Source organism: Empedobacter sp. UBA2044 (assembly GCF_002333005.1).
Lineage (GTDB): Bacteria > Bacteroidota > Bacteroidia > Flavobacteriales > Weeksellaceae > Empedobacter > Empedobacter falsenii_B.
Genome location: NZ_DDBA01000079.1, coordinates 1 through 40,539, shown reverse-complemented (window position 1 = coordinate 40,539; position 40,539 = coordinate 1). Strand labels below are relative to the sequence as shown.

Sequence of the window (40,539 nt, the reverse complement as noted above, 5' to 3'; positions counted from 1 at the left end):
AAACCAGAATTTTAGCTAAAACTACTGCACTTACTTTGGTTCAGTACATTAATAAAACATACTTTAATCGAAATATTAATAATCTAAAAACTCAAATTATTTAATATGCACAACGGGTAAGAATCATTCATTTTCAGAATAACTTCTGTCTTGGTAAATGGATATTTAATTCTTTTCAGAATTTTCTCTAAATCTTCTGTTGTATATTAGGAGTGGAGTCAAAACCTGTAATTCCTTTTTGTAATTTCATAAATTTTGGTCGTCAATATATTTTAAAAGTAATATTTATTCTTTCAATTTATTTGATTCTCAATTTTAGGAAATTGTTAAATTTTTAAATTATATTTTATGAATCTGATATGATTTATTGTGCCTTATTTAACAAATTCATTACCTTTGTTTCTTTACTTTTGAGAATAACAAAACCATAAATTATTATAACATGAAAAAACTTATATTTTCGGTATGTTTTACAACTATTTCGTCTATTATTTCTTTTGCACAAACTAAAAAGGAGAACATAAAAGTAATCTACAACACAGATTTTATTTTAGATTTCGATAAGATCAAAAGTAGTATCCCTGCTGCGTATCAAGCGAGTTTCAAAAGTGAAATAGATCGCGGAATTTCGGTGAAATTTGTATTGGAGAGTAATGGTAAAATGTCTTCTTTCAAACCTGAAATTAAAATTGATAATAATCAATCCAATGACAATTCTATTGTGCAGATGATTATTGCTGCAGAAGCAAATCCACAATATAAAGATTATGAAAAAAATGAATTTTATAATGTGAAAGATTTTGGCGTGAAAACCTTTTTGATTAAAGATAAAATCTTTGATTATCAATGGAAAATCACAAAAGAAAAAACAGAAATAGCAGGTTATAACGCGACAAAAGCAGTTGGAATAGATGAGGAAGGAAGAGAGGTGATAGCGTGGTATACAACAAGTTTACCTTATATAGATGGTCCTTATCGTTATGCAAATTTACCAGGATTGATTGTGAAAGCAGAAATGTCAGAAGATGAGTTCAAGGCTATTTTTACAATGAAAGAAATCGAAGTTTTAGATAAAGATATTGTGATTACTTTGCCAACAAAGGGAAAAGTTGTGACAGACAAAGAATTTATGGCGGAAATGAAAGCAATGAATGAACGTCATAAGCAAGTAAATCAAGGAGTTGATAAATAACAAAAGAGAGTTGCAGAAATGTGACTCTTTTTTTGAATAAATATTATTGATTTAATCAATCAATTAAACGAATAATCATTTTAATTTTTGATAATTCTAATCTGTTACTTTTGGAAAAATTAGATATATGACAAAGAAAGGAAATCACTACAAATTAACGTTAGAACAGACCGAATTATTAGACAAAGATGCACCATTACAGGCTCCAATCGTTTTAGATTTTATGAATCATGATGAGATTTTTAAGATTATTGAAATGATAAAATCTAAAAATCCGTTCGAAAATGAAAATCAATCAGTAGAATTTGCAATAGGTTTAAAGTTGTTTTTGGAAGTGGTTATGAAGAATAAAAACAATCCAATTTTTGAGGATTTACTTCCTGCGATAAAAGTTTTTATGCCTAAATTGAAAGAAAATTTAAAGTAAAAAAAGATGATTTGGCAAAATGAACTAACAGCATTATTTGGCGTAAAATATCCGATTATTCAAGCGCCAATGTTTGGAGTAACGACATCAGAAATGGTTGCTGCAGCAAGTAATTGTAACTGTTTAGGTTCTTTGCCAATTGCTGATTTGGATGCAGAAAATTCATTGAAGCGAATTTATCAAACCAAAAAATTAACGAATAAACCTTTTGCTATCAATATTTTTGCGAACGATATTCCTGAAATCACACCAGAATTAAAGCAAAAGTATAATGCAACAAAAAATAAGTTAATTGAGCTTGCGCGTCTACAAAACTTTGATATCGTTTTTCCTGAGATTGAAGCTGTAAAACCAAATGGTTATAAGGAACAAATAGAAGTAATTTTACAAGAAAAGTGCAAAATCTTGAGTTTCACTTTTGGCAATTTTGACGATAATTCTATTAATCGTCTTAAAGAACATCATGTGACATTAATAGGGACTTGTACAACGCTGGAAGAAGCGATACAATTGGAAAAATCGAATATTGATGTGATTTGTGTACAAGGAATTGAAGCAGGTGGGCATCGTGGAACATTTAATCCAGATATTTTGCCTCAAATTGGTGGCTTTTCATTGTTTTCGCAAGTAAAGGATGTTGTAAAAAAGCCGTTGATTTTTGCTGGTGGAATTTATGATACGAAAACACTTTTGGCTGCTAAACAATTGGGTGCAGATGCTTTTCAGATTGGTAGTTTGTTTTTGTGTTCCAATGAAAGTGCTTTAAAATCCTTCGAAAAAGAACGATTAAAAAATGTAAGGGAAAGTGAAATTATCTTGACGAAAAGTTTTTCTGGAAGATATGCACGAGGAATTGAGAATGAATTTATTCATTTATTTGAAAACTCTGAGTTTGTTTTACCTTATCCTTATCAAAATAAATTAACAAATCCGTTGAGAAATGCTTCTAAATTGAACGAAAATACAGCGTTTACTAATTTATGGTTAGGACAATCTTTTAAAAATTTTGAAGAAGATTCTACATCTAATCTTCTTCAAAAATTAATTGATTCTGTGGAAAATTATCAATAATTATCGCATCGATTTTTCAATTCTTCTATCTGGAATTAGCCATAGTAAAGCAATTAAAGCATAAATGACAATACCAATTTCTGGTTTTACAAATGAAATTCCGATTCCAGCCAAATAACCAATACTCGAAGAAATTTCTTTAAAACTTCTACTCACAGATTTCCCAATTATTGATTCTTTTCCTTCTTGTTTTACAGCGATTTTTTCAATAATCATAAATGCTACACTGCTCATAAATAAGACAAATCCATAAAAAGCAACTGGAAAAGTTGAGTCGTAATTTTCGCCCATCCAACCTGTGGAAACTGGTAATAAAGACAACCAAAAAAGCAAGTGCAAATTACTCCATAAAATTCCGCCATTTACTTTCTCAATCGCCTGAAAAAGATGATGATGATTGTTCCAATAAATTCCAACATAAATAAAACTGAACAAATAATTCAGAAATTTTGGGATATAAGGTTTCAAACTCATTATATCATCTCCAAGCGGAACTTTCAGATCCAAAACCATAATGGTAATAATAATTGCAAGAACGCCATCGCTAAAAGCTTCTAATCTGTTTGTAGTCATAGGTTTTATTAGTTTTTTTATTATTCAGAATGATGCTAATTTATCAAAATTATCGTAACAATTAGGGATTTGTTTTAAAATTTCTATTATATTTATTTTCATAATTTTAAACAAAGTTTCTCGTAAATAGAGATAGTTTTATGAATACTTTTATTGCAATTCTGAGAGGTATAAATGTGAGTGGTAAAAAAATCATCAAAATGGATGTTTTAACCAAACTTTTAGAGGAACTTAGACTGGAAAATGTTACCACTTACGTGCAAAGTGGAAATGCAGTTTTTTCGACAAATTTGACTGATATCAAAGAAATTGGAGATTTAATTCACGATAAAATTGTAGAAAGTTTATCTTTTGAAGTTCCAATTTTGATTTTAACCATCGAAAAATTAAAAAACATCATCGAAAATAATCCATTCTTAAAGGATTTTAGCATCGATAAAGAGTTTTTGCATTATACATTTTTAGCCAATAAACCTGAGGAAATAAATACTGAAAAAGTTGAAAATTCGAAAACTGAAGATGAACAATATTTTATTGCTGATGATGTCGTTTATTTGTATTGTCCTTCTGGTTACGGAAAAACAAAATTGACCAATAATTTTTTCGAAAATCTATTTAATGTAAGTGCTACTACACGTAATCAAAATACAACAACTGCTTTATTGCAATTAGCATTGATGAGAGAAAATTAAATTACAGATATAAAAAAAACCGTTATTAATCATTTAATAACGGTTTTTTATCTTTTTGAATGAAATTATTCAGCGATTAATTTATCTAATAAATCATTAATTTCTTTATCGTTCCAATCTCTCGTTTTTGTTTCTTTCAACACAACTTCACCTTTTTTATTTAAGATATAAGTTGTTGGAAAAACCTTTGGTAACATATTATTCGAAATTGGACTATTTGGCTCATAAACTGGCATTGTATAATTATTTTTTTGCAAAAAAGGATTAAAAACTGTCGGTTTATCCTGAATAGCAATCAATACAAATTTTACTTTTTGTCCTTTTGCTTCATACAATTTCTGAATTGTTGGCATTTCTGCAACACAAGGAGGACACCAGCTTCCCCAAAAATTTAGGAAAACAACTTCACCACTTTTCTTGAAATCAATCAAGTTTGTATTCGCAGCGCCGTTATGACCAATTAAATCAATATCATAATCACTTTCTGTTAATTCTATATCAGAACCAGCAACGTGGCTATTATCTTCCATTTTACTTTTAAAAAATGTACCAATTGGCGTAAACATAATAGCGACTAAAGCGACAACTACAACGATGGCAAAAATAATTTGCTTATTTCCTTTCATTTTTCTTTTTCAATAAAATCTTACACAAAGATGCGAACAAATATCAAGTTGAACAAATAGAAAAAAATGATTAATTACCGATGTTTTCGTCAATCAAATCTAAAATTTCATTTACAATATCTTCACCTTTATTATTGTTGTAATATTTTTGTAAATCTTCGTGAAAATCATCTGCTGAATACGTATCAGGATTACTTTTGAAACGCGCCAACATTTCCATTCCAGCTTGTGGACGAGGACCAAAACGGAAAGCTTCTTCATTTTCATCATTCACTCCAATAATAATCGGAATAGAAGCTGCACCATTTGTTTTGTATTTTTCCATCAACTCCATGTTTTCATCACGTAAAACATAATGCGTCGAAACTTGAAGTGCATTTGCCAATTTCTCCACAACAGGTAAAATTTGAGATGCATCTCCACACCAACCTTCTGTAATTACTAATAATTTTAAATTATTTGTAGTTGATTTAACGCGTATTTCTTGAGCAGGATTTAAACTGAATGTTTTAAAAATTCTGTTCATGCGTTGCAATCCCAAAGCATAATATTGTACATATTCTTTCGGATCATCGTTTTCGATTTCGTTTTCCAAATCATCTTCAACGCGTGTGATATAATCTTCGTATGATAAACCTTTGTTGATGTATTCTGTTAAATTCATTTGATTCTAATTTGTTACAAATATAAAGCAATTCTACGAGCTTATTTTGTAACAATGATGACATTGTTTATCGTTAAAATTTGGTAAATTGCGACTTTCGAAAGTAGAAAAATGTATCAAAATCCATTAAAAAAAACAATAGAATATTTAAAAGGTGCTGGACCTGAGCGTGCTAAAACACTGCAAAGTGAATTCAGAATTTTTAGATACGAAGATTTGATACAGCATTTTCCTTTTCGTTATGTTGATAAATCGAAATTCTATAAAATTTCAGAAATTTCATCAACAGCAGCCGAAATACAATTGAAAGGTAAAATTGTTAGTTTAGAAGAAATTAACCAAGGAAAAGTAAAACGTTTAGTTGGGAAATTTCAAGATGGAACTGGAACTTTAGAATTAGTTTGGTTTAAAGTTTCTTCTTGGCAAAAGGAGAAATTAAGAAATGATCTTTTCAAAGAAGTTGTGATTTACGGAAAACCAAATGTGTTCAATAATAATTTTAGTATTACACATCCTGAAATTGAATTAGTTGAAGACGCTAAAAATATTCCGCTTGGATTATTTCCTGTTTATCCGAGTACTGAAAAGTTGACGAAAAAAGGAATTACGAATCGTGTTCTTCAAAAAATGATGATGAATCTTTTTGCTGAAAATATTGATATTCCTGAGAATTTACCTTTAAATGTTCTCGATCATTATAAATTAGTTGGAAGAAATGACGCGTTGAAAGCAATTCATTTTCCGAAAGATGTAACAGAATTAAATGCAGCAATTCGTCGTCTGAAATTTGAAGAATTTTTCTTTCTAAATCTTGCAAATCTCTCTCAAAAAGCAGTCAATAAACAAAAGAATAGAAGTAATCCTTTCCCAGAAATTGGTCATTATTTCAATACATTTTACAATGAATATTTACCTTTTGAATTGACAAATGCACAGAAAAGAGTGATGAAAGAAATTCGCTTTGATCTTCGTCAACCTGCGCAAATGAATCGTTTGTTGCAAGGTGATGTTGGTTCTGGAAAAACGATGGTTGCATTATTAACGATGTTGATTGCTGTCGACAATGGTTTTCAAGCAGCTTTAATTGCACCAACAGAAATTCTTGCGCAACAACATTACGAAAGTATTACAGAATTATTGAATGGTTTGGATGTTTCGGTTGAGTTATTAACGGGTTCGGTGACAAAGAAAAAGCGTCAACCAATTTTAGAAAATCTTGAAAATGGAAAACTTAAAATCATTATCGGGACGCATGCTTTGTTGGAAGATAATGTGATTTTTCAGAATTTAGGATTAGCGATTATTGATGAACAGCATCGTTTTGGAGTCGCTCAACGTGCTAAATTTTGGAGAAAAGCTAAACTTCCACCACATATTTTAGTGATGACAGCCACGCCAATTCCACGTACACTTTCGATGACAATGTATGGCGATTTGGATGTTTCGGTGATTGATGAATTGCCAAAAGGACGAAAACCTATCAAAACACTTCATAAAACAGATGCGCATCGTTTAAGCGTTTTCAAATTTATGAAAGATGAGATTGCGAAAGGTCGTCAAATTTATGTGGTTTATCCACTGATTGAAGAATCAGCAAAGTTAGAATTGAAAGATTTGATGGATGGTTACGAGAGTATTTCTCGTGCTTTTCCGTTGTCAGAATATGCGATAAGTATTGTGCATGGTCGTCAAAAACCTGCGGATAAAGAACTTGAAATGAATCGTTTCAAAAATAATGAAACTCAAATTTTGGTGGCGACAACTGTGATAGAAGTAGGTGTTAATGTCCCAAATGCGTCGGTGATGATTATTGAAAATTCTGAACGTTTTGGACTTTCTCAATTGCATCAACTTCGTGGCCGCGTAGGTCGTGGAGCGGAACAATCGTATTGTATTTTGATGACGGGAGGGAAATTGAATGAAGTTTCGAAACGTAGAATTCAGACAATGTGTGAAACTAATGATGGTTTTCAGGTAGCAGAAGTTGACTTGGAATTGCGTGGTCCTGGTGATATGATGGGAACGCAACAAAGTGGAGTTCTCAATCTTAAAATTGCTGATTTAGCGAAAGACAAAGAAGTTTTGTATGCTGCAAGAAAATGTGTAGAAGCTATTCTTTCACAAGATCCGACACTTTCTTCTTCGATTTATGAGCCAACAAAAAAATATTTTATTGAAAATCATAAAGATAAAGTTGGTTGGAGTCAAATTTCTTAAAATTTAACATGAAGGAAACCATTTGTATATTTTTTGGTATAATTTATGTTTATTAAAAAACAAATACAAAATACTGAATTTTATTAGAAACTTTTAATTTTATCAGTTGTGTTAAATGAAATTAACATTAAAAATTATTTTTAACACAATATTAGCGTCAACCAAAAAATTATAGATTATGATGTACACAAATTTAGAACTTATCAGAACTCCACAAGGAGTAGAGGTTGAAGGAAATTCACTATGGATGTTCAATCAGCATTTGAATTTAATGGTATTAATAGCTAATGAATCGATAAAAATTAAACCTTCTATGTCTTTTCAACGATTTAGAAAAAATTAAATAATATCTCTCAAAACCGCTAAATAAGTGGTTTTTTTTTATTTCTAAAATTCTTCATCATTTTTATTTATTCATTTATTGCGAAATAATATATCACCTTTTTCTTCCTTGTAAAGGATTGGGTTATAATTATTATAAAAATTAATTATATCTAATAGATTTTATAGATTTGATTTATAATTATAACAGATTTAGTTTTGCTCTGTCTTAAAATGATAAATAAAGAATAAAACTATAATTATGATCAAAAGAAGTTTAGTATTAAGTTTAGCATTCCTTTCTACGATTGGATTTGCCCAACAATTAACAACAAACACAGGCGCTCCAGTTGGAGATAATCAAAATTCTAAAACAATCGGAAATAACGGACAAGTTTTGTTGGAGGACATTCATTTAATTGAAAAATTAGCAGCATTTGATCGCGAACGTATTCCAGAACGTGTTGTTCATGCGCGTGGAGCTGGAGCTTTCGGAGAATTTGTAGCTGATAAAGATTTTTCTGATGTGACAATGGCTGATTTCTTGTCAACAGCTGGTAAAAAAACACCATTATTTGTACGTTTTTCAACTGTAACGCATCAACAAGGTTCGCCAGAAACTTATCGTGATCCACGTGGATTTGCTGTTAAATTTTACACAGAACTAGGAAATTACGATTTAGTTGGAAACAATTTACCTGTTTTCTTTATTCGAGATGCGATCAAATTCCCAGATATGGTGCATGCTTTCAGGCCATCTCCTGTAACAAATGGCGCATCTGATCCAAATCGTGTATTTGATTTTTTCTCTAATTTACCAGAGTCTACGCATATGTTAACGTGGTTGTTTTCAGATTATGGAATTCCTGCAAATTTTCGTCAAATGGAAGGAAATGGTGTACATGCTTACAAATGGGTAAATGCAAAAGGTGAAGTAACTTATGTGAAATACAAATGGGTTCCTCAACAAGAAACGAAAAATTTAACACAAGAAGAAGCGAATAAAATTCAATCGACTGAAATAGAACATGCAACATTAGATTTACGTAATGAAATCGACAAAGGAAACTTTCCGAAATGGGATTTATATGTTCAATTATTGAAACGAGAAGATTTTGATAAATTAGATTTCAATCCTGTTGATGTAACGAAAATTTGGCCAGAATCTGTTGTAAAGTTAGTTAAAGTTGGAACAATGACATTGAATGAGAATCCAACGAATTATTTTCAACAAGTTGAGCAAGCAGCATTTGCTCCAGCTACGTTGGTTCCAGGAATTGAAGCTTCTGAAGATAAATTGTTACAAGGTCGTTTGTTTTCCTATTCTGATACACAACGTCATCGTTTAACGGGTAATTTCCAACAAATTCCTGTTAATGCACCAAAAAATAGTGTAAAAACATATAATCAAGACGGTTATATGTCGATCCGTGAGCAAAAAGGTGATGTAAATTATCAACCTTCAACTAATCTTCCTGAGGTTGTAGATAATGCAAAATTCAAGTATTCAAAATCTGTTTTTCCTGCAGGAGCTATAACAACTCAGCATGTCATTGATAAAGAAAATAACTTTGTACAAGCTGGAGATTTGTACAAATCATTCTCTAAAAAAGATCAAGATAACTTAATCAAAAATTTATCTGGAGCTTTAAATTCGGTTAAAAATAAAGTAATTGTTCATAAAATGATTGCACATTTTTACCAAGCAAATACAGAATATGGAACACGTTTGATGAAGGCTACAAATACTTCTATGAGCGATGTAAAGCAATATTTACCAAAATAATTTCTATTGGATTGGAGTCGATTGAGTTTGGCTCCATGACTTTCATAAAATCAATATTATCATGAAAAAGTATATATTTTTAGCCTTATTTCTATTCAGTTTTTCTTCAATTTATGCACAAGATTTGTTTAGTGCGGCGAGAGAAAATAATGTGAAGCAAATAGAAGAATTAATTTCGAATGGAAAACATGTAAATGAAGCAAATCAACGTGGATTTACACCTTTAATTTTAGCGATTTATAATAACAGTTCAGACGCTGCGAAAGTATTATTATCAAAAGGAGCAAATCCTAATGCGCAAGATTTATCTGGAAACAATGCGTTGATGGGAGCCGTCTTTAGAGGATTTCCTGAAATGGTAAATTTACTAATTGCGAATAAGGCTGATGTTAATCAAGTGAATTTTAATGGAGCTTCTGCTTTGATTTTTGCTGTAACATTTGGTCAAAATGAAATTGCCAAAAAACTAATCGAAGCTGGTGCAGATTTAAACATTAAAGATAATAATGGTAAAACTGCTTTAGATCATGCTATTTTACAAGAAAATAAAGAAATGATTGAATTATTATCGATCAAATAATTTTTATATTTTAATCTAATCAAAAAGCCATTCAGAAAAATTCTGAATGGCTTTTTATTATTTTGCAATAAAGACCGGAATATTAACGCGATGCCTTAATTTATTAATCGTTTCTCCAAAAATAAAATCCATAAAACCTCGGTGTCCGTGCGAACCAACAATCAACAAATCTGCTTGATTTCGTTTACAAATTTCAGCAATTGAATTGATTCGATTATTGTAACCTAATTCGATTTTAGTTTCATTAAACAAAGGTCGAATGATCTCTGCATATTGTTCTAAACGTTTCAAATCTGACAGAGATTCTTCATCATTCGTACGCTCTCCCGTGTATTTTGCAGAAGCACTTTCGACAATATGAACCAAAATAATGGTAGATTCTGTAGTAGCTAATTGTGTCGCATAATTAATCACTTTTCTATCCGTTTTCGAAAAATCTAACGCAACAACAATCTTTTTGAAATGTTGATTCGAAATTTCTTCTAACGTAAACTTCTCAAATGGTTCATGAATTTCCTTTTGATGTTCTTCATTTTTCTTCAACATAATTGGAATAAAAAATGTCAGCAATAATAAAACTAAAAGTCCTATTTCTAACGCTATAAGAAAAATATTTAAAGTGTAAGATTCACTATTTGCCATCCATTTATTAACTTCTTCATACACCAATTGCGCATTCAGAAATGAAATAATAAAAGCGATTGTCCATGCAAAAAATTTGGTTGTTGTATTGATTGCAAAATTCCCCATTTTCGCTTTATCACTCACAAAATGAATCAACGGAATTACCGCAAAAGCCAATTGCATACTTAGGATAACTTGACTGAAAATTAGTAAAGAACCGACTTCTTTTTCTCCAAAAATAAGAATGACTACAACTGCTGGAACTACGGCTAATAATCGTGTCAAAATTCTTCTCAAAACAGGATTAATACGTAGATGTAAATATCCTTCCATCACAATTTGTCCAGCTAAAGTTCCTGTAACTGTAGAGCTTTGTCCAGCTAAAATTAAAGCAACTGCGAATAATTTTGGAGCCAAATCTGTTCCTAAAGTTGTCCCCAATAATCTATAAGCATCGCTCAGTTCTGCAACATCGTGATAGCCGTTTTTATGGAATACGGATGAAGCTAAAATTAAGATTGCAGCATTGACAAAGAAGGCTAAATTCAGAGCAATTGCGCTATCCCAAAAGTTATATTTGAGGGCTTTTTTGATTGAAAAATCATCGCGTTTTATTTGCCGCGTTTGGACGAGTGCAGAATGTAAATAAAGATTATGCGGCATTACAGTTGCGCCGATAATACCAATGCTGATATACAATGCAGCGCTATTTGGAATAGATGGAATAAATCCTTTTGCAACTTCTCCAAAATCTGGTTTTGCTAAAAACATTTCGGTTAAAAAACATAAACCAATCATCGTGATTAAACCAACAATGAAAAGTTCCATTTTTCGCATGCCTAATTTTTGAAGATAAAGTAGGAGAAAAGTGTCTAAGAAACTGATTAAAACACCATAGATCAAATCTATTCCAAAAAGTAAATTTAGACCAATTGCCATTCCCAAAATTTCTGCTAAATCACAAGCTGCAATAGCTATTTCGGCTAAAATATACAAGATGAGATTCATTCCTTTCGGATAAGTTTCTCGGTTACATTGCGCCAAATCTTTTCGTCGAACAATTCCCAAACGTGTACATAAACTTTGTAATAACAAAGCCATTATGTTACTCATCAATAAAACCCAAATCAAAGTATAACCAAATTGGCTGCCGCCTGCTAAATCGGTTGCCCAGTTTCCCGGATCCATGTAACCAACGCTTATTAAGTAGGCAGGTCCAAAAAAACTTAGGATTTTTCTAAACTTTCCTTTTTTGATTTGAACACTTTCGTGCACATCTTCTAATGATTTGGATTGATTTGGCATTGAATGATATTTCTAATTCAAATTTATGTAAAAATGAATAAAAAAAGCAGTAATAGTAGGAATTACTGCTTTTGAAATAGTGAATGAATAAAATGGATTATATTGACGAAATCGCAAAGGCTAGACCTACGTTTCTTCTTGAAAATTCGTGAATTAATTCATCTAAAACTGTAGCATCATCAATTGTAGATGGAATTGTGAATGGTGTTCCGTCTGCAATTTGAGATAAAGTTTTGCGTAATATTTTTCCGCTTCGTGTTTTTGGTAGTCTGTTAACTATTATAGATGTTTTGAAACAGGCAATTCCGCCAATTTCTTTGCGTAATAAAGCAATCAAATCTTTTTCGATTTCTTCTTCCGATTTTGATGCGTTTTCTTTTGTAACAATCAAACCTATTGGAATTTGACCTTTCAATTCATCTTTAATTCCCACAACCGCACATTCTGTAATATCAGGATGAGAAGAAACCAATTCTTCCATTGTTGCAGTACTTAACCTATGACCAGCGACATTAATAATATCATCAGTTCGACCTGTAATAAATACAAAACCATTTTCATCTCTAAAACCTCCGTCACCAGTTAAATAATGATTCGGAAATTGTTGAAAATAACCTTTTATAAATCGGTGTTCATTTCGCCATAAACTTGTCATACAACCAGGAGGAAGTGGAAGCTGAATCACGATAGAACCTTCCTCTCGTATATCATTTTCTTGTCCTTCTTCATTTACAATTTTTATATTATACCCAAAAACAGGTAATCCAGCTGCGCCAGGTTCAGGCATTATATTTTCGATTCCAACACAAATTCCTAACATTGGCCAGCCGCTTTCTGTCTGCCACCAATGATCAATAACGGGTAATTTTGAAATTTCTTTTAACCAATAATAAGTAGATGTATCACAACGTTCTCCTGCTAAGAATAAACGTTTCAGACTTGACGTATCGTATTTTTGGAATAATTTTCCTTCTGGATCTTCTTTTCGAATTGCTCGAATTGCTGTTGGAGCTGTGAAAACATTTTTGATTTTATGTTCTTCAACCATTCTCCAAAAAGCTCCAGCGTCAGGAGTTTTGATTGGTTTTCCTTCATAAATAACCGTTGTAACACCATAAATTAACGGCGCATAAACGATATAGGAATGTCCAACAACCCAACCAATATCACTTGCAGTAAGAATTGTATCACCTGGTTCTAAATCATAAAAATAGTTCATTGTCGAATTTAGTGCAGTTGCATAACCTCCTGTATCGCGTACGACACCTTTTGGCGTAGAAGTTGTTCCAGAAGTATACAAAATATATAATGGATGTGTACTTGGAACTTCGATAGGTTCTATAGGTTGATGTTGATACATTTCATCATAGGTATGAACGTTTTCTGCTGATAAATCATCGGTGTGATTTGGACGTTCAAAAATGACAATGTTTTTTGGTTTGTAAAGTGTTAATTCAATTGCTTCATCAATCAATGGTTTATAGTTGATTTGACGATTAATTTCTACTCCATAAGACGCAGAAATAATAACATCAGGTTGAGCATCATCAATACGAATAGCTAATTCTGGCGCTGCAAAACCTCCAAAAACAACAGAATGTATTACACCAATTCTCGCACAAGCAAGCATCGCAACAATTGCTTCTGGAATCATAGGCATATAAATAATTGCTGTATCACCTTTTGATAATCCTAAGGATGTAAGACCTCCTGCAAAACGACTTACTTTTTCTAAAAGCTGATTGTACGTAATTTTTTGAACAACTTCTGTAACAGGAGAATCGTAAATTAAAGCAAATTGTTCTCCGCGTCCAGCTTTTATATTTTCCTCCAAAGCCAAACGGCTCATATTTATTTTTCCGTCAACAAACCACGAATAATATCCGTTTTCATTTTGTTTTAAGATTTGTTCAGGGTAAGTTGACCATGCTAATTTCTGCGCTTCTTCTTTCCAAAAAAGTTCAGGTTCTTCAATACTTTTTGAGTATAAAGTTTTGTAATCCATTTATGTGTGTGCTGTGTTTTATTTGTTTTGTTAAGTTAGAAAAATGTTTAGAATTAATAATAAAGTTTAAAATGTTTGTTTTAGGACAGTTAATTATTTATCAACTATACAATAAAAAGTAGTATATAATTGTAAATTGATAAAATCAGATTATATTAATCAACTTTTATTATTAAATTAATAGTGTAAAAAGTACGTTATAAATTAGATTGATTAAAAATAAAGACTTAAAAAACGTGATAAAATCAGTTGAATATTATAGTCAATAAAAAATAAAATATTGTATATTTAATCCTTCGAAGAAAGCAGATAAATAAAGGGAATTAAAGCTTTTTTCTAAATCAACAAAAACATAAGAAAGATGGATACGCCTCATGTTATTACAGACGAACAATTAGAGAGAGAGAACATTGAGATAACGAGACGTTATAAAGAGATGCTTCAAAATACATATGTCACTTTATCAGATGAAGATAAAAAGCTGATTCGTAAAGCTTTTGATTTGGCTGTTGATGCGCATAAAGATCAGCGTAGAAAAACAGGCGAGCCATATATCTATCATCCGATTGCTGTTGCCAAAATTGTTGCTGACGAAATTGGGCTTGGTGCTACATCAATTTCTGCGGCTTTAATGCATGATGTAGTAGAAGATACTGAATATACGTTAGAAGATATTGAGAAACTTTTTGGAAAAAAGATTGCAAAAATTATAGATGGATTAACAAAAATTGCTGTCTTAAATAAACAAGATGTTTCGATACAATCTGAAAATTATAAAAAATTATTACTGACTTTATCTGAAGATGTGCGTGTGATTTTGATCAAAATTGCCGATCGTTTACACAATATGCGTACGTTAGAAAGTATGCGAGAGGATAAACAGTTAAAAATAGCATCCGAAACTATTTTTATATATGCGCCTTTGGCTCACAGAATGGGATTGTATAACATCAAATCTGAACTAGAAGATTTGAGTTTGAAATACACTAAACCAGATGCATATTTTAATATTGAACATAAATTAACAGAAACTGAAGCCGAAAGAAAAAAATACATTGATGATTTCTGTAAGACTATTTCAGAAAAACTTGAAGCCGAAGGTTTAGAATTTGAGATCAAAGGTCGTTCAAAATCAATCAATTCAATTTATCGAAAAATGATTAATCAAGGAATTCCTTTCGAGGAAGTTTTTGATTTGTTTGCGATTCGTGTAATTTATCGTTCAGATAAAAAGAATGAAAAATTCTTAGCTTGGAAAATTTATTCGTTGGTGACGGATTTATTTATTCCAAATCCAAAACGTATGCGCGACTGGATTTCTCAACCCAAAACTACTGGTTATGAATCGCTTCACGTAACGGTTATGGGACCACAAGCGCGTTGGGTAGAAGTACAAATTCGTTCCGAAAGAATGGACGAAGTTGCCGAAATGGGTATCGCAGCACATTATAAATACAAAGAAAATATATCGGACGACGAAACGAAAGTTGATGAATGGATTCATCAAGTTCGTGAAATGTTGGAGCAAGAAGATACTAAGGATGCGATTGAGTTTATGGATAATTTCAAGTTCAATTTGTACTCCAAAGAGATTTATGTTTTTACGCCAAAAGGAGACTTGCATTCGTTACCAAAAGGAGCGAGTTCGTTGGATTTTGCTTACTCTATTCACACCAATGTTGGTGACCATTGTTTGGGTGCAAAAGTGAATGGAAAATTGTATCCGCTGTCGCATCAATTGCAAAGTGGTGATCAAGTAGAAATCATTACATCAACACAACAAAAACCAAAATTAGAGTGGTTAGAATATGTTGTAACGAGTAAAGCGAGAAGTAAAATTAAAGCTTCTTTAAACTCAGATAAACGTAAAGTTGCAGAAGATGGAAAAGAAATTATTCAACGTAAATTAAGACATTTAAAGGTTGATTTTAGTGAAAATACGATTAATCAGTTACAGCAATACTTTAAGTTAAGTTCGAGTCAAGATGTATTTTATAATGTTGCAATGGGAATTATTGACAACAATGATTTACGTAAATTTGCAGAACGAAATACTGGTTTCACAGGATTGATTAACCGTTTCAGAAAATCAACATTCAATACAACTAAAAAAGATAATATTTCTATCGACAAAACGAAATTAGATAGTCTTGTTTTTGGGAATGATGAAGAGCGTTTAGATTATGAATTAGCGAGTTGTTGTAATCCAATTCCGGGTGACAAAGTATATGGTTTTATCACAGTTTCAAAAGGAATAAAAGTACATAAGGTAGATTGTCCAAACTCAGTTTCGTTACAAGCAAATTATGCGTACAGAATTATAAAAGCGAAATGGATTGATTCTTCTCAACAAGAATTTAAAGCGTTGATTGAGTTACAAGGTTTGGATCGAGCTGGAATGGTGAGTGATATTACGTTAGTTATTTCAAAAAATAACTCGTTGAACATGCATAGTATTAATTTATCTGAGGATGCAGGTATTTTTGATGGAAAGATTACAGTTTCAGTTAAAAATAAAGCCGAATTAGAAAAAATCATGATGGAAATGAAAAATATTGAAGGAATTCAATCTGTAAAACGAACATACAAAAATTAGTTTTTATAAAATATTTAATTAACTTTATATAAATTAACGATTTATGAAAAAAATATTATTAGCTTTTGCATTTCTTCCAATGTTGAGTTTTGCACAAGAAAATTCAAATGAAAAAGTTTTAAATAGAATTGTACCAAGTTCTATATCTATTTCTGAATATGAAAATAGTAGACCTGCAATTTTTATTGATGGAGAGAGAGTTGATAAAAGTATTTTTACGAAAATGAGTCCAGATGAAATTAAATATATTACAGTAATCAAAACAGATAAAAAATATCCAAACGGAAAAATTGATATTGTTTCCAAAAAAGAGAAAGAATCATAACATAAAAGTTTGAGAAATTATGGAACAAATATTAATGATATGAAAAAATTACTATTAGCTTTTTTATTTCTTCCATTGTTGAGTTTTGCACAATCTAAAACTTTGAATGATACAATTCCTGGAATTAAAAATTCTAAATTAATCATTTCTTAACCAAAAAAAGATTTAAAAATAGGTTATTCAATTGACGGAAAAGATGTTGATTATGCAAGTTTTATTGCAGTAAATATGGATTTAGTAGATGATTTAAAATTTACAAAGCCTAATTCAAAATATCCAGATGGTAAAATAGAACTTTTTCTTAAAAAAAATAAACAAACAAAAAAGTCCAACTATTGTTGGATTTTTTTTGCTTGCTCATGTTACTAACAAAGGCACAAAGTTACAGAAATCTTTTTGATAATATCGCTTCATTTCTATTGAATAATCTTGTTAATTTTACATCCCGAAAACAAACAAACTCACGATGAACAAACAGAACTATAATCCAATTGAAGAAGTACTTGAAAAAATCAACGAAAAAGGAGGTTGGGTTAATACGCATTCACACTTAGATAGAGCTTATTCATTGACTTCGGACACTTTCGCATTATCAAATTCTTACTTAAAAGAAAAATGGCATTTAGTTGATGATATGAAACGTAATTCATCTGTTGATGATATTTATTTCCGAATGGAAAAAGCGATTAATTTCATGTTAGAGCAAGGTTGTCAAGCAATTGGTTCTTTTATTGATGCGGATGAAGTGATTGAAGATCGTAGTATACAAGCTGCTCAACGCTTAAAAGATAATTACGGAAAAGACATCGAAATGCGTTTTGCAAATCAAGTACTGAAAGGAGTTATCGATCCAAAAGCGCGCGAATGGTTTGATATGTCTTCTGATTTTGTGGATATTATCGGAGGTTTACCTGCAAAAGATTTCGGTCGAGAAGATGAGCATTTAGATATTTTATTATCAACTGCAAAAGCAAAAAATAAATTGGTTCACGTTCATGTTGATCAATTTAACACAGACGAAGAAAAAGAAACGGAACAATTAGCTTTGAAAACGATTGAACACGGAATGCAAGGAAAAGTTTCTGCGGTTCACTCAATTTCTGTAGCGGCTCATCCAAGAAAATATCGTTACGAATTATATGATTTAATTAAAAAAGCAGATATGCACATTGTTTCTTGTCCAACTGCTTGGATAGATCACAATCGTACAGAGCGTTTGGCGCCTTCGCACAACTCGGTAACGCCAGTTGATGAAATGATTCCAAGAGGAATTAACGTTGCCTTCGGAACAGATAATATTAATGATATTTATAAACCTTTTTCTGATGGTCATTTACTTACAGAATTGAGAGTAATGCTAGAGTCTTGTCACTTTTATGATGTGGAACAACTTTCAAATATTGCAACAGTAAATGGTTTGAAAGCTTTAGGAATTCAAAAATAAAATGTATATTTATACAAAATTAAATCTCGCTATTGCGGGATTTTTTTTGGAACATAAAATTAAAAACTACAATAAATTATGCGATTAAATGTACAGAATGAAACGGCTCAACTGCAAACTGTAGTCTTGGGTCGAGCAGAATCTAACGGAGCTAATCCAACACTTGATCAGACGTTCGATGCCAAATCTTATGAAACCGTAAAGAATAATGATTATCCAAAAGAAGAAGATTTGATTGCGGAAATGTCAGAATTTGAACAAGTTTTGAAGAAATATAATGTTGAAGTTTTACGTCCAACATTGATCGAAGATTGCAATCAAGTTTTCTCTCGAGATGTCGGTTTTGTTATTGATGATGAATTCTTTATCTCGAATATTATTCCAGATCGTTTAGAAGAATTGCAAGCGTATCGCGAAATAAAACGTCAATTCAAAGGAAATAAAATCAATGCATTACCAGAAGAAGTTTATGTAGAAGGTGGCGATGTGATTTTGTATAACGATTATATTTTTGTTGGAACGTACAAACAAGCAGATTTCAAAAATTATAAAACAGGACGTACAAATGTTGAGTTTGTAAAGTATATCAAAGCTAAATTTCCGAATAAAAAAGTATTGGATTTTGAATTGAAAAAGAATGATGAAAATCCATATGAAGGAATTTTACATTTAGATTGCACTTTCAATCCTGTTGGGAAAGACAAAGCAATTATTTACAAAGATGGCTTTTTATTTGAGAATGAATATCAGCAAATTGTCGATATTTTTGGAAAAGAAAATTTATTCGAAGTAACAAAAGAAGAAATGTATTGGATGAATCCAAATGTGTTTTCAATTTCTCCTGAAGTTGTTGTTTCTGAGAAAAATTTTATACGTTTAAATGATCATTTAGAAAATGTATGGAACATAAAAGTGGAACGAATTAATTACCGCGAAGTTTCTAAAATGGGAGGTTTACTAAGATGTTCTACAATGCCATTAATCAGAAAATAACATGAAACAAAAACAATATACGTCAACTATTTTGATGGTTGAGCCAACAGCTTTTTATTACAATCCAGAAACGGCTGTTAACAATTATTTCCAAACAGAAACAACAGATTCTCAAGAAGATATTCAGAAAGAAGCGTTAGAAGAATTTCAAGGAATGGTTTCTGCTTTGCGTTCAAAAGGTGTAAATGTTATCACGATCAAAGATACTGCTTCACCGCATACGCCAGATTCAATCTTCCCAAACAATTGGATTTCTTTTCATGATAACGGAAATGTTGTGTTATATCCTATGTTTGCAAAAAATAGGAGACAAGAGCGTCGTGAAGAAGATGTATTGAGTTTGTTGGAAGAAAAAGGTTTTCATATTGATGATGTGATTGATTTTACATCGGCAGAAGAAGACGAAATTTTCCTGGAAGGAACAGGAAGTATTATTCTTGATCGCGAGCATGAATTGGCTTATGCATGTATTTCTCAACGAACTGATGAAGATTTATTGATTGAATTTTGTGAGGAATTAGAATATACGCCAGTTATTTTTCATGCGAATCAAACTGTAAATGGAGAACGCAAACCAATTTATCATACAAATGTAATGATGTGTATTGCAGATAAGTATGCGATTATTTGTTTGGATTCTATCGATGATAAAAAAGAAAAGAAAACAGTTTGTGAGTATTTATTAGAAGCTGGAAAAGAAATAATTGCAATTACAGAAGCACAAGTGCATCAATTTGCTGGCAATATGTTGCAAGTTGGAGGTTTAGGACAATCATATTTGGTGATGTCACAAACGGCTTATAATTCGCTTAATCAAGAACAAATTTCTAAAATTGAGGCTTATAATCCAATATTACCTGTTAAGATAGATTTGATTGAAAAATTAGGAGGAGGAAGCGCTCGCTGTATGATGGCGGAAGTTTTCTTACCAAAAAATAAAAACATTTAGCTTAAAATTTACAAATCCGAGTTTTTTACTCGGATTTGTAAATCATGCAAAATAGTTTTAAACTATCTTTCAATCGGTAAATTTTCGTCAGCGCCCCATTCAGACCAAGAACCATCATAAACTTTTACCTTATCAAAACCTGCAATTGTCGAAGCCAAGGCTAGGATGGAAGCTGTAACACCAGAACCGCACGAAAAAATATTTTCTTTGGATGAATCTGTCAATTTTTCGAAAATTGCTTTCAGTTTTTCTTTTGATTTATATGATGTATCAGCCAAAACATTTTCAAAAAATAAATTCTTAGAAGCTGGAATATGTCCGCTTCGTAAACCTTGTCTTGGCTCAGGAGAAGTCCCCTTGAAACGCCCTTCTGATCCATCTATAATCATTTTTGAATCATCATTTATTGCATTTAACATAACTTGTGTATCAGCAAACCAATTCGATTGAAAGTCAGCAATAAAGTCACCTTTTATAGTAGGTAGAAAATAAGTAGAAGTTGTGACAAAATTATTATCCATCCAAACAGGTAATCCGCCATCTAAAACATATATTTCATTGTGTCCCATTACTTTGAACATCCACCAAACTCTCGGACTCGAATAAACTCCCCAACGATCATAACAAACGATGATAGAATCTTGATTAATGCCCAAATTTTGAGCTTCTTTTGTAAAAGTTTCTTCATCAACAAATGTATGAGGAAATTGCGAAGAATGATCAGAAAATTTTCCTTCCAAATCAAAGAAAAGAGAATTCGGAATTAATTTTAATTCTTGATCTTTTATTGATTGTCCAACTTTATCAATCGTACAATCTAAAATAATTAAATTTTTAAGATGTAGATTATCATGTAATTCTTGTGTTGATATGATTGGTGAATTGAAAGTCATTTCTGTTTTATTTTTTATAAAAGTAAAAAAACGCAACCATTTTTGGTTACGTTTTCTTATCTATCTTATTTATTTTTTCTTTAACTGATAATTTTGTGCTAAAGCTCCAGTAATTTCATTTCCTTCTAAATCTAATTGGAATAAAATATTCTCTCCAACCTTATAACGTTTATATTCATCGTCTTTTGTTTTTAATGAAATTGAATTACCATCATCAGTCCACGTAATATTACCTTGATTTTCAACCTTTAGGTTTTTGTCGATATATTCCTCTGTTAAGGTATATGTATTATCTTGATTTAAAGTTAATTCTGTTTTAATTCCTTCACAATCAGCACAAGGGATCACGCCCTCATAAGTTCCGTCCCAATCTAAAGCAGATTGAGAAGTGGAGTCATCGATTTTTTGTGATGATTTATTTTCAGTGGCAGGAGTACTTTCAGTCTTTTTTTCGCAAGCTGTGAATAATATGCTTGTAAAAGCACATAATACAAATAATTTTTTCATAATATATTTATTTTAAAGTTATTATTTTAAGTTAAAGCCAATTTTTATCATTGGTCCAAACATATCCATATCATAAACAAAGTTGGAATTGTTACTTCCTTTCTCGTAGTCCATACTTATGATTTGATAGCCCGCCATTGCGTAAAATAAATCAGAGAATTGATAACCAGCCAATCCTTCTAATTGCCATGCTAATTTTGAGCCGATTCCAAATCCTCCAATTTCTCCAGAAACATTATACAAAAACTTTTTGTTTGGTAAACTTCTTGTTCTTGCAACTAACATTGGATCTACCCAAGTTTTAGAAATACTACGATCTAAATGCATTGGTTTTAAAGAAACTGGATTGATTAGATTTACATCAAATCCAGATTTAATATTTACAAGGTTCATACTAATACCAGCTTCTAGCCAAGGTGTAATTTTTCTCAATAAACCTGCTTCAAAAGAGAATTGTTTTGCTGTTAATTTACCATCCAAAACTAAAGGGTCTTTTTTAACATTTGCAGCTAAAGAAGCATAAATAATATCAGATGTAATCACCCAATCTTTGTTTTCGGCTTCAAAAATTAACATTCCAGCAAATTTCAAATGCTCAAAAAAGTCTGAAGGGGATTGACTTACATGTACATTCGGAAGTCGAGAAACACTCGCTTTTCCTTTCATATGAGGCAACATCATATTTGGCTCTACTTTGAAATGCCAAGAATCATCTGGCTGAATTGAGTCTTGAGCAAAAGTTTGCGTACTTGATGCTAATAGAATTAAAAATGTGCTTTTTTGAAAAAAGTTAAACATAATTTTTTAAGTTTCGTTTTATTAATTATTTCAAATGATAGAGAGAAAAGTTAAGTTAGTTGTGGTTTTATTATAGGTTAAGTTTCTTATTAAATTGTCTAGATAAATCTAGTTTCATTCCCAATGTAAAAACACTTTGTTCTTTTTTACCAATATAATTTTTACCAAAAGAGATACGCTGTTCTGTATATAATTGTACATATTTCATCGGATAATATTCTAATCCTGTAATGAAATCACTTCGTCTGAAATTTTTATCAATGATTATATTTTCTACAGATTTCTTTGTTTCAGGAACATATAAATTATAACCTCCTAAAATTGAAAATTTATTTAGTTTATATTTCAACGCTGTCTCAAAACCTTTTGCATCAAAAACATATGAAGGATTAATTGTATTTTCAGATTGATATGAAATAGGTATAAAATCACCATTTTGCTGTAAAATTCCAAGTAGACTAACATCAAATTGTTTACTCGTATATTTTAAACCAATTGAATAAAAAGTTGGATGTCCTGATAAACCTAAGATATGATTATCATCAATTAAGTTTTGAGCTATAAAAGCACGGTTAAATGCAGCTCCAATACTAATATTTTGATTTAATTCTAATTGAGCTGAAAAACCAAAACCATCAATAATCTTATCATCATTTCCACCTTTTGTTTGGATTTGAGCACCAAATTGAAAAGCTTTAATTTTATTTCTATAAATTATTGATTGATCTGCTCGTCCTGTTCCTAGCAAACCACCATCTGTTCCACCTGTAAAAGTTGCAGAAGCGCGTCCTCCAAATACATTAAAACGATCTGTATAAGCTGTAACATCACGGTTAACACTCCATTGTTTACCAAATGTTATTTTACCATATTTAGACAAATCAATACCTAAGTAACCCAAGCGATTACCAAAAACTTGTTGTTTTTGTTCTGAAACAATTGTCAAAAGATCACTATCTAAATTTCCATCAACATTAAACGACGAGTTACCTTTGAACATATTTATTTGGAGTTCAATACCAGCTACAAATGCAATATTTCCTTTTTTTAGATTAATTTCAATTCCAGCACGAGAGGCATTTTCTTGTAGCTCCATTACTTTATCATGCACAGCAAGATGACCTCTCAAACTAGTGTAAGGTCTTATCGAAATATCAATTGTATCATTTGATTTTTGAGCATAAACAATAGATCCTAATAATAAAAAGGCAGATATAAAATGTTTGTTATTGGCAATCATATTGAATGTTGATTTAGAACTATTTGCAAGAAAAATATTGATTAATTTTTCGATCTAAATTCCAACAAATGTAAATGGTTTTGTATCACTAAAAAGTTGTGAAGTTTCGCCAGCATACGTTTCATTTTTACTTACGCTTAATCGTTTTGTTTTTGCATTTTTACCAAAATCAATTTTCTTTAAATCAACCCAAAATGTATTTGGAGTTTTTGTAGTTTCAAAGTAATAAACAAGATTTTTATGATCAGAAACTGATCTCCATCTTGTAGACGATATGTTAGGTTCTGCTTCTGAAGAAATTCCTAACGGAACCGATACATTTCTGATAACACTAAAAACACTTGCAGTAGAAGTGCGAGTATCAGCGGTTTGCGGAATTGCATTAATGTAATATGATGCTCTTACATAACGATCAGCAGCTCTGTTAGTTCCTGGTAACATAATTGTTCCTGGAATCCCTTTCCAATATTGATTAATTGCTAATTGCTCATCAAAAACTGGAGAATTTGTCATTACTGTATAAGAAGGATCATGGTGTATTTTTAATTTCCCGTTTACATATTCGAAAATTGCATTGTCTCCATTTGCATCAGAAATTGAAAGATGTAAAGTTGTAAATTTTTGAGTACCTGGAATGTAGTCAGAAACAATTACAAATTTTTCTTTTCTCAAATCATCTACAGCTTCTTTTACTGTAGCATAATTATCTAAAACATATTGTGCCCAAGCTGCAATTGTAACACCTGGCTTTGTTCCTTTTGGATTAAATTGAGGATACTGGCTTTCTACTAACCACAAAACATTCGCAACAAGTCCTTTTTCGTTCATGCCATCTGTTGTCGCAATGTCCCAAGCACTTGCAATTACACTTCCGTATTTTGAAGTCCATTTTTCCGAAGCATTTCCAACGTTGCCAGATCGATCTATACCTCTAGGAAAAACCCAAATATTTGCATCAATTTCATCTTTCCAATCCATAGAACGAGCTGTGATTACAGTATTTTCTGGACCTTTATAGACAACTCTTGTGCAAGCATCTAGTTGTGGAGATAATAAAAAAAATAGGTTGGTAGAAAATAATGTCAAAGTTAATTTACTTAAAAAAGTCTTTTTCATTATGATGTATTTAGAATATTAAAGTTATTAATTTAATTGGAGAAAATTATACTCTTTTACTAATATTGTGCAGAATATTAAAAATTATCCATTTATACAATGTTGTTTTTGGAATATTATAACGTTCTATAATTTCTCATGATTTTGTATAATTATCTTCTATTACAAATCAACGAAAAATGCTGATTTTCCTCTTAAAACAAATCCCTCATTACCCCCTCTTATTTATATTTTTCTCATTATCAATAATATGAGCTTATTATTTATCAAAATAATGTTATAGATGTTAATCGTTAATTTCTTTAATTATAAAATTTAAACAATTGAAATAGAGTAAATAATAATTATAGAAACAAAAAAAAACGCAACTAATTAAGTTGCGTTTTTAGAATTATCTTTTATAAGATTATTTTGGATTTGTTACTTCAGAAACTGGTTCGCCAATATTTCCGTTTGGCTCTTCTATATGTAGCAAAGCGGCAACTGTAGGTGCGATATCTGTCATATAAACACGGTTATTATTTTTACCATGTTTTATACCCCAACCCATCAAAACAAATGGAATGTGAGCATCGTAAGCCCCCCAAGTTCCGTGTGTTGTTCCTCCAGCATTTTGTTTTCCGCCGTACCATTGTGGTTCTAAAATATAAGTAATAGCACCGCTACGTTTACGATTGTAACCGTTAACCATTCGTTCTTTGATAATCGCAGGAATAGAAGCTTCTCCAATTTTATCCATATCAGCTACGAAAGAAACACCATCAACTTTTTGCATAAACTTTACGATTTCTTCTTTGATATCTTCTTCGTCTAATTTATTTTGTTCGATCGTTTGATAATTCAAATGAACCTGATAATTTGTCAATGAGCGTACAATATCAGTAGATTTGAATTTCTCTTGTAATTTAGCATTTAATGCTTTTTTTACTTCTCCAGTTGGAAAGTATCCTGCATTACCTTTTTTATCTTGGAAATATTTAGGATTATGAGCTCCACCATGATCTGCAGTTAAGAAAACTAAATATTGCCCTTTTCCAACTTTTTGGTCTAAGTGATTAAATAATTGTTCCAAGTCTTTATCTAAACGCAAATAAGTATCTTCGGCTTCGATTGTATTTGGAGAAAATTGATGTCCAACATAATCAGTAGAAGAGAAACTAACCGCTAAAAAATCTGTAATTCCTTTCTCATTTTGACCTAATTTTTCGTTATCAATAATTTCAATCGCGATATCTTTTGTTAACGAATTTCCGAAAGGAGTAGAGCGAATCAAACCTAAACCATTTTCTTTTTTCAACGCTTTCAAATCATAAGGAAATTGCATTTTATCTAATCCTTTATAATTTTCGCGATATGGATTTCCATCTTTTTCACTTTGTACATAAGTATCAATCGGATAAAGTGTGTTCCATTTGTCTAAATATTTTTCAGGAACTTTTTTATCGTTGAATTTTTGTAACCATTTTGGCAACTCATTCATATAAAATGTACTCGAAACCCAGTTACCAGATTCTCCATCAAACCAAAAAGCAGCATCAGCAAAATGACCTGCAGGTAATATTCCTCCACGATCTTTTAACGAAACTCCATATACTTTTGAACGGAAATTTGTTGATAATTTTAATTGATCAGTAACTGTAGAAGTTAACAAGTTTTTTGGAGACATTTTTCCTGCTTTTGATGAAGTTCCAACCCCATTTACAGCATCATCTTGCGTACAATACATTTCTTGTCCTGTTGCTTGAATGATAAAATCGTTCCCAGCAATTCCGTGAATAGCAGGCACAGAACCTGTATAAATAGTGCTATGACCGATAGCTGTATAAGTAGGTATATAAGGAATATAGGTATTTTCGTTGCTAAAACCTTCGTTTAACATACGATTGAAACCTCCTGTAGAATATCTATCTTGGTAACGATATAAATAATCCCATCGCATTTGATCGACAACGATACCAACTACTAGTTTTGGACGGCTAACCTCTTGTTGCGCATATAGCGAAAGACCAGCAAATAACCCTAAAACACTTAAAAAAGTTTTATTAAATTTCATTTTAAAAATTTTACACATAGCAAATGTAACAATTAAATTTTGGGCTAAATTTAAATAATAATTAAAAAATTAGTAAATTAAACAAAATCATAAAAAAATAGAATATGAGTGCAAAGCCTGTAGAAATAGTAGAAATTTTTGATGTTTCAATTGATAAAGTGTGGAATGCCTTAACGACAAAATCTGCTTTTGATAAATGGTATTTTGATATTAAGAAGTTTGTTCCAGAAGTTGGATTCGAATTTGAGTTTTATGGCGGATCGTATTTACATCACTGTAAAATAGTAGAAGTAGAGCCGACTAAATTGTTAGCTTATACATGGAAATATCCTGTCTACGAAGGAAATTCTGTTGTTACATTTATTTTGGATGAATTAACAGATGAAATTGTTCCGCAAACAAAATTAACGTTGATTCATGAAGGAATTGAAACTTTTCCGCCTGATGATAAAAATTTCTCGCGCGAAAGTTTTGAAGCTGGTTGGACAGAAATTATCCGAATTAGTTTGAAAAATTATTTGGAAGGAAATTATGAAGAAGATTCGAAAGTCGAATAAATAAAAAAAGGAACTTCGTCAAGTTCCTTTTAATTTTTTTTTACAGCTTATTATTTTTTGAATAATACTGTGATTCCTTCTTGATTTGGTAAAATCGGACGAGGATCTTCTGCTGTTACTATTCCAGCTTTTTCTTTTCTTAAATTCGCAACCCAAAATGGAATCCAAGAAATAGCCATCGTTGCAAAAAAGATGATACCCCAGAATCCGCATAAAGCGATTGTTAAGAATAATAAGAAACCTAAAAATTGAATCATGATTTTATTTTTATGTGATACAAACTTAGTAAATAAAATTTATAGAAATACTAACATTAATCACTTTTCTTTCATCAAACGATTTCTTAAATTTGTGAGATAAGTAAACAATATATAAATAATAAAAAATACCAAAATGGAATACAGAATTGAGAAAGACACCATGGGGGAAGTAAAAGTTCCTGCAGATAAATACTGGGGTGCTCAAACAGAACGTTCTCGTAACAACTTTAAAATTGGTCCTGCGGCTTCTATGCCTCACGAAATTGTAGAAGGTTTCGCTTATCTTAAGAAAGCTGCTGCTTATGCAAATGCTGAATTAGGTGTTTTACCAGTTGAAAAACGTGATGCTATTGCTGCTGTATGTGACGAAATTTTAGCAGGAAAATTAGATGATCAATTTCCTTTAGTAATTTGGCAAACAGGTTCAGGAACTCAATCTAATATGAATGTGAATGAAGTTGTTGCTAATCGTGCGCAAGTTTTAGCTGGATTCAAAATTGGAGAAGGTGAACCAGTTCTTAAAGCGAATGACGACGTTAACAAATCTCAATCTTCTAATGATACTTTCCCAACAGGTATGCACATTGCTGCTTACAAAGCAGTTGTTGAAGTAACAATTCCAGGTGTTGAGCAATTACGTGATACATTAGCTAAGAAAGCTGAAGAATTTAAATCTGTTGTAAAAATTGGTCGTACACACTTAATGGATGCAACGCCATTAACATTAGGTCAAGAGATTTCTGGATATGTAGCGCAATTAAATCACGGTTTAAAAGCTTTAAGAAATACACTAGAGCATTTATCTGAAGTTGCTTTAGGTGGAACTGCTGTAGGTACAGGTCTTAACACGCCAGAAGGATACGATGTTTTAGTTGCTAAATACATTGCTGAATTTACAGGTCATCCATTTGTAACAGCAGAAAATAAGTTCGAAGCATTAGCTGCTCACGATGCAATCGTAGAAACTCACGGAGCTTTGAAACAATTAGCTGTTTCATTAAACAAAATTGCAAATGACGTTCGTATGTTAGCTTCTGGACCTCGTTCAGGTATTGGAGAAATTATCATTCCAGAAAACGAACCAGGATCTTCTATCATGCCAGGTAAAGTAAATCCTACTCAATGTGAGGCGTTAACAATGGTTGCAGCTCAAGTTATGGGTAACGATGTTGCGATTACAATTGGAGGAACTCAAGGTCATTATGAATTGAATGTTTTCAAACCAGTTATGGCTGCAAACTTCTTACAATCTGCACGTTTATTAGGAGATGCTTGTGTGTCTTTTGATGAGCATTGTGCGCAAGGTATTGAGCCAAATTATGCTCGTATCAAAGAATTAGTTGATAATTCATTAATGTTAGTTACAGCACTTAATACGAAAATTGGTTACTACAAAGCTGCTGAAATTGCTCAAACAGCTCACAAAAACAACTCAACGTTAAAAGAAACTGCAATCGCATTAGGGTATGTAACTGCTGAAGAATTTGACGAATGGGTAAAACCAGAAGATATGGTTGGTTCTTTGAAATAAGAATTTTTAAATCATTATATAGGAAGAGGTTGCTTAGGCAACCTCTTTTTTTGTTAAATTTATTTAAATTTGAGAAAAAGTTCCTTTATTAAGTGGAAAAATTGTAACTTTAATAAAAGTTTAGAATTATGGCAACTGTTAAACTAAAAAAATACGAACAAATCATAAATGAAATCCCTGAAGTAAGAGATTTTACGAGTGTTTATTTTTACGTAAATCGTTATAATATTGATCAAAAATATATTCAATATCTTGATGAATTATCAACGTTAAAAGACGAAATAATCTCAAGTTGGTTAAATATCACAACGCGTACATACAGAAATTATAAAACGAAAGATGTTTCTCTAAAAGATAATACAAAAGAGCATATTGTTTTATTGATTTCTTTATACAAACACGGTTTGGAGGTTTTCAATACAAAAGATGATTTCGAGAAATGGTTAACGACGCCTAATGTTTTGTTAGATAAAAAATCGCCAGCAGATTTTCTTGATACAGTTTCAGGTCTGAAATTTATCGATAATCGTTTGACTGCGATAGAATACGGAGAAAACGTCTAACAATGTTAGTTTACAATATTCGTAAAGCGAGATATTCAAAATCATTACAAGCTTCTGGAGTTGCCAACAGATGGAATAAAAATGATGAATTTGTTATTTATGCAGGAAGTTCTCGCGCGCTTTCAACCTTAAAATTGGTGGTGCATAGAAGTTCTATTAGCATTGATAACTCGTACAAATTATTAGTGATAGAAATTGATTGCGAAGAAGATGAAATTTATGAAATTAAAAAGTCTAAATTACCTAAGAATTGGCAATCTGTAGAGGCTTATCCCGAGTTACAAGAGATTGGTTCTGCTTGGTATCAGGATTTTAAATATTTGGTTATCAAAGTTCCATCGTCAATCATTCCAAAAGAATATAATTATTTAATCAATACAAAACATCCTGATTTTTCTTCAAAGGTTAAAATCAAAGAATTAGAAGATTAAAATCGACTAAATATTTAGCCGATTTTTTTATGAATATTTTAAAGTTTTTTTAAATCTTTTTATACTTTAACAATAAACTATTTGTTACAACACTTACACTACTCAAAGCCATTGCAGCACCAGCAATCATAGGATCTAACAAAAATCCGTTAATTGGATAAAGCACTCCAGCAGCGATTGGAATTCCTATTACATTGTAAATAAATGCCCAAAATAAATTTTGATGAATTGTTTTGACCGTTTGCGTAGATAAATTAATTGCATGATCGATTTTTGTCAAATCTCCGCCAATCAAGGTAACTTCTGCCACATCAATCGCAATATCAGAACCATTTCCCATCGCAATCGAAACATCCGCCTGAGCCAACGCTGCACTGTCGTTAATTCCATCACCAACCATTGCAACAACTTTTCCTTTTTGCTGCAAATCTTTGATAATACTCATTTTATCATTTGGTAAAGCATTTGCGACAACTTGATCAATTCCGACTTGTTTTGCAATTGCATTTGCCGAAAATTCGTTGTCACCAGTCACCATCCAAACTTCAATTCCTTTTTCGTGAAAAGCTTTAATAGCTTCAACAGAAGTTGCTTTTATTTCATCAGAAATTCCAATTAATCCCAAAACTTTTTTATCATTTCCAAAGAAAGAAGTAGTATAATTTTTAATCGAAAAATCTTGAATAGCTTGTTTTACATTTTCATCAATTTGAATATTTAATTCAGTAATCCAACTTGTTTTTCCAACATAATAAGTGTCATTTAAAATATTAGCTTTCAATCCTTTTCCAGATATATCTTCAATTTTTAGTTCAGGTAAAATATCTTGTTTTCCAATATGTTCTGTAATCGCTTTTGCCAAAGGATGTTGCGAATTATTTTCGATTGTATAAAGCATATTTTTAGCAGAATCATCAAACCAAATCAATTCTTGTACTTTTGGTTTTCCTTCTGTAATTGTTCCTGTTTTATCTAAAATAATTGTATCAATTTTCTTCGCTAATTCTAAACTTTCAGCATTTTTGATCAAAATTCCTTGCTCAGCACCTTTTCCCATTCCAACCATAATCGCGGTAGGTGTTGCTAAACCAAGCGCACAAGGACAAGCGATAACAAGGACAGTAATCATCGATAAAAGGGCCATTGTAAAAGCATTTTCTTGACCTAAAACTAACCAAGTAATGAACGTTAGAATTGCAATAATAATTACAATCGGAACAAAAACACCTGCAATTTTGTCTACCAATTGTTGAACTGGCGCTTTACTTCCTTGTGCATTTTTAACCGATTGAATAATTTGAGCCAAAAGTGTATCATTCCCTACTTTCAAGGCTTTATATTGAATAGGAGAGTTTTGGTTTAAGGTCCCTGAAAAAACATTTGCATCAATTCCTTTTTCAACTGGAATTGGTTCTCCTGTCAATGAACTTTCATCGATAAAAGATTCTCCCGAAACAATAATTCCATCAACCGCAATTTTATCTCCAGGTTTTGCAATAATCAAATCACCAATTTGTACATCTTCAATTTTCACTTCAACCTGATCTCCATCTTTCACAACCAACACAGTATTAGGTTGTAATCCGATTAATTTCTTGATCGCTTCGGAAGTATTTCCTTTCGCACGTTCTTCCATCAATTTACCAATCAAGATAAAAACGATGATTAAACCAGCAGCTTCAAAATAAGGATGCGCATGCAAACCTTTGCTGTGCCAATATTCTGGAAATAATGTATTGAAAACGCTAAAAAGATAGGCTACACTTGTACTCAAAGTAACCAAAGTATCCATATTAGCCGATTTATTTTTCAATTGTTTCCAAGCACCGACGAAAAATTGTTGCCCAAAAATGAAAAGAATTGGCGTAGAAAGTGCCCACATAATGTAATTTCCGTAAGGCATATCCATAAAAAACATTCCAATAATAAATAAAGGAACTCCAAAAATTAAAGCCCAAATCACTTTATTTTTCAGCGTTTTGTATTTTTCTTCGTGAAGTTGTTCTATTTCTTCATCTTGATTTTTAGACTCATCAATCACCAAATCATAGCCAACTTCTACTAAAGCATTTTTCAAATTTTCTGGAGAAACTAGAGTAGGAATGTACTCTATTTTTCCCATTCCATTTCCGTAATTCACTTCCGCATTTACAACACCTAACTGACGATTAAGATTCGCTTGAGAACTACTCGCACACGAAGCACACGTCATATTGAGAACGGGATACGATTTTTCGACAGAATCTATTTTGAAGTTATTTTGCTTTAAAGTTTCGTAGATTTTAGGGGAAACTTTCCATAATTTCTTTGCCGAAACGTTAATCGTTTTAGCATCTAAATTCACAGCATATTCATCAAGATTTTCTATTTCAGAAAGTAATTTATTGATGAGTTCAACATCTTTTTCTGAATTCAAATTGATAATCGGTATAGTAAGTGTTAGTGCATTCATAACAGTAATTTTATGGGACAAATTTCCAAAGATTTTGGCGAGAAAGTATTATATAATTAGAGGTTAAAGTTACACTTTTTACTAATTACTTTAAGATGATATTAAAACGTTTCACGCCATCATTTTGTTGATAATACAAATAACCTTTGTGCGCTTCTATAATGTTTTTGGAAAGTGTTAAGCCAATTCCTGCACCATCTTTTCGAGTTGTATAAAAAGGTAAAAATATTTTGGAAATGATTTCTTCATCAATCAATTGTCCAGAATCTTGAATAATAATTTGCAATCGATTATCAGTTTGTTTCGATGAAATTTCAATAGATTTAGTTTCTACATTTTCTAATGAATAAATCGCATTTTTGATTAAGTTAATCAAAACTTGTTCAAATAAGATACGATCAATTTCAACTTCAATATTTTGTGGAATTAAATTCTGAAAAACAATATTTTTTTGATGAAATTCAGCCGAAAAAGATTGTTCAATTCCTTGGACAATTTCATACAAATTTTGTAACGATTTAACAGGGTTTGGTAACATGGTCAATTTACGATATTGCTCTACAAACGTCTGTAAATGCTGACTTCTATTCATAATTGTATCCAAACTCAAACGAATATCATCATAATCATTTTTGTCTAAATGATTCGCTTCAAAATAAGTTTTTGTGGTATTTGCTAATGAATAAATAGGCGTCAAAGAATTGATGATTTCATGCGCAATAACTTTCATAATATTCATCCAAGCCTCTTTTTCAGTGGAATCAATCACGCGCTGAATCGAATCAATAAAAATAATCGCATATTCATCATGAGCAATCAACGTTTTTGTGTTCTGAATCAGATAAGTTTGTCGCTCTTCATCATTAATTTGTATGTCAATTGTACTTTTAAAATCATCAAATTCTTTATTTTCTAAAGTTTCACAAAACTGTGGAATCAATTTTTTTAGATAATTCCACGAACTTGATTTTGGAACGCTAAATATCTTTTGAAAATGATGATTGATAAATATAATTTTTCGATCATTTTCTTCTTTTTTAAGAATCAAAAAGCCAAACGGAACTGCATTCAATAATTGATGATAAATGATTTCTTTAGACGAATTTAAAACATGTTCTTCTCTAATTTTATGATATAATTTTAATACAGAATTGTCTTTTTTATATTGATTTTGATTAATATTTAAGCTAAAGTCATTGTACAATAAAGCATCTATAATTTTCTGATTTTTAGAAAGATAATTTTTAGAAAAATGAATTATTTCCGTAATCGAAACAATTGTAATAATACATACAAATGTAAATGAAAACCAATAATTTTTGATTCCAATAAAAGCCAACATAAACAAAAGAAATGCTAAAAAAAGTATTCTGAGTACTAACTGAAAAATAAGAGAATTGCGTTTCATTATTTATAATTCGTAATGTTATATTTTTCTAATTTTCGATATAAAGCAGCACGAGAAACACCTAAATTTTCGGCTGTTTTACTAATATTTCCTTCAAAAAAATGTAAACGTTCTACAATTTTATTTCGCTCTATTTCGTTCAAATTATTTGAATTATCTGTTATTTTTTGAGGAATAAATGTTGTGAAACCTATATTTTCAATCGTAATTTCATTTTCTTCAGCCAAAATAATTGCACGTTCGATTCTGTTTTGCAATTCTCGAATGTTTCCGTTCCAATCGTAGTTTTCTAATTGATGTAAAATTTGTTCATGGATAATAGGTTTTTCTACTTCATATTTATCAACATAAAGTTCTAAAAAATAATCAATCAAAGGTTTAATATCTTCTTTTCGTTCGCTAAGACTTGGCATTGTAACTGAAATTGTATTGATTCGATAATATAAATCTTCCCTAAAACGACCTTCTTTTACTGCATTTTCAAGATTCGCATTCGTAGCAACAATAATCCGAACATCAATTTTTCTTGGTAAACTTTCTCCTAAACGAATAATTTCTTTATTCTGAATTACTTGCAAAAGTTTTGCTTGTAAATGATTTGGTAAATTCCCAATTTCATCTAAAAAAATTGTTCCATTATTTGCTGCTTCAAATCGACCAATTGTATCTTCTTTTGCATCGGTAAACGCACCTTTTTTATATCCAAATAATTCACTTTCAAATAGATTTTCGTTTAAAGAACCTAAATCAACATGAACAAATTTTTCTGTATTTCGAGAAGAATTTTCATGAATTGATTTTGCCAAAACTGATTTTCCTGTACCATTTTCGCCTAAAATCAAGATTGTTGCATCGGTTTTTGCAATTTTATTGGTGATTTTATATACTTTTTCGATACTCGGAGAATTTCCGTAAAACAACTTATTTTCTTTCGCTTCTTTTATTTTCCTCGATTTTCTAAGTTGTTTTATCGCTTCTTTTATAAGATTAACTAATTTATCATTATCCCATGGTTTTAAAATATAATCAATCGCACCAAGTTTTAAACCTTCAACCGCAGTTTCTACACTTCCATAGGAAGTCATTAAAATTACTCTCGTTTTTGGTTGCGCATGTTGAATTTCTTTCAGCCAAAAAATTCCTTCTTTTCCATCTTCATAACCTGTTCTAAAATTCATGTCCATTAAAACAACATCAATTTCATTTTCTACTAAGATTTGAGGAATCTTTTTAGGATCAGAACAAGTGATAATTGTTTCGAATTGGCGTTTCAAAAGTAGTCGACTTGCAATTAATATTTCTTCTTGATCGTCTAAAATCAGTATAGTGGCTAAAGTTTTCTTCATATTCAGTTTTGTCATGTGTCCGTTTCTGAACAAATAAGTGTTCGTTTTCGGACAGTCTATTTTTTATATAATTTTTTAAAAGAATTGATTTCAATGCTTTAAGAAATTATAAATTTTGGGCATATTTATTACGTATTGATAATTAGTAAAATAACCATAAATAAACGGTTGTTTGGTAAATTTAATAAATAATGGATACGAAAATCAATCAAAAAAATAAAAAATATAAACGCCTCGGAATAATTGCTGTAACGACCATAATTTTAGGCGGTTCGAGTTTTTATTTGATGAATCGACCGCGAACTTTAACTGTAAGTGCAAATGAATTGATGATAAAAGACGTTTCTGAAGATTATTTTGAAGATTTTGTTGTTTTTCAGGCACAAATAGAACCAATTAATTCAATCTTTATCAATGTGATAGAAGGTGGTTCTGTTCAAGAAATATTTGTAGAAAATGGTGAGAAGGTGACAAAAGGATTACCAATTGCACGATTATATAATCCGAATACGGAACTTAATTTTTTGACGCAAGAAACGGCAATTATTGAACAAATGAATCAATTAAATGTTGCAAAACTATCTATTCGGAATCAAGAATTAGATCTATCAAAGGATTTTGTAGGAATTGAACACGATTTTAATCAATCAAAATTAGATTATGAACTAAATCAAAAGTTATATGATCGAGAAGTGTTAGCAAAAAATGAGTGGGAGAATACGAAGGAAAAAATGCGCTATCAGCAAGAACGAAAAGCAATTATTCAAAAAAGTTTGGTAAAGGAACGTGAATCAAATTCGATTCAATTAAAGCAAATTAATGAAGCTTTAGCTATCATGCAAAAAAGTCTAGTAACGCTTCGGAAAAACAAACAAAATTTCTTGGTTTTAGCACCTGAAACTGGTCGTTTAAGTTCTTTTGAAGCGACATTAGGACAATCAATAGAAGCAGGAAAAAGCATAGGAAAAGTGGATATTCTAAGCGGTTATAAATTAGTTGCAATGGTAGATGAATATTATTTGGATAGAATTCAAGAAAATCAATATGGACAAATCGAAATTAAAGGAAAAATCATAAAAGTGAAAGTGACTAAGATTTCTCCAGAAATAAAAAATGGAAAATTTAAAACAGAATTAGAATTTATTGATAAAATTCCTGAAAATTTACAAGAAGGTTTATCCGTAGGAGTAAAATTGATTTTATCCGAGAAAGAGAAGAAATTAGTGATTCAGAAAGGTTCCTTTTATACAACCACACAAGGGAAGTGGATTTTTGTTGTTAATAATGATAAAGCAACACGAAGAAAAATTGAATTAGGAAGAGAAAATCCGAGTGTTTATGAGATATCCTCAGGATTAAAAGTAAATGAAAAAGTAATTATTTCGAATTACGAAGATTATAAAGAAGTACAAGAATTAACGATAAAAAAATAATAACACACAATTTTAGCTGTCATTTCGAGCTTATCGAGAAATCTATAAAATACAGATTCCTCATTTCGCTAAAAGCTATGTTCGGAATGACAAAAAATAAATTAAAAAAATAACATCATGATTAAAATAGAAAACTTATCAAAAATATTTATCACAGAAGATATTCAAACAAAAGCGTTGAATGAGATTAATTTAATAATCAATTCTGGAGAATTTATTTCCATTATGGGCCCTTCAGGTTGTGGAAAATCAACTTTATTGAATATTATTGGATTATTGGATTCTTTCAATGGAGGAAGTTATACCTTGAATAACCTTGAAATGTCTAATGCAAACGAATCGAAACGCTCTCAAGTTAGAAAAGAAAACATAGGATTTATCTTCCAAAATTTCAACTTAATTGATGAATTATCAGTTTATGATAATATCGAATTACCTTTGATTTATTCTAAAGTTTCGAACTCGGAACGAAAAAAACGAGTGCAAGAAATTGCCGAAAAATTAAACATTGTCCATCGTTTGCAACATTATCCACAGCAACTTTCTGGTGGTCAGCAACAACGTGTTGCAGTAGCAAGAGCTTTAGTGATTAATCCTAAAATAATTTTGGCTGATGAACCAACAGGAAATTTGGATAGTATTAATGGAAATGAAGTCATGGAGCTTTTGACCGATTTGCATGCGCAAGGATCTACAATTTTGATGGTGACACATTCGGCTCATGATGCGGCTTACTCTGATAAAATTATTACCATGAAAGATGGTGAAATTCTTTCTGAAAAAATGAATCAGAAAAATGTAAATGTTTTTGAGAAAACTAAAATTTAAATTCAATGCTAAAAAATTGGCTTAAAATATACTTAAGAAATACGATCAAGAATAAAGGGTTTACATTTCTTACAATTCTTGGTTTAGCTATCGGAATTGCTGGTGTTATTTTTTCGACTTTATATTGGAAAGATGAAACGAGTTACAATCAATGGAATCCGAATATTGGTCGCGTATTTGAAACATTAACTGTATTTCAGAGAGGTGGAGAAACTTGGCCTACAAGTGTTGAACCTTTGCCTCGTTACTTAAAAGAAAAATCAGATAAGATAGAAAGTTATTGTTGGTTTGAAGGTTGGTATGGGCAAGAAACTTATTACGTCAATAATAAAAAAGTTTATGTTACTGGAATTACTAGTACAGATCAGAATTTTTTTGATTTTATTCCATTCAAGTTTATAAAAGGAAGTGTAGATGATTTTCGCAAAAACAGATATGGTGTTGCAATAGAAGAGAGTGAAGCAATCAAAATCTTTGGTAAAGAAAACCCTGTAGGGAAAATCTTGACAACATATGATGGAATAAAGATGCCGATTTATGGTGTTTTTAAAGCAGAAAAATACACAAGCTTTCAACCTAAAATGGTTATTTCTAATATTTATTCACGTTTAGAGGATATTAAGGATAACTGGGGAAATTATGGCACAGGACTATTTATAAAGCTTAAAAATCCTGCAGACAAACTAGAAGTAGAGAAACTGGCTACACAATTATTTTATGAGAATAATACAGTTAAAAATGCGCAACGAGAAGGAGTTTCAGTAGAAGAATTTTCAAAGATATACGAACCTGTTAAAGTACAATTACAGCCTTTAAAAGATTCGAGATTAAATGCCAAAGTTTCAAGACTTCCGGAAGGAATGGGAAACAAACTGTTTTTACAGATTAACCTGGGATTATCTTATCTGATTTTAATTTTATCCATCATCAATTATATTAACCTTTCCACTGCACAAGCAATTAGAAGAGCAAAAGAAGTAGGAATCAGAAAAGTGGTTGGAGCAACCAAACGAAATATTGTTGTCCAATTTATTGTAGAAACAACCATTACAACTGTTTTGGCATTTGTGGTTGCTTTGACTTTGGTTGAAGTAGGTTTACCCAGTTATAATCAGCTGATTGACAAAAACCTGGAAATAGAAATTATCCCGTTTATCCCATATCTTGTAGCGATTTTCATTGTAGTTGTGATTATTGCCGGAATTTTTCCTGCCATTTATGTGTCAAATTTTAAAGAGCTTAACGTTCTAAAAGGGAATTTTTCAAGAAGCAAGAATGGAATTTGGTTACGAAATGGAATGTTGATTTTACAATTTTCTATTGCTACATTCTTTATTGTAGCTGGAACTCTTGTTATTCAACAAATGAATCATATTGCAAAAAAAGATTTGGGATTTTCAGGAGATCAAGTGATTAGTATTCCGTTTAAAAGACAGGATTTAGGAGAAAATAAGTTCAATTTTTACGAAAGTTTCCAGCAAGATTTAGCAAAAATTAAAGGCGTACAAAGCATTAATGCAACGGCATTTAAGTTTGGTTCCGGTGGAGCAATATCCAACACAAGTTTTAGAGTAAAAGATAAACAATTGGTAACAGATAATATGGCGATTGACTTTGGCTTTCTAAACATGATGAAAATTGAAGTAAAAGAAGGACGAGATTTAGATCCTAAAATCTCATCTGATACAATTTCCAGTGTTCTTATTAATGAAACCGCAAAAAAACATTTTGGAGAAACATTAAAGTTAAATGACGAGTTCGATTGGAATAATCAAAAATTAAAACTGGTTGGAGTAATAAAAGATTTTAATTTGGGAGAGCCACAGGCTAAGATTAGACCAATGATGTTTTTTCATTTTAAAGTTGTAAAGTGGATGCCTTCCAATCTTCAAAATATACTGATTAAAATAGACACAGAAGATACAAAAGAAACCATCGATAACATTGAAACGTTTTGGAAAGCTAAAGTTAATCAAGATTATCCATTTGAATATGAATTTGTTGATAAGCAATTTGCTCGTTCGTATGAGAATTACACAAAACAAGAGAAAATGTTCAAAATTCTAAATGTTATTGTGATTACAATCGCATTATTTGGATTGTTTGCGCTTTCATCTTACACAATCGAACGTAAATACAAAGAAATTTCTTGAATTATTCTTACGGAACTTTTTATGCGCAGAAAATTAAGAGTTTGGCGGATACTAATTTTCAGTTTGGAAATCAATTAAAAGACAACAAAAGTCAATATATTGGATTGAATCTTTCTATTCCAATTTATTCGAGAGGAAATACAGCGCAACAACGAGAATTGAAAAAAATTGAATTACAATTAAATGAAGTGCAAAAAGATAAAGAGGAAAAACGATTAAATGATCTCGTTAATCTTGAAATAAAAAAATTAAATTTATTGAAAGATTTGACCAATTCTTTAATTGAAATTGTAAAAACTTCTGAACAATCTTTTGAAACCACAGAAACAAAATATAAGTTTGATAAAGTTGATGCTTCTGTTTACAAATCGTCTAAAAATCAAGTGTTAAAATCAAAATATAATGAACTCAATAATAATTTGAGTCAAGTATTTATTCAAAATCAATTAAAAATTTTAGTTGAAAATTAAAACTATACAAAATAAAAAACGACTCAATTATTGAGTCGTTTTTTATTTATAATTTCTCCCGACCTGAAATAGCGATACAATAAAGAAATCGTTATTATGGAAGAAAGAAG

The 40,539-nt window shown here is 30.9% G+C and carries 36 protein-coding genes and 1 pseudogene; 22 read left to right on the top strand and 15 right to left on the bottom strand.

Features of this window, described 5'->3' with window-relative positions; all coding sequences use genetic code 11:
* From B4E59_RS14530 to B4E59_RS14515, 4 genes and pseudogenes are all read left to right on the top strand, one after another.
* Positions 1-104, top strand: a pseudogene (locus B4E59_RS14530) (IS982 family transposase); the annotation flags it as partial.
* 338 nt (positions 105-442) lie between these two features.
* On the top strand, positions 443-1,192 hold the full coding sequence (locus B4E59_RS14525; protein WP_291053644.1) for a GLPGLI family protein: 750 nt from the start codon (positions 443-445) through the stop codon (positions 1,190-1,192).
* 127 nt (positions 1,193-1,319) lie between these two features.
* Positions 1,320-1,619 (top strand): DUF3861 domain-containing protein, encoded by a 300-nt coding sequence (locus B4E59_RS14520; protein WP_221854444.1) that lies wholly within the window; start codon positions 1,320-1,322, stop codon positions 1,617-1,619.
* 6 nt (positions 1,620-1,625) lie between these two features.
* Entirely contained in the window at positions 1,626-2,690 is a 1,065-nt protein-coding gene (locus B4E59_RS14515; protein ID WP_221854445.1) for an NAD(P)H-dependent flavin oxidoreductase, read from the top strand.
* Here the strand turns inward: B4E59_RS14515 and B4E59_RS14510 are convergent, their stop codons facing one another.
* Positions 2,691-3,263: a TMEM175 family protein gene (locus tag B4E59_RS14510; protein ID WP_115000259.1), complete on the bottom strand. Its 573-nt coding sequence runs from the start codon at positions 3,261-3,263 to the stop codon at positions 2,691-2,693.
* Between the two features lie 140 nt (positions 3,264-3,403).
* Here B4E59_RS14510 and B4E59_RS14505 point away from each other — a divergent pair, with 140 nt between their 5' ends.
* Positions 3,404-3,955, top strand: coding sequence for a DUF1697 domain-containing protein (locus B4E59_RS14505; protein WP_115000257.1), 552 nt, complete (start codon positions 3,404-3,406; stop codon positions 3,953-3,955).
* A 65-nt stretch (positions 3,956-4,020) separates the two neighbouring features.
* Here the strand turns inward: B4E59_RS14505 and B4E59_RS14500 are convergent, their stop codons facing one another.
* Complete coding sequence (locus B4E59_RS14500; RefSeq protein WP_115000255.1) at positions 4,021-4,581, bottom strand: TlpA family protein disulfide reductase; 561 nt, start codon at positions 4,579-4,581, stop codon at positions 4,021-4,023.
* A 70-nt stretch (positions 4,582-4,651) separates the two neighbouring features.
* Positions 4,652-5,245 (bottom strand): thioredoxin family protein, encoded by a 594-nt coding sequence (locus tag B4E59_RS14495; protein ID WP_115000253.1) that lies wholly within the window; start codon positions 5,243-5,245, stop codon positions 4,652-4,654.
* A 111-nt stretch (positions 5,246-5,356) separates the two neighbouring features.
* Here B4E59_RS14495 and recG point away from each other — a divergent pair, with 111 nt between their 5' ends.
* From recG to B4E59_RS14475, 4 genes are all read left to right on the top strand, one after another.
* A complete protein-coding gene (gene recG, locus B4E59_RS14490; protein ID WP_291053641.1) occupies positions 5,357-7,462 on the top strand; it encodes an ATP-dependent DNA helicase RecG in 2,106 nt (701 codons plus the stop codon).
* Positions 7,463-7,640: 178 nt separating this feature from the next.
* Complete coding sequence (locus tag B4E59_RS14485; RefSeq protein ID WP_181816300.1) at positions 7,641-7,805, top strand: hypothetical protein; 165 nt, start codon at positions 7,641-7,643, stop codon at positions 7,803-7,805.
* A gap of 240 nt (positions 7,806-8,045) precedes the next feature.
* Positions 8,046-9,569 carry a catalase gene (locus tag B4E59_RS14480; RefSeq protein ID WP_180906765.1) on the top strand — a complete coding sequence of 508 codons (1,524 nt, stop codon included), beginning with the start codon at positions 8,046-8,048 and terminating at the stop codon, positions 9,567-9,569.
* 61 nt (positions 9,570-9,630) lie between these two features.
* Complete coding sequence (locus B4E59_RS14475) at positions 9,631-10,149, top strand: ankyrin repeat domain-containing protein (RefSeq protein WP_115000247.1); 519 nt, start codon at positions 9,631-9,633, stop codon at positions 10,147-10,149.
* 57 nt (positions 10,150-10,206) lie between these two features.
* On the opposite strand, the gene B4E59_RS14470 is transcribed toward B4E59_RS14475, so the two are convergent.
* Positions 10,207-12,078 (bottom strand): Nramp family divalent metal transporter, encoded by a 1,872-nt coding sequence (locus tag B4E59_RS14470; RefSeq protein ID WP_038335783.1) that lies wholly within the window; start codon positions 12,076-12,078, stop codon positions 10,207-10,209.
* Between the two features lie 97 nt (positions 12,079-12,175).
* Positions 12,176-14,083 carry an AMP-binding protein gene (locus B4E59_RS14465; RefSeq protein ID WP_115000246.1) on the bottom strand — a complete coding sequence of 636 codons (1,908 nt, stop codon included), beginning with the start codon at positions 14,081-14,083 and terminating at the stop codon, positions 12,176-12,178.
* Positions 14,084-14,444: 361 nt separating this feature from the next.
* Here B4E59_RS14465 and B4E59_RS14460 point away from each other — a divergent pair, with 361 nt between their 5' ends.
* From B4E59_RS14460 to ctlX, 5 genes are all read left to right on the top strand, one after another.
* A complete protein-coding gene (locus B4E59_RS14460) occupies positions 14,445-16,679 on the top strand; it encodes a RelA/SpoT family protein (protein WP_291048205.1) in 2,235 nt (744 codons plus the stop codon).
* A 43-nt stretch (positions 16,680-16,722) separates the two neighbouring features.
* Positions 16,723-17,004 (top strand): hypothetical protein, encoded by a 282-nt coding sequence (locus B4E59_RS14455; RefSeq protein WP_038335788.1) that lies wholly within the window; start codon positions 16,723-16,725, stop codon positions 17,002-17,004.
* A gap of 466 nt (positions 17,005-17,470) precedes the next feature.
* On the top strand, positions 17,471-18,448 hold the full coding sequence (locus B4E59_RS14450; RefSeq protein WP_125349365.1) for an amidohydrolase family protein: 978 nt from the start codon (positions 17,471-17,473) through the stop codon (positions 18,446-18,448).
* Between the two features lie 78 nt (positions 18,449-18,526).
* Positions 18,527-19,441, top strand: coding sequence for a dimethylarginine dimethylaminohydrolase family protein (locus B4E59_RS14445; RefSeq protein WP_291048210.1), 915 nt, complete (start codon positions 18,527-18,529; stop codon positions 19,439-19,441).
* Between the two features lies 1 nt (position 19,442).
* Complete coding sequence (gene ctlX, locus B4E59_RS14440; protein WP_286494812.1) at positions 19,443-20,390, top strand: citrulline utilization hydrolase CtlX; 948 nt, start codon at positions 19,443-19,445, stop codon at positions 20,388-20,390.
* Positions 20,391-20,452: 62 nt separating this feature from the next.
* Here the strand turns inward: ctlX and B4E59_RS14435 are convergent, their stop codons facing one another.
* From B4E59_RS14435 to pafA, 6 genes are all read right to left on the bottom strand, one after another.
* Positions 20,453-21,283, bottom strand: a complete 831-nt coding sequence (locus B4E59_RS14435; RefSeq protein WP_291053634.1) for a sulfurtransferase — start codon at positions 21,281-21,283, stop codon at positions 20,453-20,455.
* Positions 21,284-21,352: 69 nt separating this feature from the next.
* The gene (locus B4E59_RS14430; RefSeq protein WP_286494814.1) at positions 21,353-21,790 is read right to left on the bottom strand and encodes a copper resistance protein NlpE; all 438 of its coding nucleotides are present in this window, start codon (positions 21,788-21,790) and stop codon (positions 21,353-21,355) included.
* A gap of 21 nt (positions 21,791-21,811) precedes the next feature.
* Positions 21,812-22,588 (bottom strand): hypothetical protein, encoded by a 777-nt coding sequence (locus B4E59_RS14425; RefSeq protein ID WP_286494815.1) that lies wholly within the window; start codon positions 22,586-22,588, stop codon positions 21,812-21,814.
* 70 nt (positions 22,589-22,658) lie between these two features.
* A complete protein-coding gene (locus tag B4E59_RS14420) occupies positions 22,659-23,828 on the bottom strand; it encodes a porin (protein ID WP_291053631.1) in 1,170 nt (389 codons plus the stop codon).
* A gap of 54 nt (positions 23,829-23,882) precedes the next feature.
* Positions 23,883-24,944: a bile salt hydrolase gene (bsh, locus tag B4E59_RS14415; RefSeq protein ID WP_286494817.1), complete on the bottom strand. Its 1,062-nt coding sequence runs from the start codon at positions 24,942-24,944 to the stop codon at positions 23,883-23,885.
* Positions 24,945-25,350: 406 nt separating this feature from the next.
* Positions 25,351-26,997 carry an alkaline phosphatase PafA gene (gene pafA / locus B4E59_RS14410; RefSeq protein ID WP_286494818.1) on the bottom strand — a complete coding sequence of 549 codons (1,647 nt, stop codon included), beginning with the start codon at positions 26,995-26,997 and terminating at the stop codon, positions 25,351-25,353.
* Positions 26,998-27,101: 104 nt separating this feature from the next.
* On the opposite strand from pafA, the gene B4E59_RS14405 reads away from it, so the two are divergent.
* The gene (locus B4E59_RS14405) at positions 27,102-27,554 is read left to right on the top strand and encodes an SRPBCC family protein (protein WP_115000556.1); all 453 of its coding nucleotides are present in this window, start codon (positions 27,102-27,104) and stop codon (positions 27,552-27,554) included.
* Between the two features lie 50 nt (positions 27,555-27,604).
* On the opposite strand, the gene B4E59_RS14400 is transcribed toward B4E59_RS14405, so the two are convergent.
* Positions 27,605-27,811, bottom strand: a complete 207-nt coding sequence (locus B4E59_RS14400) for a hypothetical protein (protein ID WP_038334195.1) — start codon at positions 27,809-27,811, stop codon at positions 27,605-27,607.
* Positions 27,812-27,947: 136 nt separating this feature from the next.
* Between B4E59_RS14400 and fumC the strand changes: the two genes are divergently transcribed.
* The 3 genes from fumC to B4E59_RS14385 all read left to right on the top strand — a co-directional run bounded on the left by fumC (position 27,948) and on the right by B4E59_RS14385 (position 30,339).
* On the top strand, positions 27,948-29,345 hold the full coding sequence (fumC, locus tag B4E59_RS14395) for a class II fumarate hydratase (RefSeq protein ID WP_180904387.1): 1,398 nt from the start codon (positions 27,948-27,950) through the stop codon (positions 29,343-29,345).
* A 128-nt stretch (positions 29,346-29,473) separates the two neighbouring features.
* Positions 29,474-29,908 (top strand): Xre family toxin-antitoxin system antitoxin, encoded by a 435-nt coding sequence (locus tag B4E59_RS14390; RefSeq protein ID WP_038334185.1) that lies wholly within the window; start codon positions 29,474-29,476, stop codon positions 29,906-29,908.
* A gap of 2 nt (positions 29,909-29,910) precedes the next feature.
* Positions 29,911-30,339 (top strand): RES family NAD+ phosphorylase, encoded by a 429-nt coding sequence (locus B4E59_RS14385; RefSeq protein ID WP_286494819.1) that lies wholly within the window; start codon positions 29,911-29,913, stop codon positions 30,337-30,339.
* Positions 30,340-30,388: 49 nt separating this feature from the next.
* Here B4E59_RS14385 and B4E59_RS14380 read toward each other — a convergent pair whose 3' ends face one another.
* From B4E59_RS14380 to B4E59_RS14370, 3 genes are all read right to left on the bottom strand, one after another.
* On the bottom strand, positions 30,389-32,791 hold the full coding sequence (locus B4E59_RS14380) for a heavy metal translocating P-type ATPase (protein ID WP_286494820.1): 2,403 nt from the start codon (positions 32,789-32,791) through the stop codon (positions 30,389-30,391).
* An 85-nt stretch (positions 32,792-32,876) separates the two neighbouring features.
* A complete protein-coding gene (locus tag B4E59_RS14375; protein WP_286494821.1) occupies positions 32,877-34,133 on the bottom strand; it encodes a sensor histidine kinase in 1,257 nt (418 codons plus the stop codon).
* 65 nt (positions 34,134-34,198) lie between these two features.
* Complete coding sequence (locus B4E59_RS14370; protein ID WP_286494930.1) at positions 34,199-35,545, bottom strand: sigma-54-dependent transcriptional regulator; 1,347 nt, start codon at positions 35,543-35,545, stop codon at positions 34,199-34,201.
* 191 nt (positions 35,546-35,736) lie between these two features.
* Here B4E59_RS14370 and B4E59_RS14365 point away from each other — a divergent pair, with 191 nt between their 5' ends.
* From B4E59_RS14365 to B4E59_RS14350, 4 genes are all read left to right on the top strand, one after another.
* Positions 35,737-36,978 carry an efflux RND transporter periplasmic adaptor subunit gene (locus B4E59_RS14365; protein WP_291048238.1) on the top strand — a complete coding sequence of 414 codons (1,242 nt, stop codon included), beginning with the start codon at positions 35,737-35,739 and terminating at the stop codon, positions 36,976-36,978.
* A gap of 117 nt (positions 36,979-37,095) precedes the next feature.
* A complete protein-coding gene (locus B4E59_RS14360) occupies positions 37,096-37,806 on the top strand; it encodes an ABC transporter ATP-binding protein (RefSeq protein WP_286494823.1) in 711 nt (236 codons plus the stop codon).
* A 5-nt stretch (positions 37,807-37,811) separates the two neighbouring features.
* Positions 37,812-39,959, top strand: a complete 2,148-nt coding sequence (locus B4E59_RS14355; protein ID WP_291053627.1) for an ABC transporter permease — start codon at positions 37,812-37,814, stop codon at positions 39,957-39,959.
* Complete coding sequence (locus tag B4E59_RS14350) at positions 39,956-40,429, top strand: TolC family protein (RefSeq protein ID WP_286494825.1); 474 nt, start codon at positions 39,956-39,958, stop codon at positions 40,427-40,429. Before B4E59_RS14355 ends, B4E59_RS14350 begins: the two co-directional genes overlap by 4 nt.
* Positions 40,430-40,539: the final 110 nt, after the last annotated feature.

What these genes read in the sequence shown, in the direction of transcription:
- B4E59_RS14525 (WP_291053644.1), top strand. Translation starts at nt 443, where the DNA reads ATGAAAAAACTTATATTTTCGGTATGTTTTACAACTATTTCGTCTATT.
- B4E59_RS14520 (WP_221854444.1), top strand. Translation starts at nt 1,320, where the DNA reads ATGACAAAGAAAGGAAATCACTACAAATTAACGTTAGAACAGACCGAA.
- B4E59_RS14515 (WP_221854445.1), top strand. Translation starts at nt 1,626, where the DNA reads ATGATTTGGCAAAATGAACTAACAGCATTATTTGGCGTAAAATATCCG.
- B4E59_RS14510 (WP_115000259.1), bottom strand. Translation starts at nt 3,263, where the DNA reads ATGACTACAAACAGATTAGAAGCTTTTAGCGATGGCGTTCTTGCAATT.
- B4E59_RS14505 (WP_115000257.1), top strand. Translation starts at nt 3,404, where the DNA reads ATGAATACTTTTATTGCAATTCTGAGAGGTATAAATGTGAGTGGTAAA.
- B4E59_RS14500 (WP_115000255.1), bottom strand. Translation starts at nt 4,581, where the DNA reads ATGAAAGGAAATAAGCAAATTATTTTTGCCATCGTTGTAGTTGTCGCT.
- B4E59_RS14495 (WP_115000253.1), bottom strand. Translation starts at nt 5,245, where the DNA reads ATGAATTTAACAGAATACATCAACAAAGGTTTATCATACGAAGATTAT.
- recG (WP_291053641.1), top strand. Translation starts at nt 5,357, where the DNA reads ATGTATCAAAATCCATTAAAAAAAACAATAGAATATTTAAAAGGTGCT.
- B4E59_RS14485 (WP_181816300.1), top strand. Translation starts at nt 7,641, where the DNA reads ATGATGTACACAAATTTAGAACTTATCAGAACTCCACAAGGAGTAGAG.
- B4E59_RS14480 (WP_180906765.1), top strand. Translation starts at nt 8,046, where the DNA reads ATGATCAAAAGAAGTTTAGTATTAAGTTTAGCATTCCTTTCTACGATT.
- B4E59_RS14475 (WP_115000247.1), top strand. Translation starts at nt 9,631, where the DNA reads ATGAAAAAGTATATATTTTTAGCCTTATTTCTATTCAGTTTTTCTTCA.
- B4E59_RS14470 (WP_038335783.1), bottom strand. Translation starts at nt 12,078, where the DNA reads ATGCCAAATCAATCCAAATCATTAGAAGATGTGCACGAAAGTGTTCAA.
- B4E59_RS14465 (WP_115000246.1), bottom strand. Translation starts at nt 14,083, where the DNA reads ATGGATTACAAAACTTTATACTCAAAAAGTATTGAAGAACCTGAACTT.
- B4E59_RS14460 (WP_291048205.1), top strand. Translation starts at nt 14,445, where the DNA reads ATGGATACGCCTCATGTTATTACAGACGAACAATTAGAGAGAGAGAAC.
- B4E59_RS14455 (WP_038335788.1), top strand. Translation starts at nt 16,723, where the DNA reads ATGAAAAAAATATTATTAGCTTTTGCATTTCTTCCAATGTTGAGTTTT.
- B4E59_RS14450 (WP_125349365.1), top strand. Translation starts at nt 17,471, where the DNA reads ATGAACAAACAGAACTATAATCCAATTGAAGAAGTACTTGAAAAAATC.
- B4E59_RS14445 (WP_291048210.1), top strand. Translation starts at nt 18,527, where the DNA reads ATGCGATTAAATGTACAGAATGAAACGGCTCAACTGCAAACTGTAGTC.
- ctlX (WP_286494812.1), top strand. Translation starts at nt 19,443, where the DNA reads ATGAAACAAAAACAATATACGTCAACTATTTTGATGGTTGAGCCAACA.
- B4E59_RS14435 (WP_291053634.1), bottom strand. Translation starts at nt 21,283, where the DNA reads ATGACTTTCAATTCACCAATCATATCAACACAAGAATTACATGATAAT.
- B4E59_RS14430 (WP_286494814.1), bottom strand. Translation starts at nt 21,790, where the DNA reads ATGAAAAAATTATTTGTATTATGTGCTTTTACAAGCATATTATTCACA.
- B4E59_RS14425 (WP_286494815.1), bottom strand. Translation starts at nt 22,588, where the DNA reads ATGTTTAACTTTTTTCAAAAAAGCACATTTTTAATTCTATTAGCATCA.
- B4E59_RS14420 (WP_291053631.1), bottom strand. Translation starts at nt 23,828, where the DNA reads ATGATTGCCAATAACAAACATTTTATATCTGCCTTTTTATTATTAGGA.
- bsh (WP_286494817.1), bottom strand. Translation starts at nt 24,944, where the DNA reads ATGAAAAAGACTTTTTTAAGTAAATTAACTTTGACATTATTTTCTACC.
- pafA (WP_286494818.1), bottom strand. Translation starts at nt 26,997, where the DNA reads ATGAAATTTAATAAAACTTTTTTAAGTGTTTTAGGGTTATTTGCTGGT.
- B4E59_RS14405 (WP_115000556.1), top strand. Translation starts at nt 27,102, where the DNA reads ATGAGTGCAAAGCCTGTAGAAATAGTAGAAATTTTTGATGTTTCAATT.
- B4E59_RS14400 (WP_038334195.1), bottom strand. Translation starts at nt 27,811, where the DNA reads ATGATTCAATTTTTAGGTTTCTTATTATTCTTAACAATCGCTTTATGC.
- fumC (WP_180904387.1), top strand. Translation starts at nt 27,948, where the DNA reads ATGGAATACAGAATTGAGAAAGACACCATGGGGGAAGTAAAAGTTCCT.
- B4E59_RS14390 (WP_038334185.1), top strand. Translation starts at nt 29,474, where the DNA reads ATGGCAACTGTTAAACTAAAAAAATACGAACAAATCATAAATGAAATC.
- B4E59_RS14385 (WP_286494819.1), top strand. Translation starts at nt 29,911, where the DNA reads ATGTTAGTTTACAATATTCGTAAAGCGAGATATTCAAAATCATTACAA.
- B4E59_RS14380 (WP_286494820.1), bottom strand. Translation starts at nt 32,791, where the DNA reads ATGAATGCACTAACACTTACTATACCGATTATCAATTTGAATTCAGAA.
- B4E59_RS14375 (WP_286494821.1), bottom strand. Translation starts at nt 34,133, where the DNA reads ATGTTGGCTTTTATTGGAATCAAAAATTATTGGTTTTCATTTACATTT.
- B4E59_RS14370 (WP_286494930.1), bottom strand. Translation starts at nt 35,545, where the DNA reads ATGAAGAAAACTTTAGCCACTATACTGATTTTAGACGATCAAGAAGAA.
- B4E59_RS14365 (WP_291048238.1), top strand. Translation starts at nt 35,737, where the DNA reads ATGGATACGAAAATCAATCAAAAAAATAAAAAATATAAACGCCTCGGA.
- B4E59_RS14360 (WP_286494823.1), top strand. Translation starts at nt 37,096, where the DNA reads ATGATTAAAATAGAAAACTTATCAAAAATATTTATCACAGAAGATATT.
- B4E59_RS14355 (WP_291053627.1), top strand. Translation starts at nt 37,812, where the DNA reads ATGCTAAAAAATTGGCTTAAAATATACTTAAGAAATACGATCAAGAAT.